This window comes from Neobacillus citreus (assembly GCF_018343545.2).
GTDB lineage: Bacteria > Bacillota > Bacilli > Bacillales > Cytobacillaceae > Neobacillus > Neobacillus citreus.
Map to the genome: position 1 here is coordinate 1 of NZ_JAGYPE020000001.1, position 57,671 is coordinate 57,671.

The following is a 57,671-nucleotide window of genomic DNA, read 5'->3' on the forward strand; positions in this document are numbered from 1 at the left end:
ATCCCAACTTTCAAATTTACTGAAAAAATAAAAACAGCGGCATGATGTCCGCTGCTAAATCCATTGTTACGTTCGGGCATTTATTGTCCCGCCGATAAAATCGATATCAAGCTGCTGGTGCTGGCGAAGGTAAACCTCTGTTCGGCCGGGAGTATACTCATGAATCGGCCGATTAGCCACAGAGGTAATTTCCGCACCGCCCTGTTTCCAAGAAATGTGGAGCTCAGTCGGAATATAATGAATTTTAACAGCGCCATAACTTGGAATGAACTTAATATTGAAATCAGCAGGTTCAGGGTTGGCGTTTTGTGAAGCAATCCACATAATAGCATCGGCCTTTTTTTCAATTGCAGCCAGTTGATCTCCCTCTTCGGCAATCTCGGCAACAGCCTCTAAGCCTTCTTGTTTTGAAAAATCAGCCATCTCGGTACTCAGCACACTTATTGGCTTAAAGCCAAGCTCATTCCGGGCTTGATCTTGGTTTATTTCCATGGAAGCTGCCTTCCTATCAATTGTCATCGAGGAAGGAACTTGATTGATTAATAAATCTGCTGGTTTTTGCTGAATTTCCTGCCGTGGCTGGATAATCCGCAACCCGATTTGTGCATACGTTTGGTGCATTCGGATTTGTGGAACCTGCATTTATCTTCACCTTCTAACCTGGTTACCCTTTCATATCAACAAGAAGACCCAGATATTCCGTCATCGCTGCATACATATCCAGCATTTTCTTCGGCGGGATCTCCTTTACCACTTCGTTTGTGGTATCATCTACAATGGCCACATAAAATTCCTTCAATTCATCATGAAAACGGAACTTCAAGTGTGTATTGGATTCTTTTAAGAACTGATTTATACTTTCAATAACTTTTTCGGTCTTTTCTTTTAAATCCTGCCCCTGATATAAAGGGTTTTGTTTATCAGGTGTAACCTCCTTTACTTTTGAGATACTTTCCACTTGTTCCACCTTTTTGGTGAATGAACTATTAGCTGCTGTCAGCTTGTCAAGCAAGCCAATCCCCCCTTTTTCATGTTCATTTTAATTATCGGAAGTGGCCGAAGATTGTTTAAGTTACAAAAATTGAAAAAGAAGCACCTAATGGATAGGGCTTCTTTTTCATTACTACTGTAATTTAAATTTCTTAATATCATTGTCAAGCAGCTCAGATAGTTCTTTCAGTCCATTAGCATGCTCAATAAAGGATGCCATTGTCGCTGAAATCTGTTCCGCAGAAGCAGAGACCTCCTCCGTTGCTGCTGCTGTTTGCTCAGATACTGCGGTAATGCTGGCCATTTCCTGACTGACCGTATCTTTATTTTCCTTGCTTTCCTCAATCGATGCCTGAACCTCGGCTGCCTTTTTAGCCAAATCATGAACCGCTGATAAAATATCATTAAAAATATCTTTTGTTTGAAATACAGCAATATCCTGTTCGGTTACCGCCTGATTAGTCCGTTCCATTGCCTCTACGGCTTTACTTACAACAGTCTTTATACTATCGACAATGCTCTTAATTTCATGCGCAGAAGCACGCGATTGTTCTGCTAATTTGCGAACTTCATTCGCTACCACCGCAAATCCCCGCCCATGTTCTCCGGCGCGTGCAGATTCGATTGAGGCATTAAGCGCTAGAAGATTCGTTTGATCAGTAATTTTTGTGATTGCTTCGATAATGGCATTGATTTCTCCCATCCGAACATCTACTTCTTTCACAATCGAAGTTACTTCATTTGTGGACGTTTTTGTTTCAGATGACTTTTCTGTCAGAAAGACCACTTGTTCCAAGCCTTTATTGCTTAACTCCATGGAACGCTCCGATACAAGATTCATATTTTCAGAAGTTGCAGATATTTCATCGAGCTGCTGGGATAAATCCTGCATTTGTTCCGAGCTTACGTTAACATTTCGTGCCTGCGATCCCGCCCCTTGAGCAATTTCATCAATGGCAACCGCCACTTCCGACAATGATGCACTTGTCTCTCTTGTCATTAAAGACAATTGCGACGAAGTTTCCAAGACAGTTTTAGAAGTCTGTTCAACATTTTTTAGAGTTGATGATAGCTGCTCCATTGTTTGATTGAAACTTTGTTCCAAATCGTTAAATTCATCCTTGGTATTAATTGTGACTCTAGCTGTGAAGTCCCCTTTTGAAGCTGTTTCCAAAGCTTTCTTAATGGTCAGGACATTATTGGCTATTCGTCTTCCAAAGAAATAGGCGAAAAGGGAAGTTAAAACACCGAAGATGGCCGTTAATATCCAGCCAATATCCCGAATTCTGTTGGCACTTTCAACGATTTCTGCTTCATCTAGTGAAGAAACAAATCTCCACCCTATTTGTTCATTACTTGTAAAAGCAGAGAATGTATTTTTACCATTTATTTGATAATCGCTAAATCCTTCCTTTTGTTTAGATAGAGCTTTGGCCAAAGGATCAGATGAAGGCAATGTTGATCCAATCCGTTTGGTATCGGGGTGAAAGATATATTTTCCATTTGGTCCAAGGATGGTCATATAGCCTGTTTTTCCAATTTTAATTTGATTAATGGTGTTTGCGAATTTGTCCATAAAAATATCAATCGCTGCGACCCCAACCAATTGACCATTTTTATCCTTTACAGTCTGGGCAAGGGTTAGTACCTGTTTCTTTGTAAAAGCGTCCTCATACGGTTCACTGAAATAGACCTTGCCATTTTGTTCAACTGCGCCTTTATACCAGTCCCGTTTTGTCGGGTCATAGCCTTCAGGCAATTCAGTCTTAGGAGCTAATATCATATCTTTTTTTGAGGTAGCAAAATAAACACTGGCATAATCACTGCCCGTTTTTTGTACCCCTTCTAATAAGTAAAATCCATAATTAACGTTTTCTGGGTTTTGGTAAAATTCCGTAAAGTTTATATTGTTAGTGACAAGCTCAAGCTGGCTCGACACTCCTTCCATTTTATAATCCAGGATGGCATTTGCCTCTTTTGTTACTTGAAGTGTAGAATTTGAAACTTGGTCATGAATGATACCTTTTGTCACCACATTTGAAATGACGGCGATAGAAATTGTCGGAACTAGAGCAGCGGCTGTCACACCGGCAATCAATTTTGTTTTACTGCTTTTTAAATTGAACCTTGAGGTCTTTCTTTGCTGTTTCATAATTGCCCCCTTTTTAGGAAATCATAAAGTTTCATGTTTTGATAAATTTTTAGTAACTAACAAGATTTATCGGTGAATAAATCAAAAAGTTTAATCAACATTTCGAAAAAATATTAGAGTACATTTCCCTTGATGTTGAAGTAAAAATTTACAGTTCATATTGTACTGCTCTTGTAAGTCTTTTTGTTATTTAAAAAATAAAAAACAATTCATGATTGAATTCCTCCCACAAAATAGAAAAAGGACTTCACTCCGAAAAGAGAAGCCCATTTTGGCAAATATCATGCACATGTATGTTCAAGTATATAATATATTCTCATATCTTTTTCATTACCTATATATATGACCCGGGCAAACCTATCCAACTTTTAAAGATGTATGTCTGGTCCATATTGGTCATCTAGATGAGGCAGTCTGATTAGATGATACATTAAAAAACCTAAGTTTTTTTATGAGATATAAAATCATTAAAAGTCCCAATTTTTCTGCTTCTTAAAGCATGGATTGGCCAAAATTGTTTGTGCTACTTAAGAAAGAAAAGAATTCTTAGTTTGTCCATCATTTCTTTCGAATTTGTGCAAAAACTTACATTCATAATTTAATACTCTTTCACATTAATAAGAGACTGTTATTTTGGTTTGTCACTATGAAAATAAGTATTGACATAAATAGCACTTTTGATCAATTAATTTTTAACTAACATAGACATATACGTCAAATTCATTAAGTTATTTTCTTTGAATAAGCCCATGGTCTTTTCAAAATACGTGGGATTATGTTCAAAAGTCTTTGAAAGGGATTGAACTAGTTTAATTACTAAGTCAGAAGTTAACCCATTATAATGATTTGCTATACCTACTAAATGTAGCTTAATTAAAGAGTAATGTAAAATCATTCGTGTATAACTTTCGAATGGAGCATCACAATCAATTGGCATACAATTTTTAAACACATAATTTACAAGAAAATTCTCAAGCATATACTCATGCTCTTGCATAAATGGTGCATAATATTCCGCATAAGAATATTCGTAAGCTTCTTTGACTTCCTCATTTGTAGTGTTTACTTCAATTTTCAATCCTAACATCATATCTCTTGAACATTCCAAATACCTTGAGGAAGTTATTCCTTCTTTTAAACGTAGAATCACTAGTTCTCTACATAGTTGAAGTTGGATATCTAATTGGTTAGAAACATTATTAAATGCACCTTTAAATGTATAATCTTCTACACTTTTTAAATATTGCCCTAATATATCAGGAATTTCATTTAATCTATTGTTTTTCACACAAAGTTCTAATTCATTATAAAGCAGACCCAAAATAAGCAAACGTTCTTCAAGAGTATAATCTCTGTTTTGTAGAATTAAAATAGTCAAATATCGATATTCATCGATGCATTCTTTCCAGTGTGTTATTTTTCCCTTACTAGTATTAATTATGCTGGAATACTCCCTGATGGATACCACTTCTTGTCCTAGTACAAAATTAATACCAATCTCGTTAAGTAACACTAACCTAGCAGCCTCAGGACAAGATACTGTTAAAGATTGCTCTATTATATTATTTACTTTATTTATTCTTCTTGGATATACTGCGCATGTATTACATAAATAATCTTCACCTAGTTTGGTTTGAATATCACACCAACCTTCTTTACTTAAAAAAGAACATTTCCCCTTTTCCATCCTCATTTTAGCTACATTATTCTTAGTAGGATTAGAACGGTTTCTTGTAATGTCCTTTTCTAATCTTAACTTCATATCAAAATTTTTTACTTTTTTATATTTTCTATATGTTTCTTCATCAACATTTACTCTCCACCCTGAACAGCAGGTATCTTCACATGCTGCCCCAATACAAGTGAATTTTTTAATATATTCAGGATTAAGTGTATCAACTAAGTTGGTTGTCATTTATCTACTCCTTAATATAATTTAATTTTTCCAAAGAGAGAACATATATTTAGTTTTCTTCTTGGGAAAATTAAATTATATATAAACGAAAAGGGAATGAAAAATCCATTCCCTTTCCATTTGATTTTTTTATTAACGAAGCAATTGAAGTACGCCTTGTGGCTGTTGATTTGCCTGTGCAAGCATAGCTTGGGCAGCTTGAGCAAGAATAGAGTTCTTAGTTTGCTCCATCATTTCTTTCGCCATGTCTACATCACGTACACGAGACTCAGCAGCTGTTAAGTTTTCAGAAGCTGTATTCAAGTTGTTGATTGTATGTTCCAAGCGGTTTTGGGTTGCACCTAGATAGCTTCGACCTGAAGAAACATCTGCAATTTGACTATCAAGTGTTGTTACAGCACCTTGAGCACCAGCTAAAGTAGAGATATCTAGAGCATCATTAGCTGCAACAAGAGCAGTTTTCAAATCCACACCAGTTTTTGACAAATCAATGTCCATCGTTTGAGCTGAATTTGCACCTACTTGGATTTTTAGTACACCAACAGCCCCAGCCGATTTATCCAACAACTTCATAGTGTTGAACTCAGTATTGTCTGTAATTCTTGTGATTTCTTGACTTAATTGGTCAAACTCATCTTGTAGAGCAGTTCTATCAGCACCAACGTTAGTATCAGAAGAAGCTTGTACTGCAAGTTCTCTTTGTCTTTGAAGAATGGAATGTACTTCATTTAATGCACCTTCAGCAGTTTGAATTAGAGAGATACCATCTTGTGAGTTCTTAGAAGCCATATCCAAACCACGAATTTGTCCACGCATTTTTTCAGAGATTGCTAGACCAGCAGCGTCATCTCCAGCACGATTGATACGAAGACCTGAAGATAATTTCTCCATAGATTTTGACTGTGCATTTGATGCACTGTTCAACTGACGGTGAGTGTTCAATGCTGCAATGTTGTGATTAATACGCATAATGTAAATCCTCCTAAAAGATTATTTTGAATTTTATTGGGTTTCCCCTAAGTTGATATATAATAAACCCTATGGGTCTACTAACAATATGAAAAAATTCCTTCTAAATTCTAAACTTGTAACTATGGACTTTAGGCTGGCAGGGTTGAATTCGGTTATCGCACAATTCTTCGCGGTAGATTTTTACATCTTTAGGTGCATCAATTGCGAAACGAAGTAAACCTGTTTCAGTTTGAAGAATGGTCACCGATATGGTATCTCCAATTATCACGCTGTCCCCAACTGTTTTTGTCCTTTTTTTAAACTTGCCTATCCATCGACCGCTTACCTTTACTTTTCTTATTTGAAGTTCTGGTGGGGCATCAATGGATAACCATGGTCTTGAACCGTATTGCAGAACAGTAACTTTTACATTTTTTCCAATGATGACAGACTGTCCAATCTCTCTGCCGATGATTAGCATCTTGTTACCATCCTCCAAAGATTCTTTTACCTTACAATTCTATTATCGGTTATTCGAAAGAATTGTTTAGTTTGAATTAGCATATTTTTTGCTAATTATTTAAAAAATTCTTTGTTATTATTTTTATCGGATGGTAAAATTATATGTTTAGCAATTTTTTATTTTTTTACCTTTCCCTTTAAGAATTTCTTATTTTTTTTCGGATAGGTTTTGAATTTGTTTGATTCTTTTTAACCTATCCATTAATTATCCCTTGCTATTATTTTTATCGACCCCCTGCAATAATTGTTTAGTACCTTTCAAGAAAATTCCCTAAAAAAAATAAATAGCCCTATCCATCTAGGGATAAGGCTATTGTAGATAATCTTTTTTTATTTAAAATGCTCACCATAATTAAATTCAAATCTAAAACCATAATCAAAAAAATGTTTGACAAGTTTTTGCTTTCTTACTATTTTTCCAAACAAAACTATTTCCCGATTATGTAGTTTTAAATGAACCTTATAGATTGCAAGAAAGTTGACAGCAAATTCAACTTTACTAACAAATCTTAATCCGCCAGCACTCATATCTACTATATAAATATCTTTAGTTTCAATGTTCTGATTCTCATTTTGATATGATATTGTAACAAGTTCAAGGGAGGATTTAACTGGTTTATCAAACTTATATCTCTTAAATCGTCTTCTATTTAAGGTCTTGTTCAAGTGGATCACCAATTGCTTTTTTCTATATAATACCATATCAAATTAGAAAATTAAAAAGCGCCGATTATCTTTTCCCTTTCAGATAATCGGCGCTTTAACATTTATATTACATTCCTAACTGCTGTGAAAGCCAAGAGCTTTGAGAATTCAGCTGCGATAAGGCCTTTTCCATTGCTGTAAATTGCTTCCACAGTCTTTGCTCATAAGCATTTACTTTGTTTTGTTCATTATCGATATTTTCGTTTAACGATTTTAATTGTTTTGCCATATAGCTTTTTGTGTCCACGACCGAATTGGGGGAACCAGCAAGAGTTCCTAGCTGTGAAATCGTTTCTTTCAATCGGTCATAGATTCTCCAGCCAAAACCACTCGTTTGGTGCATAGCGGTATCCTCTACAGTATTTTTTGTTCCCGTTCCTTTTACCGTAAATAGATTTTTCACATCATCTAAATTGGATTTCAATGTCCCTTTCAACTTTTCTTCGTTAAGAATCAATTTCCCGTTATCTCTATAGCTGGTAGAAAAATCAATCCCGATAGACTTCAATGAATTAAAGCTGGTAGAAATGCTGCTGTTTTCTACAATATTGGAAAGACTGTTCCGCATTTCATATAAGAAGTTTCTGATCGTTGAATCACCAGACAAAAGCCCGCTCTTTGCTTTATCCTCCCAAAGTTTAATGTCGCTGTCTTTCATGTCTTTTTTCTGTTCATCAAGCAATGGAGGATAGTCACGATAGCGTTTTTCTGTTAATCTTCCATTTAGATCATCAATAATCTCGTTGTACTTATCTACGAATGTTTTAATACTATTAAAAACAGCGTCCGTATCAGAGCTGCTATTTATCGAAATATTTCCTGCTGGAAAGTCTGATTTAATATCAAACGTTATCCCGTCATAGGTAATTTTATTTGTATCAGAACGATACTCGAGTCCATTTATGGTCATCTTCGCAATTTGTTTATCAGTACCCTTAGTTATCGAAGTATCAGATGTTCCGTCTCCCCATAAACTAGTACTGGTAGTACCTGCTTGAATATTTAGTGCAGCAAGCAAATCTGGTGTACCGCCAATGGTCAGATCAAGATTACCTGCAGTATCATTTGTAAAGGTTAGGGATTTTTCCGTTGAAGAATAAGAAACTGAAACCGATGGATCGTTAGTTATTTTATTTAAAACAGTCGATATTGTATCAGTTGGGCTAAATTCAATGGTACTGCTATTAACAGTGAACCTTATTTTCCCATCTGCATCAGGTGTCACATTACCAAGTGTCTGGGTGGTATCAAGACCAGTAGTTAAAAAGAATTTCACCGAAGTTGTTGTTGCATCTTTAGCCTGTTGAACATTTGTAATCTGATAAGACGATTGGGTCGGTATGCCAGTAACTGCTGCTGAGACTACACTGTCATTTGAAGAAGTGGTAACCTGCTTATTAAACGTAGACTGTAGCCGCAGTCCTTCCATTGCTTTTCGAAACTCGTCAACCTTTTTGTTTATATCTCGGTAAGCATCGGTTTTCCAGGTTGTCCAAGTTTTCGCTTGCTGCATTTTATTGAGACGGCTGCTTTGCACTTTAACCAAATTGGCTACTATTTCATCTGTATTCATCCCAGATGCAAGCCCGGTGACTCTTAATGTGTTGTGATTATTAATCAATTTTTTCACACCCCTTTAATAATTAAATTATAGATCTGTGAGCATCTACATAACCTTTTATATTTAATTATCGGGAATATTAATGAAAAGTTTAATTAACTGCCAAAAAAAGAGGAGAAAATCTCTCCTCTTCCATGATTATACTTTAAACTTTCCTAACACCTGCTGTAATTCTTCCGTCATTCTTGACAGCGAAGCCGCTGAAGAAGCGATTTCTTCCATAGACGCAAGCTGCTCTTCCGCAGCCGCTGAAACACTTTGCGTGCCGGATGCGGACTCTTCGGCTGTGGCAGCAAATATTTTTATTGAATGTAGAACCTGTTCCGTTCCTGCGGAAATTTGCTCAACAGACGCAGAAACTTCTTGGATTTGTGACGTCACTTCATTTATAGAGCGGAGAATTTGTTCAAAGGATTCCCCTGCTGAGTGAACAACGGTAATCCCTTCCGAAACCTCATCGGTTGAATGTTTCATCGATTGAACCGCTTTGCCTGTTTCCTCTTGAATCACAGAAATTAGTTGGGATATTTGCTGGGCCGATTGTCCGGATTGTTCTGCAAGCTTACGCACTTCATCAGCCACAACAGCAAAGCCTCGCCCATGTTCTCCCGCTCTAGCAGCTTCAATAGCCGCATTAAGGGCGAGCAAATTGGTTTGCGCAGCAATTCCTGTGATAACCTCGACAATTTGACCAATTTCTTGGGAGCGGTCACCTAGTACTGTTATTACATCAGCTAAACCATTAACCGATGTGTTTATAGAATTCATTTGTTGTACAGCCATTTGAATTGCTTTGTTTCCTTCCCTCGCCCCTTCAGATGTTTGTAAGGCAGAGGACGATACTTGCTGGGTATTGGCTGCAATTTGCTGTATGCCAATTGAGATTTGCTCCATGGCCGATGAACTTTCCTCAACACCATGAACTTGACTCTCAGCTCCTGTTGCGACTTCTTGTATAGTAGAAGCAATCTGTTCAGTTGCTTTTGTATTTTGTTCTGCACTGGCGGTAAGCTCTTCCGACGCTGCAGAAACCTCCAATGCATTTGACCTTACCTGTTGTAGGACGGTGCGTAAATTATTCGCCATTTGATTGAATGATTGTGCCAATTCACCCAATTCATCGCGATTCTTCACTTTAATGTCATCAGAAGAAAGGTCGCCGTCCGCAATTTTCCGAGCAGCGCCGGCAAGGGTTATGACAGGTACTGTGATGATACGGCTAATAAACCAAGCAATTGCAACTCCAAAAAGTACACCAATAATCTCTAAAATTAACATCCAGCTTTTGGCGCTTTTAACACTTTCAGTAGCAGCCGCACTCCCATCATCTAATAGCTTTTGTTGGTATTTCATGAATCCGCTAGTTTTTTGCTCAAATTGGTTAACGTAGCTAACACCTTTAGTCGATACTAAACGTAATGCTTCCTCTTTATTATTTTGTTGTTTGAGCTCTACAATTTGATTGAAAAACTGATAATAATCTTTTTCAATTTGATTCAAGTCATTTAGATAGGCTTTCGCTTCAGGTTGTTTAATCATTTCCCCTAGCTTGGTACTGATTCGATTGTAATTGCCATGAGCTTCCGCAAATTTATTTGGAGAAACTTGATCATCCAACAATAAGTAACCGCGCAGGTGAACCTGCTCTTGCTTAATTTCAATGGCCAGTTCCTTTATCATGATTAACTTCATTGCTTTATCGTCAATTAAATGAGTATACGTATTATCTACAGTAGTAATTCGTGTATATCCTAGACCCGCGATAGCCATTAAAATAATTAATATAGCTAAATTACCGCATAACAATTTCTTGCTTAAAGTCATCTTCATCAATTGTCATCTCCTATTTTACAGAAGCATTTTTACACCCATTGAAATTAGAACCACCAAAACTACCTCACAATCCCGTTGGCAATACCCATCATTTGGTCTGCATAGGAAACAGCTCTTGCGTTCATTTGATAGCTTCTTTGTGAAGTCATTAAGTCTGTCATTTCTTTCGTCAAATCGACATTCGACCCTTCCAGGAATCCGGATGTAAGTTGAACTTCGTTTGTCTCCATCAGCCTGACAAAGTCGTTAGGGGTAGAGCCGGCCGGCAATACTGTTGTATCAATCGTAAATTGATTTTCGCCCGCATTTCGCAGAACATGAGGATTTTGGATATCCACAATACCTATTTGCTGGGGTGACAAAAATGAATCGCCTAGCCCATTTTTATTTTTCAACTGAATTTGTCCTGTTGCATCAATCTTGACCTCATACTGTCCATTCAGTTCGATTGCCCTGCCATTCTGATCCAACAGCATGCCCCCGTTCGCATGAACCAAGTGAAAGTTTCCTGGCTGGCCTTGAATAGGGCTCAGGTGAAAATTTCCATCTCTCGTATAGCGAATCTCAGCTGGGGCACCAGGTACTGCCGATGGATAAGAGATTTGGAAAAAACCCTTCCCTTCGAGCATTAAATCAAAGGGATATTTCGTTTCGATAGCCTGTCCTTGTTCCATATTAATCTGCATCAGTCCAGGCAGTGTCCCATAACTGACACGGATTCCGTTCGGGGTAAGCCGTCCGACTTCCTGGTTAACCCTGCTTTGGTTATTGATTTGTGAGGCCAACACCTCCGAGAAACTATGGTCTTTTCGTTTAAAGCCAGTTGTATTTACATTTGCCACATTATTGGCAGAGGTATCAATTTTTTGCTGGTAGGCCTGCAATGCCCCGGAAGAGATGTATAATGATGTATTCAATTTCCTAAACTCCTCTTCATCATAAATTATCCATTCATTTTTCCAACAGAATATAATTGCTGTAATGATTGGTCATACACGCCGATGACTTTTTGGTTGGCTTCATAGCTTTTTACTGTGGCCATCATCTCTGTCATCGTTTGGCCCGGGTCGACATTCGATTGTTCAATGTAACCTTGGTGCAGGACGACACCCGGATTCGTGCCTCCTGCGTCTTGAATAAACGGTAATGGGGCAGCAGACTGGTAAACATTACCTCCTTGGCGGCGGAGTTCGTTAGGATTTTGCACAACAGCAATTCCAATCTGCCCAATATTGACGGAATTAGCGGTAATCTTGCCATCATCAGATATTTGTAAATCTTCTTTAGCAATGCTGCCAAAGATTTGGATTGGGCGATGATCAGCGCCTAACACTCGGTATCCATCGGATGTGACAAGGTTGCCATTAGCATCTAAATCCCACTTTCCGTTCCTTGTATATCCCATTGTTCCATTAGGAAGTTGAACACCGAAGAATGCTGCCGGCTTTATCTGCCGCCCGTTCACAGTTTGAAACGGAATGCTCTGGTCGTCAATAGCCATATCCAAAGGCTGATTCGTTTCAGTCAGTGTTCCTTCATTAAAACTAGGAATGCGTTCCTGGGCATAGACGCCATTTACAAGGACTCCTATAGGTACATTCTGTACAGGCAATTTTGGTGCACCTGCAGCCTTTGTTATGTTGGCCGTTTCATTAAAATCCCTAATTCTGTTAATCAAAAGCTTTGGAAAAGCCCTTAGTACTGTATCATCCTTCTTATAACCCGGTGTTTGCGCATTGGCAAGATTATCCGCTAATGCTTCCTGTTTCCGCTCCATGGAAAACATTCCCGATGCGGCAGAATATAGACCTCGTATCATTGCAATTCACCTTCTTCATTAAGTGTTTCGAGCAGCAAACTCTAGGATGTAGGAAACTTCCTCATATTCCATTTTTAATTTTCTGGCAATCTGTTCTCCGGTAAGTCCCCGTTCCTTTAATTTTAAAATTTCCTTTGTATAATTATCCTTACTAACTTGTAGTTCTACAGTTTTATGAGATGGTTCAGGGGGATTTTCCGCCCTTTTATTCGTTGTGAGGCCTTTTTCCTTTAACTTTAACTTTAACTGCACCTGACCAATTGTCATTTTCAACTCGGATAATTCATGGGTAATCCTTCGTTCAATGTCAAGTATTTTTTGCTCTAATTGCTGGTTGGCACCTTCTTCCCCTCGAGATTTCCCCTTTGTATAAACAGTAACTAGAACGATAAAATTGACAATTAATAGCGCAAGAGTTATGTAGCTAAGCACTGTTTTTCTCCTTTCTAGATAACTCCCTTTTAGATTTATAAAACTATTGGATTAGCTCATCTGTTAAGTAAACCCGTGTTACATACTTTTCCCCCAGCTCTTTGTTAAGTTCCTCTTTAACATTTTCTTCAATTAAGGTGATACCGGCTGAACCCACTGATTCTTCCTTCGTCATACGGTTGATCGTTTTTATGATGGAACTTTCCACAAGGAATTGAAGTTTTTTAACCTCTTCCGCATTTTTGGGGGAAGTTGTAATTATCTTAAACTTTGTTTTGATAAAGCCGCCGTTAGCGAAGTTCGTCGTGATATTCTCGGTATCTACCGACTTTTCTAAAACCTGATCGATGGTCGGCAGTTCCTCTTCGCCCTTTGTCTGTCCAGGACCAAGAAAATGTTGATAGGCAAAATATCCTCCAATACTTATAAGCAACAATACTCCAATGGCAATCAAAAATAGTTTTAAGCTCTTCATTTCGTTAACCCCTTATCAAAATATTTCTCTTTTACGTATAGAGGTTAATCAATAACCCTTTAATTTCGCCAATCCTATCTAATACCGATAGACTAGTAGCTTGTTGATTTAGAATATGATCTGTAAGTTCTACCAATTTACGGTCTACGATTTGGATTGTCTTCAAAGTTTTATTTCCGCCATAGGGATCCCAGCTGTCAGTTTGATGCAGCCCTATGCCGTTTTTGGTTACATCGTCCATAAAACGTTTGATCAAATCTTTATATTTGCGCAGCTCAGCAAATGTAGGCTTTTCACTTAATTGCTGCCCCTGCTGAGTTATATCATCTAATAATTGCTGCAGATAATCCTTGTTAAGCTCTTTTGTGTAGGAAGACATTATTTTTTGAAAAGATGCAGATGTAGAGGATGTCCGTTCGTTCACTGTAACACGTGGATCATTAACAATAACCCTTAAAGTGTCTTGGATTTTCATTCCCGGTTCACCTCCAATTTTCCGATTGTATTCAAAAAAACAATCAAAAACTATCAAAATAATAAAGTCATTATACCTTTAATTCCAAAAAAATTCATCAATTTTTTTGGAAATACTTTTCCTGTAGCGTTTTTTTTAGATTTAGATAAACGCTTCCGTTGACGGGCAACGAAAGCGTTACAAAGGATTCCTCTATAATGCTTCTTTAAGTTCTCTCAATTCGTCCAGATTGGTAGTGTCTTCCAAAAGTTTTTCAACATTAAGCAGAATGACTAAACGCTCTTCAAGCTTTGAGATTCCCTCCAGATAGGAGACTTCCTTTTTTTCTAATAGATTTGGATATTGAATTGTGTTGGCCATAATATCTAGGACATCTGTTGCTGCATCCACCACAAGTCCAATTTCACTACTGTTTACCTGAAAAATAATAATCCTTGTTTCATCACCTGGCTGAAGCGTTTCTCCTGTCAAGGCCGCACGCAGGTCGACGATTGGGGTTACCACATTTCGAATCGTTGTGACTCCCAGAACATGGGGCGGACGATTCGGATATGGCATGATTGACTGCATTCTTTCGATAGAAACGACTTGACTAATGTGAACGCCGTATTCTTCTTCTCCCACTTTAAAAACTAACGCTTTAAAATCCGCTATTACCATTTGCTTGCTCATTTCGCTTTCTCTCCTTCATGCCAGTTGTTATTTAGCCGAATCTGCAGTATTTTCCTTATTAAGTTGTAGCTTTTATTAATTCCGTCAACTTTAGAAAAATAATCAAGCGCTCCTCGATTTTAGCAATGCCGCCAAAAAAATCATTATCAAGTTCACTTTCAAAAGCCGGTTCAATCATTTCGGCTGTAATATCAATAACGTCACTCGTTTGGTCAACGCTAAAGCCCAATTCAATTTCTTCATACTTAGTAATTATCACTCTTGTTTGTTCAGTGAAGCTTACTTCGCCAATGTTTAATTTGCTTCTTAAATCAATAATAGGTGTCACATTACCACGAAGATTGATGACACCCTGTACATAAGAAGGAGCATTTGGAACTCGCGTTATGTGCTGAATTCTCTCGATAGACTGGACATAATCTATGTCCAGCCCGTATTCCTCATTCCCTAATTTAAAGGCCACAATTTTCATTGTTTCCATTGTAGACGTACCGTCCTTTCTATTTAAAAAACTGATTGGAGTCAATAATTAAGGCTACCTCACCATTTCCAAGAATGGTCGCACCTGAGATGGCATAAAGGTTGGTTAAGAATCCGCCTAATGATTTTAATACAACTTCTTGCTGTCCTATCACAGCATCAACTACTAAACCAACTGTCTTTTCCCCTTTACGCACGATAACAATAAATAACTGATTAGCTTCCGTTTGTGCATTAGCCGGAACCTGGAACACTTCCTTCAGAAATACCAACGGAACGACCTGTCCACGGAATTGAATCACCTTTTGCCCGTATAGCGTGGTAACCTTATCATACGGTGAGGTAGTTATTTCAACAATTGAATTAAAAGGAATCGCATAGGTTTCTTCTTCCACTTTTACCAGCATTGAGTAAATAATCGACAATGTTAATGGGAGCTGAATCCGGAAAACCGATCCCTGTCCCGGCGTGGATTCAATGGTAATCACACCGCCCAAAGATTCAATTTTTGTTTTGACGACGTCAAGACCCACGCCCCTGCCGGAAATATCCGAGATTTTATCAGCTGTGCTAAATCCGGATGAGAGAATCAGCGCAAAAACTTGCTGATTGGTAAGCATTTCTGCTTCCTCTGGAGATACAATCTCTCGCTGAATTGCCTTTGATAAGACCTTATTGCGGTTAATGCCTTTACCATCGTCAATAACCTCAATGAACACGTGATTCCCTCCGTGATATGCCTTTAAAAGGATCTTGCCTTCTTCCGGTTTGTTGCAAGCAATTCTTTCCTCAGTTGATTCCAACCCATGGTCGAGGGCATTTCTTAATAGATGCACAAGGGGATCGCCGATTTCATCGATTACAGTACGGTCAAGCTCTGTCTCCTCTCCTTCTAACACCAATAGGACCTTCTTATCCAATTCTTTAGCCAAATCTCGAACCATCCGTGGGAATCGGTTAAATACCTGTTCTACAGGCACCATCCGCATATTTAAAATAAGTCCTTGCAGGTTGGTTGAAATTCGCGTCATATGTTCTACTGTTTCTGTCAATTCGGTCAGCTGTGATTTTCTGGAGATTTGTTCAAGCCGGCCGCGGTCAATAATTAACTCACTGAATAAATTCATTAAGTGGTCTAGCTTCTCAATATCGACCCGAATCGACTTTGACCGATGTTTTTTTCTTTGCGGGTCAGTTTCTGCTTTCCTTTGTACTTGGGCTATCTGCTGATTCTCCTCTGCAGCTTCTTCAAGAATGTTTCCTGCTTTATTCTGTTCAAGTTGTAATCCGCTTGCCACTACAACCTCTGACACTTCTGAAACAGAACTAAGCTGCAATTGAATTTCTTGATTGGTCTGATCAGACAATAATAATAATGTAAAGGTATTTCCAAACCGATCCTCCTCTATCTCTTCCACAGAGGGCTGGGTTTGGATAATCTCCCCTAGTTCATCAGCTGCTTGGAACACCATATAGGCACGCACCGATTTCATAATACAATTTTCTTCAATGGTTACTGTAATATGGTAAAGATTGTTTCCTGACTTTCTTGCCTCATTGATCACAGAATACCGGTACTCGTCGATATCTACCACTAAGGATGAGGCCACTTCTTTGGAAGCATCCGATAAGGTGTCCGATGCCGGTATTTGAGAAGGATTTTGTATTTTCGCAAGTTGGCGGACAACCTCTGTAACATTTTCTTTTCCATCTCCACCTTGTTCAATGTTGTCAACCATTTTATCAATTAAATCCACACACTTGAAAATAATGTCCATAATTTCAGAATTAATTTTCAATTTGGAGTTTCGGAGAAGATCCAAAACGTTTTCCATTTCATGTGTCAGGGATGCTAAATCTTCAAATCCCATGCTTCCCGCCATTCCTTTTAGTGTGTGCGCTGATCGAAATATTTCGTTGATAATGCCAGTATCTTCTGGTTCTGTTTCCAGTTTTAACAAGGTATCGTTAATTGCTTGCAGGTGTTCTTTCGATTCCTCGATAAAAATTTCTAAGTAATTATTCAAATCCATATTTATTCCCTCACTTTCATAGCTTGCATGCATGATGGTCATAATGGCCTAGCCATTTCTCAAAACAAAGTCTATTTTCTATTAAAAACATGTGAGACACCACTATGGAAAATGTGTTTTTATATTAATATCGACTTTTGATAGAATTAGTTTATGAAAATTCAACATTTATTTTTTTATGTATATTTACTATATCAAAATGAACAAAAATAGTTTGATAATTTTTCGTTTCTATCAAACAATAGTTGTTTATTCGCCAATTATCCAATACAATAAAATTACAAAATCGCAATTTTGTAAAACTAAAAATAAGGAGGAATCAATTTTGAAGGAACCCTCTACACTCATAGGGATCGTCTTAGCGTTGGTAGCTGTCGGGGTAGGAATGGTGTTGAAAGGTGCCAGTATAACTGCCTTGCTCAATCCCGCAGCCTATTTAATTATCTTCGTCGGGACCGCAGCGGCACTATTCGTCAGCTTCCCGATGTCAGAGTTAAAAAAGTTTCCAAAATTAATCAAAATTATTTTCGGTGGCGGTCAAAAAGTACCATCAAAAACAGAAATTATCGATTCGTTTACGAAATGGGCAACCCTTGTCAGGAAAGAAGGCCTACTAGGGCTGGAAAATGAGTTAACCAATATCGAGGATCCCTTCCTTAAGCAAGGTATGGAACTAATTATTGATACGACCGATTCAGAATTCAGCGAGGATGTCCTATTAGAAAAGGTGAGTGCCATACAGGAACGTCATCGTAAAGGCGCATTGATTTTTTCACAGGCCGGGACCTATGCTCCTACCTTGGGGGTTCTTGGGGCCGTTGTAGGTTTAATTGCCGCTTTAGGAAACCTGGCTGATGTTGAAAAGCTCGGCCATTCCATTGCCGCCGCTTTTATAGCAACTTTGCTTGGAATATTTTCCGGTTACGTGCTGTGGCATCCAATGAGCAATAAGCTAAAGCTGTTGTCCAAACGGGAAATTGAGATTCGTCATATTATGGTCGAAGGCTTGCTGTCATTGCAGGAAGGCCTTAATAGCCGACAATTAGAACACAAACTTAATGTTTACTTAACTCCTGATGAACTCGTGCAAAAGTATGCCCACACAGGTACAAATGAGGAGGTTTCCAGTGGCCAGGAAAAAGCGTCGTACTCTTCATGATGAAGAAGAGCATGTTGATGAATCATGGCTGATTCCTTATGCAGACTTATTAACCTTGCTACTAGCATTGTTTATCTGTCTGTTCTCGATGCGGACTGAGGATCAGGCTAAATCGGATGCGATGATGGAAGCACTATATAAAGCTTTTAATACGATTTCCGTATTTGAGACATCGAGTGGGGGTCAGTCACCAAGTAATACAAGTTTCACGGATAACAAAGATAATGCAGAAAAGCTGCCAAATCCTATCGATTCATCAAAGGAAGTGCCTAAAGAAGATACAGATGAGAAAAAGCTCCAGGATTTGATGGTAAAACTTCAGAATTATATTGATGTTAAGCAGCTAAACGCGGAAATCCAGTTAACCGATATGGATGAAGGCATTCAAATTATGCTAAAGGATAAGATCATTTTTGATTCAGGAAGCGACCATATAAAGCCAAATTTCTTTCCTATCCTTGACGGGATTGCCGAAATGTTGTTGACTGTGGAAAATCCCATAAAGATAGAAGGTCATACCGACAATCAGCCAATTCACAGCGCCCAATTTCCGTCAAACTGGGAATTATCCGGTGCTAGAGCCTTATCGGTTGTTCATTATTTGCAAACTAAAAATATTAATCCTGTCAGGTTAAACTTTGTCGGATTTGGTGAGTTTAAACCGCTTCATCCGAACGATACGGTTGAAAATCGCGAAGCAAATCGCCGGGTTAACATCATTATTCTTCGCTAATAAAACTCCAAAGACAGCCTTTGGAGTTTTATTTTATTCCAACTTCCCCTTGACTTAAGGTTTCCACCGAATGACATCATTCCTGCTCTAATAAACACCTCAAAATAAATATAATAGGTTATATCAAGTCTTTTAATCGAAAAAAGCGAGAAAGATTCTAATCAAATCCTTCTCGCTTTTAAGTTTAAAATCGATTTGAACTTACTCTCAAGTAGCTTTTACGTTCTTTAGTCACCTGTGGTTCTTGTTTATTATCGACCTGTTCTAACAGATGATTAAGGGTCCCTGTACAAGTAGGACATTTCCCTTCGCCTTGGATCATTGTTCCACACGTTTCACATGGGTATGAAAGGTTCTGAAAATCTCTTAAAAGAATACGCTGAGCCAGTATATACTCACGAATTTGCTTAACTGATACACCCGTTGCGTCACTTAACTCCTGGATAGTGCAACTAGAATAATCACGCAGGTGAGAAGTAACCTTTAAATAATCATCCTCTTGTTTTTGATAACAGAGGTCACAAATATCGCGAATACGCAGGAACAGTTTCCCGCATTTTCGACAATTCCCAAGCTGCGGACCAGCCATCTCGGTCACTCCCCTAGTGTGAAAAATCTCTCATAATAAATTCAAGCGGCTGCTAGCTTGCGAGCACTTTGTTAATCGCTTCCATTACCCTGTCGGCCTGAAATGGTTTCACTACAAAATCCCTTGCGCCTGCTTGAATCGCTTCTAAAACCATTGGCTGCTGCCCCATCGCTGAACACATGATAACTTTGGCTTGTGGGTACATCGCTTTAATCTCTTTTACTGCGGTAATCCCGTCTTTTTCAGGCATCGTAATATCCATAGTTACGACATCTGGCTGTAACTCCTGAAACTTTGCTACAGCATCTGCTCCATTTACAGCCTCTCCCACTACCTCAATTCCATTCTTCGTTAAAATATCTTTTAACATCATTCTCATGAATGCTGCATCATCTACGATTAAAACTCTTGCCATCCAATATTCCTCCTAAATCTTCTAGAGATTACATCGTCATTTTTGTTATGCGATCAATTGGGTTAATGATATCCGTAATTCGTACACCGAAATTCTCTTCGATGACGACCACTTCCCCTTTTGCGATTAGCTTGTGGTTGGCCAAGATATCGACTGGTTCCCCCGCTAACTTATCTAATTGAATAACTGCACCAGGGCCCAACTCGAGAATTTTCCTTATTTGCATTTCTGTACGCCCTAATTCCACAGTAATCTCCAAAGGGATATCATATAGCATATCAAGATTACCTAACGAAGGAGCGCCAGAACCGGTATCTTGGAACGCGCCAAATTGAACCTTTTGGATATTTGTATGAGGTTCCTTATTTACATTACTTGCTGATTGTGGTGGAACAACAATTGCTGACGGTGCCGGATTGTGAACAGAAGGCTGAGTGAAATGGTCGGTCTTTATCTCCTCCGCAATTGCTGTTGCTGCCGCTTCTTCACTTGCACCCAATATCTTTTGAACCATTTCCTTTGCGAAGGATAACGGAATAAATTGGATCATATTGGAATCAATTAACGTGCCAACCTTCAGTCGAAAGGAAACTTCAATAATAATATTATCCTCCAAACTATCCAATTTTTTTGGAGGAAAACCTAGAACATCTATACTTGGAGGTGAAATATCTACTTTTTGATTAAAAATGGTTGACATCGATGTAGCTGCTGATCCCATCATTTGATTCATGGCTTCTTGTACAGCACTAAGGTGGAGCTCCGAAAGATCCGGATCAAGTGCTGTTCCATCGCCACCCATCATTAAGTTGGCAATGATTTTAGCATCATTTTCCTTAATCATTAACAGGTTTTTACCCCTAATGCCCTCTGTATAATCAACGTGTACTGCAACATGCTTCTCTTTAATAATCTCTTCCATCCGCTCCTGAGCAATTACGGATAAAACTGGTGTGGTAATTTCCACCCGTTGGTTTAGTAACATAGATAGGGCCGTAGTAGAGCTCCCTAGTGAAATATTGCCAATTTCACCTAATGCATCCTGCTCCAAGGTGCTAATAAAGTCATCAATAGATAATTTACTTGTGTCTTCTGTTTGATTAAACAGCGCATTGATCTCTTCTTGAGAAAGTAATCCGTCACCCATCTACAGTTCATCTCCTTCCGTTGAAATTACTTGGTCAATTTGGACAGCATAATGTCCTTTCTGGGTACCAGGATTTCCAATGAACCTGGTCTTCTTTCCTACCTTTACTTTTAGCTCCCCGGCTTCAATCCCGATGACATCACCGGCTTGAAGGTTCAATAAATCGGAAATAGGAATTTTTGCTCTGCCAAGTTCGGCAATCAAAGGAAGGCTAACGTTATCAATGGTTTGCTTTAATTTATCCTGCTGCGCAACATTCTTCTTTGCCATGGATGACAGCCATTGCTGGGTAGATAATTTCGGCAGCACTGGTTCTACAATTAAATGCGGCAAACAAAGGGTCATTCTTCCGGATATTTCCCCGATAGTAGTCCGGAGAGCAATAACAATAACAGTGTCATTCTGCGAAGCTATCTGTAAAAATTGGGGATTTGTCTCCAATGCATCCCACTTTACACGAATATTCTCGACATCCTTCCAGCTTTCTTGGTATAAATCAAAAGCCCGAATGATAATTTTCTGGAGCAGCGCCAATTCAATTTCCGTCAAGGTTTCTTTCTTCACTGATGAATCTCCGTGCCCGCCAAGCAAACGCTCAATAATAGCGTAAGCCACTTGTGGATTTATTTCCATTACCATTTTTCCATCCATCGGCTTTACATCAAAAACATTCAAAATTGTTTTTGATGGAATTGACGCAATGAATTCATGGTAATTAACTTGATCGACCAAATCAATTTCAATTTGCACAAATGTTCTTAACTGTGCTGATAAATAGGAAGTCAATAGTCTTGTGAAGCTTTCATGGATCCGCATAATGCTTCGCAGTTGTTCTTTGGAGTACCGCATCGCGCGTCTGAAATCATAAACTTTTACTTTGTCCTTCTTTTCTGCCACATCTGATGCTTGCAGTTCGCCATTATTTAAGGCAGATAAAAGGGCATCAATTTCCTGTTGCGATAATACCTCTGCCAAAGGGCATCCCCCTAACTCTTCCATGAGTTATTGAATCATTTTGTTTATAATATAAATCTGATTGATTTTCCCATCCTGCATTTGTTTATTTAGTTGAATTTTCATGTCCTCTTCAAACTTAGTCATTCCATCAGGACTTGCCGCCTGCTCTTCTGTCATTGAAGAAAGAAGCAGTAAAGCTGTATTTCTAACTTGGAAGTTCCGCTTTTCAAGCTCTTCCTTTGCTTTCACCGAATTGGTTTGGAGTTTAAAGCGCAGTTGTATATAACCACCAGACTGTAAGTTTGTCGATATGGGCTCGGTCTCAACCATCGTCGCTAAAATCTCATCGGCCGATAGCTCTTTCGTTTTCTGTTTCGCCTCGGAGTGATAGATAAAAAAACTTCCTCCACCTACGGCAATGATAATAGTGACTACAACAGTAATGAGGACAAGTTTTATTTTGGCTTTCATGTAATCCCCTGCCTTTATTTTAAGAGATTAAATCAATCTCTTGTCCAAATCCTATCGTTTTAGGTTTACTACTTCTTCCAGGATAGAATCGGATGTTGTTATGGTTCTGGCGTTAGCTTGGAAACCCCGCTGTGCAATAATCATTTCTGTAAATTCTTCAGTTAAGTCAACGTTTGACATTTCTAAAACACCAGAATTGATTTGCCCACCTGCATTATCTTCGATTCGGCCAAGAACGGCAGCACCAGAGTTACCAGTTGCCTCAAACATAGTATTACCAATCTTTTTTAACCCGCCAGGATTGGAGACTACAGTAGTTGCCAAGGAAATCACATCCCCGGGATCATAGTCATATACGGCAGGATCATTTACTTCAGGATTGTACAAATAAAAGTCTGTTCCGTTTTTACTTGCCAGTTTTCCACTATTGCCGTCCTCATCCACAACATTGATATAGCCGTAAGAGTCGATAGAGTAGGAGGTAAATGCTTTATTTGTCACAGCATCTGAAGAGATGTTGATTTGTATTGGTGCTGGTGAAGTATCGGTCTTCCCTAACACATAGAATCCATTCGAATTAACTAAGTCCCCCGATGCATCACGGGTAAAATTACCTGCTTTAGTCAAGTAATTAGCTCCGCCAATTTCAGGACTAACAACGAAAAACGCATCCCCATCAATTGCCAAATCCGAACCGACATTAGTTGTCATTGGACTCCCTGGTGTATGAATCGTATCAATTGAAGCAATCTTAGTTCCTAATCCTATTTGCTTAGGATTAACACCACCCCGCAGTCCTGTTGGAGAGGTGGCACCGGCGATATTTTGACTGATAATATCCTGAAAGATTACTCGGCTTTTCTTAAATCCGACTGTATTAACATTTGCCACGTTATTTCCGATGACGTCCAATTTGGTTTGGAACCCTTTCATTCCGGATACTCCTGAGTAAAGCGACTTTAACATTGCTGTTCCTCCTTAACTTTTTCAGTTGTAGAATCTACCTCGGGCTTTGACTGTTTGATTTCATTTACAAGTTCCATAGGGATTTTCTCCTTGCCAACTAAATAAAAATAACTTCCATTTTGGATAGAAACCCCATCTACTATACCAGAAATTGGAGTGGATGAATTTTCAGGTGTCCATGTTATCTCTTTGCCAATCGATGCTGCATACTGACTCATTTGGCGATTCGAAAACTTTTCGAAAGCATTGTTTAGGTTGGTCATTTGTTCCAAAGAACTGAAAGTCGCCATCTGGGCAATGAAATCTTTATCTTGCAGCGGACTCGATGGATCTTGATGTGATAGTTGCGTGGTTAAAATTCGCAGAAAATCATCTTTCCCAAGTTTGCTTTTTTGTTCGAACGGCTTTGTATTGTTAAAAACTGAGTTATTTCTTGCATATGTGGTGACATCGACCCAATTGCTCATCAAACTCTCTCCTTTCTATGCGGTAAAATCAATGCTTGAAGCTGAAATCGAAGAATTCCCCCCATATGTATAAGACACCTGTGGAGTTTTTTCTACTTCCTGTTGTTCAACCTCATTTAGTTTTCTGTTGGCTTTCTGTTGATGATTGAAGGTCCGTTGCTCTTGCTGCGAACCATAACCACCTTGAGAAAAGGAAAGATTTGCCTGATTGGAATCAAAAGAAATTTGCTGCGGCTGTTGTTGAATGACATCTAGCTTTTGCACAACAATGCCGTGTTGCTGCAATGCCTGTCTTAGCTGTTGTAATTGACCTTCTAATGCATCTTTGGCTAATGAATTCCCGGTCAATATTTGTGCTGAGACTTGTCCCTCTTGTGAGGTCAACTTAATCTCAATATGTCCCAAATGCTCTGGAAAAAGTGAAAATTTAGCTTCGGCAATACCTGACTGGCCATTGGTTATCCTCACATTTTTCCCAATCCACTCACCTATTTCTTGTGAAAAATCGGCAATATTTAGAGACGACGTGGACCGAGCGTTTTCATCGGACATGGCCCTCACGCCTGTCCCTAGCACTGGTACATTGATGTTCACTGGTTCCAAATTTGCCTTATTAGAACTTTCAGTTTCAAGTTTAGCGGATTCTATACCTGACATATTAAGGACTGAAGGCTTATTTTGTTCTTGCCCCCCATTTCCATCACGCGAATGGGTGGAATGGATATAGTGAATCTCGTTTTTATCAAGACTCATCTTAGATTTTTGTTCTTTTAAAAAACCCCGAGAACCTAAACTAAAAAGCTCGTCACCGTTTTGTGTCTGATCTAGTAAACTATGGATATCATTTTCATTAAGAAACTTGCGAATTCTCCCTAAAAGATCCTCTGGTAACTCTAATGGAGGTTGATTTTGTTTTATTTCGTTAATTAACTGAGTTAATTCCTGAATAACTTGGTCGTCATTAGATACAGAAGCTTGCTGAGTCTGCTCTAAATGCTCCATCCATTGCATCAAAGTTAACCCAACCTCTGTGGCGGTCTGTTGAAAAATTAATTTCTGGTCATTCGAGGGGTTCGAATTATCCAGATAAATCTGATCATCAAGTGTTATTTCATCTGCTTTTTCCGGTGATGAATCTGTTTGATTGTCTGTCAAGCCTGCTGATTGCCCAAATAGAGAAAACATTTCTAATATTTGATTGAAGTCAGTTTCCAAGGTGTCTTTTTCCTTGGAGGTTTTTGGCGTAGAACTTCCCGATTTTATTGTTTGATTTATTTTGATAGGGATTTGATTAATCTCCAAATAGCCTCCCCCTTTCATTTGGTTCTCCTTCATTAATTCCCATTATAACTGACTAGGAAGCTTTAGTCATTGTGTTTTTTTTGTTTTCCAATAGAATTTTATACCATATATCAAATTTTTTTGAGTTATTTTTATGCAAAAAAATGGCATTTCCCCCTTTTATCTAGTTCTTTTTATAGAAAAATGTCTCTTCTATTTCGAAGCCGTACCGTTCCGGTTTGAAAATTTGTTCTGTGCTTCCTACAAACAATACTCCTCCCGGTCTCAGGGCATCACTAAATTTTTGATAGAGCAGGTCTTTTGCCTCTTCGGTAAAGTAAATCATCACATTCCGGCAGATAATTAAATCATAGTTTGTATCAAAACTATCTTTTAATAAATTATGCCTGGCATACTTAATTTTCTTTTTAAGACTTTCTATAATTTCAAAGTTTAGTCCCTGCTTACGAAAATATCTATTACGATAAGAAATCGGTATTTGATGAAGCGATTTATGATTATAAATCCCGTCAACGGCTTTTTTAATGACGCCAAAATCTAGATCAGTTGCAAGAATCTGGTCTTTCAGGAGATTCATATTATCGAGCAGCATAGCGAGGGAGTACGGCTCCTCACCAGTAGAGCAGGCGGCACTCCAAGCTTTTACTTTCTCATTATCGTTATATAAACGAGGAATGATTTTTTTTTGAAGAACCTCCCATTGAGAGGGGTTGCGAAAAAATTCCGTCACGTTGATGGTCATATGATCAAGAAATTCTTGGACCAACTCTTTGTCTTTCTCCATTCCATTAAAAAATTCATCAAAGCTATTGTAACCATGCTTTTGATACATGGATATCAAGCGGCGTTTCATTTGGTCCTGCTTATATTGATTCAAGTCAATACCAGTAATTTTTTTTACATTATGCATAAAATTGATAAAACCAAAGTCCTCCATATTCCCTACACCCTTCAATTATTTAAATAGAAAACAAGGCGATGTCTATCCACATCCCCTTACTCTGATGGCCTTTTCCTTAAGCCTAAAACCTCCACTATAAGTCTCTAACTCTATATTTCTATTTTTTATCTTTTTAGTATCCAACATAAGAAATAATCTCTTGATAAATTTGCGAAAGTAAGAATTGGCCATCCGCATAACCTGCTTCCAATACAGATTTTGGCATTCCATAAACAACACAGGAATCCTCTGCCTCCACAAAGACATGTCCTAGATATTTTTTCACCAATGAACATCCTTTGGTACCATCTGCACCCATGCCAGTTAAAATAACCGATAACAGACGATTGGTGAAAATCGGAGCTGCTGAATTAAGCGAAATATCTATAGATGGCTTGTACAACGTTTTACCTTCAACTTTGTCAAAAATCTTAAATACAACAGAACCATCCGGTTTTTTTTCAAATAGGGTTTGATAGCCAGAGGGAGCAATATAAATGTTTCCAGCTTTAATTACCTGTCCATCCTTAGCCTCTTGGACAGGAAGCTGACATAGGGAATTAAACCGTTCGGCTAGAGGCTTTGTAAATCCTGCCGGCATATGCTGAGCAACGACAACTGGTATCGGAAAATTCGCGGAAAAACGCGGCAGAATGGCCTGCAGGGCAGAAGGTCCACCTGTAGAGCATCCGATAAAAATCAATTCTGTTTGCCGTTGTCTTACCACTCGAACCGCCTTTAATTGTGTCTGTTTTACTGCAACTGGAGGTCGACGTTTCGCTTCCACAATACTTTTTAAGCGCATGTGAAATTCTTGAATATGTTCCTGTTCAACCCGTGAGCGAATCAAGCTTTCCTTAAGAAAGAAATCTACAGCACCAAGCTCCAAGGCTTGAATCGTTTCGGCCGCTCCTTCGCCTGTCCGGGAACTCAACATAACGATTGGCACAGGAGAAGTGTTCATAATTTGTTCCAGCGCAGCAATTCCATTCATCTCCGGCATTTCGACATCCATTGTGACAAGGTCAGGACGAAGACGGTTAACCTTTTCAATAGCCTCTAAACCGTTTCTAGCGATTCCCACAACAAAGAATTGAGAGTCCCCCTCAATTAATTGAGAGATAGCCCTCCTCATGAAAGCAGAATCATCAACTACTAATACTCCGTATTTTTTCATCCTAAATTAGGTTCCTTTCGATAATAAAAAGTCTTTTCCGAATCTACTTTTTGAAATCCCAATGCCATATCCGTAATAGATTCTGCATGACCGAGGAACAAATAGCCACCGACGCTTAAATTTCTATGTAAATTTCGAATAACTCTTTTTGTTGTTTCCTGATCAAAATAAATTAATACATTTCGGCAAAAGATTACGTCCACCTCGCCGATTTTTGCAGTAAGATCTTCACTTATTAGGTTTACATACTGAAAACGGACCATACTTTGTATTGAGGGCTTGATTTGATATCCTCCCTCTTCTTTAGAAAAGTATTTTTTTAATAGATTCTCCGGTATTCGGCGAAATGCAAAAGACCCGTTGTGATACCACCCATTTTTTGCTTTTTCCAACACCTTTTTATTAATATCAGTTGCAATAATTTCCACGGAACCAGGCAAAAACTTTCCTGTTTCTTGGATTAACATGGCTAGAGTATATGGCTCTTCACCAGTTGAACATGCAGCACTCCAAATCCTAAGTGGGCGAAAGCTATTTTTGCCTTTCAATTTAGGAAGAATTATGGAACAACATTCGTTTAATTGGTTTTCTTCCCGATAGAAATAGGTCTCGTTAATTGTTAAAAGTACTACCAATACATCCCATTCAGCCGGAGTCATTTTCAAATAGCCACAGTATTCCCAATATGAAAGGCCTAATTCGGCCACTCTCTTTGCAGTTTTATTTTGCAGGGCTTGGAGTTTATCGCTGTAGCGTATTCCACAATACTCATAGATTAATTGACTCAGTTTTACCAGTCCGTTATCCTGCATGATTATCACCTTTTATAGTATCTCTGCTATACAAAAAGCAGGAACTCTCTTCTTTTTTATATACCATCAATATTTATTTACTGTTTTGAATGCCAGGGACTATTTTTCCAGCCTTTGTAAACGTTTAATATATTTAGGACTTTTGGAATGTAGTAACCTGTGTTGTTCTTAAAGAAAGTTGGACATTAGAAAAATAATATTCCTCTTTTTTATCGGCCATTTGTACTATTTGTTTAATGGGAAATTCTTCTGATTTTCGCTTTATTTCGTCAATAAAAAAAGGCCAATTCCTATTTTCTAAAAAAAGGAATTAGCCTTTTAAGCAAAGATTTTTATAAAAATTTCACCATCTGCACTTGTTCCGTCATCTTATTAAATCCATGGCTCATTAGGTATGCGATGATTGGACTTGAGATGGAGGCATTAACAGTCATAAAGTTTACGGTTTTTTCAGCTCCCCCACAAATGCTGGCAAAAATAATTTTTAATAAATCTTTGTTTACTTCAGAAAACAGCTCCAATTGATAGATAACGACTTTTTCTACCTTTCCATGTTCATTCCATATTCTTTTAAACAAGCAATAGCCTAAAGGGTCATTTCCTGTTCCATAAAAAATTTGTGCTTCGCCGTTTCTGACACTTTGCCATTGGCATTGCCAAGGTACATTTTCTTTATAGAAAGAAAGTGTTGCCAATTGTTCAGGACGGATGGATTTTACCCAGATGGATGCGGCTAAAACTGACTCGAATTCCTCAGACCCTTTTAAATGAACAAGGGAGTCAACAATCTCATATCCATATCGTTGATATAAACGAATGGCTCGTTCGTTTTCCTTTATCGCTTCGAGAGTGGCAACCTCCACCCCCTCTTCCGCGTAAATCCTTAAAGTCTCCTCCATTAAAAGCTTGGAAACTCCTTTTCCACGATATTCCGCGGCTACGCCGGTTCCTCCATTCCAAGCGGTCTTTTTTCCATCAATCAGGCGCACTCCATTTAAGACAATTGCTACAGGCTGATCACCATCGAAAGCAACAATCGATAGATTCATTGAAAGCCCCTCATTAACCAACCTGGCAAAAAACAGCTCCGCTGACATTTCCAATTTTACAAAATAGCCTTCAAAACCGCGATTCCAGGCCGTGATAATGTCCGTTATTTGACATTCAGATAATTTTTTAAAAACAATACACATGAGTCGGCCCCCTTAAATAGCGTTGAAGAAAATTAAAATAAAATAGACTAAATAGTTTATTTTAATAAAACCAAAGCCCTCCAGTTTTTACAATCCATTAGAAAAATAAATCCCATTATGGACGAGAAAAAATCCATAATGGGATGATTTCAACTAACATTATTTAACCGGCAAAGGCACAACCCTCTGTCCAATTGCCGCTATTAGTTCCGGCGGCATTGGGAAGTTTAATGCGGCAGGATCCTTCATAACTGCCGGGATTACCATTTGTAGTGCCTCTCCACTAATATTGTATTCACTAAAATCAGCCGGCAAGCCAACTTTATGCTGCAGCAACCGAATTTTTTCAATTACTTCAGCTTACTTTAAAGTACTCCTATCTCGCTTTCCGTCACTCTATAAATCTCTTCGATTTTCTTTCCCTTCGCCCTTGCTAAAACTTCCATGCGAACAGCTAGCTGCTTCATGGTGAAATTCATGACATCATCAGGGTTCCCGCCAAACGAACTGACTTCTTTTCCGTTAATCCCTTCTCGATTAAGTTTGATTGCCAGCGGGGCCAATTCTCCCATCCTTGCGGCAATAAAATCGTAGAGATGAGGATGCTCGCAAATTAACCGCTGCAGCAGGAAGGTCCCGTAGCCGATGTGACGGGATTCATCCCGTTTCAAATTGCCGATTCCCTCCATAAGCCCCGGCATGATTCCGGCTGTTTCTAGAGATTGATAGAAGGAGAAATATCCGGTTTCTGCTAGTACCCCTTCCACAAACATATTGTAAACAACCGATGCCTCAGCAATGGCTTCCGGCGATTGATCAGTGACAAGACGTTCCATTGCAGTTGGCAGGATTTCATGGAAAATATGCTGATATGTTTCTGAATGAAAATGTGACAAGTCACCTGTCTCCCCAATCGCATTTAACACCCTGCGGAAAAATTCTGTGTGCTTTGCTTCCTCGTATAAAAATGTTGTTAAAAACATTTCCTCCTCAAGGCGCCCTTCTTTGGCAATAGCCATGATAAGCGGCAGCAAATCCAATGTTACTGCCTCTTCTCCTGCCTGGAACATGGAAATGAGCCTCAGGATGTCTTCCCTCTGCACTTCATTCATTGCTTGCCAATCTTTTTGATCTTGGCTGAAATCAATATCTGCTGGATTCCAGATTCCTACCCTCTTCGCCTTTTGGTAAAGACGGTAAGGAAAGGAATCCTCCATCAGACCACGGCTGCTTGTTGTTAAAATCGTTCTTTTCTCCATAAAAACATTCCCCTCTCATCATTTCCTTTATGTGAAAATCTGTTAACGAACCACAATATCTGCAGCTGTTTTGCGAAGATGTGTTTTCAGAATCTTTCCAACACCGTTTCTTGGCAGTGAATCTAGGAACACAATCCGCCGTGGTGTTTTGTTTTTTGCTAAATGGTCTTGGCAAAAACGAATCAATTCTTCCTCTGTTAGTTCTGAACCAGCTTTTTTGACGACACAGGCGACCATCTCTTCACCCATCCGTTCATCCGGTATGCCGACAACAGCCGCTTCAGCAACCTGCTCATGACCATTTAAAATTTCTTCAACATCGCGAGGATAAAGATTAAAGCCTCCTCGGATAATCAAATCTTTCTTTCTATCAACTATATAAAGGTAGCCTTCATCATCCTGCCGGGCCATATCTCCCGTGTATAGCCACCCATCTTTTAACACTTTCCGAGATTCTTCCTCATTTTGATAGTAACCAGGGGTCACATTATCCCCGCGGACAATCAGCTCACCTACTTCGCCACAAGGAACCTCCACACCATTTTCGTTGACTATTTTCACTTCAACACCAGGAATCGGAATGCCGACAGAACCTGGCTTAATTTCAATACCCTTGCGATGGGCTGTTACAACCGGTGCTGCCTCTGACAGGCCGTATCCTTCAAAAACCTTTGCGCCAAACTTTTGCTCAAATGCGTACAGCAGGGCTACTGGAAGCGGCGCAGACCCTGATCCTATCGATTCTAGACTGGAGGTATCGTATTGGTCTGCCTCCGGGTAGGATACAAGCGCATAAATCATTGCCGGAACTCCAGAAAACGTTCTCACTTTATGCTTTTCAATGGCATTAAGTACTTCCTTTACATCAAAGTTAGGAAAAACGACAATAGAACTTCCGGTTAAGTACAACACATTTGAAACCGTCAACCCATATACATGGGCAAGCGGAAGGACACCCAGGGTGGTTCCACGCTCGGTTTCATTATGTTTTGCCGAGTTTTCGGCATTCGAATATAAATTTTTATGTGTTAATAAAACCCCTTTTGGATTTCCGGTTGTTCCGGATGTATAAAGGATAACAGCTGTGTCCTCGGGCTGGACATCATCATAATAAAGATTGGCATCTTGTACCATCACATCATAAATATTTTTTGCTTTTTCATTTGTTGGCTGATCTGCAACAATCAATTCGGGTTTTACAGGCAGCCCTTCTAAGGATTTTTCTACATTTGGAAGAACATAGGAGGAAGTAATGACTGCTTTTGCCCCGGAATTAAGGGCAATATAATGAAGCTCTTTAGGATGAAGCGTAAACATGACTGGAACGATGATGGCCCCCGTACGGGTAATTCCTTGGTAGGCAATGAGGACTTCCGGACAATTTGGCATACAGACCATAACGCGGTCGCCTTTTTCGACACCTAGCTTTTTCAATCCGTTTGCCAATTGGTCCGCATATTCCTTCGTTTCCACATTCGTAAAGGTCTTTTCTTTGAAGTATAAAAACGGATATTCACCAAATTGGTCAATATTCGTTTCAAGAAGATCTTTTAACTTCACAAAATCCTCTCCTTTAACTCTTGCATCTATTAAACTATTTAGAATTACTAGCCTTTTGAAACCGCTATCATTTTAGAAATCTTTTTTTAATATAAGGAAAAGGCTCCCCCTTTCATACTAATTAGTTGGTATTTCACTAACAATTACTATAAACAAAATATTCTAAAAATACAATAATTACCGTTTGACAATTTTCTCATTTTTCTACGCTCTAGAAAAATGTATTGCCACTGTCAGATTGTTGAGAAAGGGTATTTTTCTCGGCAATTTTTTATTTTGACCAAACCTAAATTACCAAACTATTATCCCTGCTAACTGGCCTGTTGATTTCCGCTCCGGGCACTCGCTTTCCGCGGGGAGGTCCTGGAGCCTCCTCGGCGCTTTTGGCGCCTGCGGGGTCTCCAGTGACCTCTATATCCCGCAGGAGTCGAGTGCCCTCCGCTCCAATCAACAGGGAGGCAAATCAACCTAAGTATTGCAACACACATTTTTCAGCCTTGATAAGTGTTACAATCTTTTTCATATTTTGGCAGGCTGCAGTAAGAAGCGTGTTCTCTTACATTATTCAATCCCCTCAACCGGAACAAACGAAAAATATCAATATATTTGTCAATCAAGCAAAGAAGGTGGTCATCTGGAACCAATTCTTCAATAGAAACAAATTCATATTCACTTTGGCTATTCTCTTTGGCTTAAACATTAAATTCACCACTTATTTTATTTGAGTTAAAGGACTTAATTGAGTACACCTGTTGATTGGCGCGGAAGGCACGAAGACTCCTGCGGGAGTACGGGGCAGGGGAGACCCCGCAGGAGCGAAGCGATGAGGAGGCTCCCCGGCACGCCCGCGGAAAGCGAAGTGCCTGGAGCGCCAATCAACAGACTTGTTGAAAAGCCTAATATTAATAATGTTATAAAAAATTAACGCGGTGAATGTTAAAGAAAACGAGTAAAATAAAAGGCTGTCGGTAGTTTTTCTCGACAGCCTGACAGTGACAATGTATTGCCACTATTTTTATTGCGTTATTTAAAATTTGGCTTTCTCTTTTCCAGGACAGCTTGGACCCCTTCTTGGTAATCTTCGAGCTCGGTAACGATCCCCATTGCTGAAGAAATCATATCCAGAGATGAACGTAAATCGATATTTAATCCCTGATACACAGCTCTTTTTGTAAAACGCATTACTGTTTGCGGGCCACTCGCTAATTTTTGAACATAGTCTTCCACAAACTCCTCTAGTTTGTCATCTTCCACGACATACGTTACAAGCCCCATATCTTTTGCCTCTTTGGCAGTTAGGACTTTTCTCGTCCAGAGCAAATCCAAAGCTTGATCTGTCCCAACAAACCTTGGTAAGAACCACGCCGCACCGTCTCCCGGAACAATTCCAACATTTAAGTAGCTTTCCGAAATTTTGGTGTTTTCGGCAGCAATGCGAATATCACAGGCCAAGGTCATATCAAAGCCTGCTCCAAAGGCAACACCATGCAGAACCGCAATCACAGGTTTATCAATTTCTTTCACCAGAAGAGGAATTCTTTGTACTCTTTTCCATAAAGAATTTTTTCTGGCTAAAGCGGTCGAGGAAAAATCTTCAGTCCCATCGCTTTGAAGGAATCCTTCTCCTCTCCCCATCGATTTGATATCCCCGCCCGAGCAAAAGCCGCGTCCATTTCCGGATATTACAAGTACCCGAATGTCATCGGAATCACGGACGGTCTCTAATGCTTTAATCCAAAGGTCAATCATTTCCGCACTAAAGGCATTTAAACTATCCGGCCGGTTTAAAATAATTTTGGCGACCCCATTTTCCACATTAAAAATTAGATCCGTCATTGGATTCCCACCTTTTTTGCATGATTCACAACGCCAGTTATCACAGACCACAATTCGTTTTTCTCTAATTTTAATAGTTCTTCCGTAATGACCTGTTCCCAATCGGATTCTGTCCCAAATTCCTCACGCCAAGACCAAAGTCTTCTTGTACTGTGATGCAGGGTATGTTCATATGTAAACCCAATAGCAGCCAATACTTGATGTGCGATCGTATTGACTTTTCCCGCTGCTTCATTTATTCGGATTTTTGCATAGGCTAACTCTTTTGAAAAAGGATTCGTGCCGAAAGCATCAACAGCATATTTGGCGGCAATTCCAGCACCGGCAGTTTCGCCCGCAAGCGCTGCCAAATGATGCTGTATTGCTTGGAAACGGTGAATAGGCCGTCCAAATTGGGAGCGCTCATTTGTATGGTTAATGGTTACATCAAGAACTCTTTCGATAGCCCCCGCCATAAGCACGCTTCTTGTTAATGCCCCTGCATAATACAGCTTCTTTGTCAGTGCGCTGTAGTCGACAGATACGGTTTTACATTCCTCGATGTAGACCTGATCAAAGATCACTTCATCCCGTGCTTCCCCAGCCATGTTTTTGCCAGGTTTAATTTCCGCTTTTTCAAGCGGTAAAACAAGAAGGACGGTTCCGTCGATTGATTCTCCTGGTACAAGCAGCTTTTCCGCATTCCTCGCCCATGGAACATATTTGGCTTTTCCGTTTATAATCCAGCCTTGACCGCTTTTTTGCAGCTGGAAAGGTTCCGAACTATTTTGTCCTGGGATCGTGACAATCCCCTCAATAATAGATTCTCCCAAATCGCTTAATAACCAATTGGCTATAAACGTTTCGGCAAGTGGAATGGGTGCAGAATATTTGCCCGCCATTTGCAAAATACTCAAGGCATCATCCAGGTCACCGCCGCTTCCCCCTAATTCCTCCGGCACTCCTACTCCAAGCATGCCGTAGGCCTCCAGGTTCTCCCATAATTCAGCTGCCCATTGACCTTTCTCAGCGTCATTAACCACTTCTTTGGTTGAATATTTTTCAAAAATCTTTGCTGCTGACTCCAAGATCATCTCTTTCATTTCACTCATTGGTTAATAACCCCCTTTGCCACAATTCCCCTTAGAATTTCCGTTGTCCCGCCGCGAAGTGTAAATCCTGGTGATTGCAGAATCGATTGTGCCAGGAACCTTTCTAATCTGTTTTCGGAATCGGTTGACGGAATGGCAGAAACTAGTAATCTCGTAATCTCAGGAATCTCCTGCTCAAATTGGGTTCCCATGTCTTTTACTAGAGAAGCAATAATATTAGAAGGCACACCTTCTTCCAACAATCGGGCAATGCCAAGCGACATATTTCGAAGTGTCCACAGTCTAGAGATGAGTCTGCTAACTTTATTTAATCCCTTTGTGTCACCTTTTTCTATTAACACATTCGTTAGTTCATTTAGAAGAGGAAAGGTGCTCAAAATGCGCTCCGGACCACTTCTCTCATAGGCTAATTCCGCCATGCCCTGGGCCCAGCCATTTCCAAGTGTCCCAACAACCATACCATCAGGAACAAACACATCTTCAAAAAAGACTTCATTAAAATGATGTTCCCCTGTCATCAGATGAATTGGGCGAATGGTTACTCCCGGAGCATTTAAATCGACTATCAATTGGCTCATCCCGGCATGGCGGTTGTTAGGGTCCATTGGAGTTGTCCGGCATAAGACGATAGAGTAATGGGCATGATGAGCACCGCTTGTCCAAATCTTGCTGCCATTTAAGATCCAGCCTTTATCAACCTTAACGGCCCGTGCCTGAAGTGCAGCCAAATCGGAGCCTGCATTAGGCTCGCTAAGGCCAATCGCAAAATAACATTCTCCCTTTGCTATTCTTGGCAGGAAAAATTGTTTCTGTTCTCCTGTCCCATACTTCAGTAAAAGCGGACCAGTCTGACGGTCGGCAATCCAATGTCCTGAAACTGGGGCGCCTGCTGCCAGCATTTCTTCAGTAACTACATATCTCTCGACTGACGAACGTTCCCCGCCGCCATATTTTTTCGGCCAAGTCATGCCAATCCAGCCGCGTGCTCCCATTTTCCGTGAAAAATCCTCCGAGAATCCGCTAAGCCAGCAATCGCATTTTGTTTCGATTAAACCGTTTTCAATTTCTTCTTTTAAAAACTGCCTAATTTCTCTTCTTAGCTCTTCCGTTTCTTTCGGAAGCTTTACCACAGGAATTTCCAGCGTTTTCATTTGTTTCACCCTCTTTTCTGCAATTAACGCTTATGTAACTCTATTACTACCAAATAAATTATATAATAATTTTGACTTTATGGTCAATTTTAAATTATCTGAAAAGTTATCCTTTATTCATTATTCTAAGAAAATAAAAAAGACAAAAGCCCTATTATCGTAGCCTTTGTCCTTTAAACATTTAAATAAAATTATCCAAAATTATTTTTTCTTAATCATAATGGTTTTTGTGTTGGTATATTCTTTTAATCCTTCGATTGAATTTTCAACACCGATTCCTGATTGTTTATGGCCTCCAAAAGGAACGTTCGGTAAAAGGATATGTGCTTCGTTAATCCAGACCGTCCCCGTTTCCAACCTTTCGGCAATGGAACGTGCCAGGTTAAGGTCTTTGCCCCATACAGAACCGGCTAATCCATAATCAGTATTATTTGCCTTCGTGATGACCTCATCATAATTGCTATATTTAATGACAGGCAGCACCGGGCCAAAGGCTTCTTCTGTTACCACCCTCGCATCTTCGGGAGGATTATCGACAATCGTAATAGGAATAAAGTAGCCTGGTTTGTCCTCAACGATTCCTCCGCAGACAATATTCGTACCTGTGCTTTTTGCATCTTCTATCAAAGCTTTAACCTTTTCATATTGCATCTTATTTTGGACTGGGCCAATTAAGGTGGCAGGGTTCATCCCATCGCCGATTGGAATGGTTTTGGCATACTGGATTAATTCGGCTAAAAACTCATCATAGATTTTTTGATGAACATACAGCCTTTTTGAGGCAACACAAATTTGTGCTGTATTGGAAAAAGCCGCCCAAAATAATTTTGGAACAACTTCTTTTACATCTGCATCTTCTAGGACAATGGCAGCATCATTGCCTCCTAACTCGAGCGTAACGCGTTTTAAATTAACACTTGCACTTTGCAGTACCTTTTTCCCAGTAGCAGTTGACCCGGTAAAACTTATTTTATTTATGTCAGGGTGCTCTGTCATCCATTGCCCAAGTTCATTTTCACCTGTTATCACGTTAAATACGCCTGCCGGAAAAATATCTCTTGCGATTTCACCTATCCGTAAAGTAGTTAATGGAGTATAGGGCGAAGGCTTCACAACAATGGTGTTACCCGCTAGCAATGCCGGGGCAATTTTCCACATCGCCAAGAGGACAGGGAAATTCCATGGAACAATTAATCCTGCCACCCCAAGCGGCGTGTAATATTTCTCGATTGTATGACTATCATTTTCCTCAATAATTTCACGGGGCAGACGATTTTTAGCGATTACTTTGCACCAATGACAGGCTGAATCAATTTCCATATAGGATCCAAATCCACCATTAATCGGTCTTCCCATTTCCGCAGTAAAAAGGTTTGCCAGTTCATCCCGATGCTGCTGGATCGCATCAGAAAACGTCTCCAATTTGGCTGTCCGCTCCGCAATTGATAACGCAGACCATGTACTAAAGGCTGCTCTTGCAGCCTTAACAGCTTCGTTTAAGTCGTTCCTGCTGGCTTTTGGCGCCTGAGCAATTACGGTTTCATTTGCTGGATTAATTACAGGTACCGTTTGTTCTGTTAATACCGGTTTGCCATTAATGGTCATACAAAATTCCCTTGTTATAGTATTCATTTCTCATCCCTCCGCATTTATAGATAGGCCCTTTCTAATCTATTCACTGTCCTCTATTTCTACTACTTTTTTTGGATGAGTCCCCTTCAACTTTCGTTATTTTCTGTATCCCCCGTCCACGGTTAAGAGTGATCCAGTCGTGAAACTAGCAGCATCTGAGGCAAAATATAAAGCTGTGCCGATAATCTCTTCTGGTTCTCCAGGCCGACCGAGAGCTGAGTTTTCCCCAAACCGTTTCATCGCCTCCTCCATATTCCACGCTTTAGCTATATCGGTTAAAAAGGGGCCTGCGATGATGCAATTGACGCGCACCTTAGGAGCAAAAGTATCCGCTAAAGCAAGAGTAAGTGCATTTAACCCAGCTTTAGCAGCAGCATAGGGCACTTCATTCTTTGTCGGCCGGATTGCTGCGATGCTGCTTATATTAATGATGGCTCCGCCGCTTCCTTTTGCCATACGATCTCCTACCAATGCTGAGAGACGAAAAGGCCCTTTTAAATTTAATGCTAAAACGCTGTCCCACATAGATTCGCTAACATCAACTATGGAATCGTAAAGCGGGGACATACCGGCGTTGTTCACTAAAATATCTACCTTGCCAAAATGATTATAAGCGGCTTCTACCAAGTCATTTACCTGATTCCACCTCCCAATATGACAAGCATATGGGAGTGCACGGCGGCCAAGCGCTTCCACCTCTGCAGCAACCTTTTCACAAGCATCAAGTTTGCGGCTTGCAATCACAATATCCGCTCCTGCTTGGGCAAAAGCGATTGCCATTTCTCGTCCAAGACCTCGGCTACCTCCTGTTATTAGAGCAACCTTACCAGTAAGAGAGAAAAGCTCTTCCACTGTTTTCATTCCTTTCTGCCTCCTAAGGCAGCACTTTCTTTTTCCTGTTCAATCAATTTAGTCCTTAGAATCTTTCCAACTGCTGTTTTCGGAAGTTCGTCGCGAAACTCTATCAGTCTGGGAACTTTGTATCTTGCTAGATTTTGGTTGCACCAATCTTCCACTTCTTTTTCGGTCAAGGCAGCATTTTCCTTTAGGACGATAGCTGCTTTGACCGTTTCACCACGATACGGGTCAGGAACGCCATACACGCAAACTTCCCTTACAGCCGGAAGCTGATATAGTACCTCCTCAATTTCAAGCGGATAGATATTGTAGCCGCCGGCAATAATCATATCCTTCTTTCGTCCCACTATATAAAAATATCCATCCTCATCCATAACGGCCAAATCACCCGTAAAAAGCCAGCCATCCCTCAAAGCATGCGCGGTTTCTTCTTCATTTTTCCAATATCCCTTCATGACTTGTGGACCTTTTACGATAAGTTCACCAGTTTCACCCACAGGCAATTCAATTGTTCCGGTAGCGATATCAACAATCCGGCAATCCGTGCTTGGGATTGGTATGCCGATACTGCCGGGCTTTCGTACCCCTTCGCTCGGATTTTTCGTCACCATCGTAGTCGCTTCTGATAATCCATAGGCTTCAATAATCGGAGCACCCGTTTTTTCCTCAAAACGATTCATGATTTCCACAGATAATGGTGCCGATCCGCTGCTGCATATTTTAATAGAATTAAGATCTTCGGAAGTCAAATGTGGGTGGTTTAACAAGGCAATATACATAGTAGGCGAACCGCTAAAGGTGGTCGGCTTAAAATTTCTGATTGTCTCTACAAGCAAATTTAATTCAAATCTGCTGATCGTATTAAATGTTCCGCCCCTAAAGATAGTGGTAACCATTGTCGTCAAACCCATAGCGTGAAACATTGGGGCGATACCGATTATTCGTTCCCATGAACCTTCACTTGCTTCTCCGACACTTGATTCCTTGTTCTGATAAAGATTACTAATGAGATTGTAGTGTGAGATCATTACACCCTTCGCCCTGCCGGTTGTTCCCCCTGTATACTGCAAGATAGCTATATCATTTTCGACATCGATATTAACTTCTGGAGACGGGTTTGTTCCTTTTTCAATCCAGGCATTAAGGCTGTCTTTAACGTCCTTTTCACCCTCTGCGATAAGGACTGTTAATTTGTCTTTATAGCCGATTTGCTCGAGTTTTGGAACTTGGATGCGATTCGTGATAAACCAAACTGCCTCGGAATCTTTTAAAATATATTCCAGTTCTCTGGGTGTATACATAGGATTGACTTGAACAACGGTGCCGCCCAAGCGTTGCACCGCAAAAAAGGAGATTATGTACTCTAGACAATTGGGAAGCATAATCGCTAACTTATCTCCTTTTTTAAAACCACTATCATATAAGGCAGAAGCTAAACGGTCTACATCTGAGTTAAGTTGATAGTAGGTTTTCGCCTTTTGATTATCAATTACGGCAGTTTTTTCTGGATGGAGGCTGGATGTATTTTTGAGCAAATCGTCGATGGAAACAGCGGGAGGGGTAATTTCGTATGGAACTTGTTCTGGATAAGAGAAAAACCAAGGTTTGTTCAAAACATTCACTCCTATTCTAAACAATAATTTTTAATGTTTTCCCTAACCTCTTCGGATATCCCGAATTCCTCTGCAATATACGTGTCAAAATCACCATAATTCCTTAATATCGCGTTATAGGCAGCATGAAGATAGTCTTCTCTTAGTGGAAAAGCATTTATTAATTGTTTATATTCTTCTGGAGTAAAATATTGTGATGCTTTTTTAAAAATGGTTTGATGACGTTCGGCTAAGGTTAGATTTGAAAGTAAGTAATCTTCTAATACAGTTTCATAGGGTACACCCATTGTCATCAATATTAACATGGCACCTACACCCGTTCGGTCACGTCCGCCGGTACAGTGGTGGACGAGCGGCAAGTTTTCTTCCGGGCTTTTTAATAGCATCATCAATCTTTTGTAAGAAGGATTCTGTATTGGCATCTCAGTGTAAATCTTTATAAATCTTTCAACTGTGAATTGACGGTAATAGTCCGCATTAAATCCGTCGTCTTTCACAAACATATTTGTGGCAATATTTTCTTCGCTAATCGCAGAAACCCGCTCAAGTATTGCAGACCCTAGAGGCGGATCAGGCTTCCGTTCCGCCTCTTTTTGTCTGCGATAATCAAACACTCGTTTTAATTGAAGGGTTTCTAATAAACTTACATCTTCGTCAGTTAATCCGGTTAATTCTGCTGCTCGAAAGAAGAGCCCTTTTTTTACTTTTCTGCCATCCTTTGTTGCCAGTCCGCCCATATCGCGGAAATTAACTGCTCCACTCAGTGGCAGTAGGCACTCCGGCATTATATTTTTCTTCATTCGTACCACCTATCAAATTTTATTTAAGAATTTTAATTTCATAAGTTATTTTTTGGGTAAGGAAATTTTTCCTGTTTCAGGATCAAACTCAATGGAATCGGAAATTTGTTGAATTTTTCCATTCTCTGCTTTGGTCATGTACATTTTCGTAATTCCATAATGGTTCTTATCGGAGAACGATACCCCAGCATACATAGAGCCATCCCAATTATCGAATGAATTGAAGGATTTTAGGAAATTATCCCAGGTAAGGTTATCGCCAGTTCTTTTTAATGCTTCAACGAATACTTGCCCAGCCGACCAGCCGCTTTCTACAAAATTAGTTGCCTGCTCATTTGGATACGATTTCTTAAATCTTTCTTTGAAAAGTTTAATTTTTTCATTATTTTCATCATCCAAACTAATCAGAATCCCACCGCTGTAGGTTCCTTCCCAAACGTCGCCACCGGCTAATTGGAATGCATGGGTATCCCCTCCAGCAATGGAGGAAACAATGTAATTAGCCTTATCTAGACCGATTTTATACATTGCCTTTTTCAAATTGACGACAGGACTCATCACCCCAAAATTAAAAATGGTATCTGGTTTGGCTTGTTGAAGTTTTTGAGCCTGGGCACTGAATTCCGTGTCGGCGGGAAGATAGGTCACTTCGGCGACAAGTTCGACACCAGGATATGTTTTAATCATTTCTTTTATCTTGTTATAAGGTGCTTTTCCAAAGTCATCATTTTGATAGGCGATAGCAATTTTCTTTGCACCCAGCTCGTTGACTGCATAATTTAACATAATTTGAGCTTCCACTTCATAGTTCATCATGGTTGCCCCCATCCAATTCTTTACTGGGGGATCGACAAATCCCTTTAATCCAGTCCCTGGTAAAATGACTGGAACTCCTTTATTTATATAGTAGTCTTTTGCTGCAAGATTAGCGGCAGATCCCTGATTTCCAATGACGGCAAATACTTTATCTTCCTCGACAAGTTTCTTGGCATTCTGTGAAGCTTTTGTTGGCTGATATTGATCATCATAAGCAATTAACTTTATTTTCCGGCCATTTACCCCGCCTTTTTCATTGATATACTGAAAATAGGTATCCATACCCTTTCGGAACGTATCATAGACAGCTACAGGTCCCGTTTGCGGAGCTGAATGTCCAACCAGGATTTCGTTCTTTGTAACCCCTTGAGCTAGTTCATTGCTATCTTTTCCAACAGTTGCATTGTTTGAACTTGTTTTCTCCCCGCTGCAAGCTGCTAATAGAAACACCATCATAAAAGCGGTGAATACAGTAAAGCCTTTTTTGACCATTAAAATTCCTCCTTAATTGGGAAATCGCACATAACAAAACTAATAATATGCATGTCAAGAAGCCTTACGTTTTTAACCTTCACTTGCATAGCAATGAGCTGTTCAAACTAATTTTTATTATGATCTGGCACACTTGAAGTGACGGGCAATCTCATGGATCACTGGTACACCTTTTCTTGTAGCCGTATTAAACATCACAAATGTTTTCGTTGATTCGGTAATTAGAATATCGTCTTGATTATAAATCTCTTGTTTTACGGTAAAACTTTTGTTACCCACATTCATTAAAGTTGTCGTAACACTCAGAGTATCTCCCAATCTAGCTTCCTTATGGTAGGAGACATCGAATTTGAGGACAACCGTACCAAGATCTTGTTTCCTTAACTCCTTAAAATTTACTCCAGCCTGTTTGTACCATTCTCCGACCCCTTTTTCTAAAAAAAGAATATATTTCAGGTAATTGACATGGCCAAGCTGGTCGATGTCCTCTGGTGAGACGACAATTTTTGTAGTAGTCTGCATTCGTTTCCCTCTCTTCATCACATTCCGCATCTATGGATGCTCCCAATTATTTTACCCGCCAAGATAAAGTCGGCGGACTTCATCATTATTTCTTAAATCCTTGGAATGTCCTTCCAAAGCAATATGTCCGTTTTCCAATACATACGCATAATCAGAAATCCCAAGTGCCATGTTGGCATTTTGTTCCACCAGCAAAATGGAAGTGCCATCTTTGTTGATTTTTTTGATGATTTCAAAAATTTCCTTCACAAGAATAGGGGCAATTCCCAGGGATGGTTCATCTAATAAAAGAATCTTCGGCTTCCCCATTAACGACCTTCCTATGGCAAGCATTTGCTGTTCTCCGCCGCTCAGTGTTCCCGCTTTTTGTTTGACCCTTTCTTTTAACCTTGGAAAATATAAAAATACCTTTTCTAAATCCTCTTTAACATTTTTATCTTTGCGGCTATAGGCGCCAATTTTTAAATTTTCCTCCACTGTTAATAATGGAAAAACCCTTCTGTTTTCCGGGCAATGAATAATTCCTTTCTTGACAACCTTGCTCGGGCTGTCTTTCAACATGGATTGACCATCCATTTCATAGGAGCCTTTTTTTGGCTGAATGAGTCTTGAAATCATCTTTAGTGTTGTTGATTTACCAGCGCCATTTCCGCCTAGCAAAGATACAATCTTTCCATCCTCCACCGTCATGTTCAGTCCTCTTAATGCATGGACATGGCCATAATAGACATGCACATCAGACAATTTGAGCATTCTCTTCGACCTCCCCTAAATAAGCTTCAATAACCACTGGATTTTTTTGAATTTCTTGGGGGGTGCCTTCTGCAATCTTTTGACCAAAATTCATCACCGTTACAAAATCTGACACTTCCATTACAAGCGACATATCATGTTCAATCACAAGGACTGTATAATTCATTTCTTTCTTTAAGCGGAGGATGAGCTCGCTGATTTTTTTCGTCTCCACTGGATTCATCCCAGCTACCGGCTCATCGAGTAAGATTAGCTTTGGTGAAGAAATGATGGCTCTTCCGATATCCACCATTTTTTGATAACCAAATGGAAGATTTCTTACCTTCTCATTCGCTAAATCGGATATTGAAAGTAATTCCATCACTTCATAAGCTTTTTTAATTGATTCTTTTTCTGTCTTTTTAACAGAAGGCAAATTTAACGAAATCGAAAAAATATTCTTTTTCAAGGTTGGGTGCAGCCCTACTAGCAAATTGTCAAGGACAGTCATTTTTGCAAACAATTCTACATTTTGAAAACTTCTCGCAATCCCCTCATGGATGACTTGATGGGGTTTAAGTTTTAAAATATTTTTTCCATTAAAATTGATTGTGCCGGCAGCTGGAGTATAGAAACGGCTGATGCAATTGAAAACAGTCGTTTTACCAGCGCCGTTTGGACCGATGATTGAATAAATATTTCCTTGAGGCACTTCAAAAGAAAGATCTTTAACCGCGGTTACGCCGGCAAATTTTACGGTCACATCGTTAAACGTTAGCATCCCTAGCAGCACCTCCTTGTTCAAGGTCAGAAAGATAAACTTCCGGTTCATCCAATACTTTTTTGCTTGGTTTTTTTATCTTGAATAATTCCAGCAATGATATTATCCCATTTGGACGGAAAAGAATGATTCCGACAATGGCAATTCCAATTATAATATTGGTCAACCCGATTAATGATTTCGTTAATTCAGGCAGTACTGTAAAGATAATGGCACCGATAATGGCACCTGGAATAGAAGCCAGGCCGCCAATGACAATCATCCCAAGTAACAAAAATGACGTAAACACGGAAAAATCGTTCGGGCTGACGAACCCGATCCAATAACCATAAAGTCCGCCGGCAATTCCTGTAAAAAAAGCGCTAATCACAAACATCAGTGTTTTGTATAAAGGAACGTTAATTCCGGTAGCCTGGGCAGCAACCTCACTTTCTCGAATGGCGACAAAAGCCCTGCCCAATCTGCTTTTCACAATATTATGGAGAATCCATGTGATTAAAACAGTCATTAAAATAATGACGTAAATAAATTGACTATCGCTGGACAACCATTCCGGCCGGGCAAGAGGAAGACCAGAATACCCGCCAGTAAGGGAATCCCAGTTAAGTGCAATCTGTGGAATGGACAGACCAAACCCTAACGATACGACGGCAAGAAAGTTACCGCTAAGCCGCACCGCAGGCAGTCCAATAAGTAAACCGATGATGCCTGTAATCACTCCTGATAACGGGAGAACAAGCAAGAAAGGAAGACCTAATTTGGTCGTCAGGATGGCAACTGTATAACCTCCCACCGACAAAAAGCCTGCGTGGCCGATGGAAACCTGGCCGCCAAAGCCAATTAATAAATCCAATGCCATTGCGGTAATGGCATATACACAAACCATAACGAAAATAGAAATAAGATAAACCGATTGTCCAACGATAAAAGGATAAGCAAGGAATAAAAGAACGAGTAAAAATAACCAAGGTTTACGATTTGTAAATAGCTGTTTCAATTCACATCACACCTTTTTTACAATTTTTGCTCCCCCAAATATTCCTTGAGGACGGATGTACAACACCACAACAATCAATAGAAATGTAAAGACAATTTTCAGTTCTGGGGCCACATAATAACTGACTAAATTTTCAAAAACTCCAACGATTAATCCACCAATAACCGCACCCGGCAAGCTATTAAACCCACCCAGAACAGCACCGGCGAAAGCGATAATCAAAACCTCTCCCATCATATTTGGACTTAAAAAAGTTACTGGGGCTGTCATCATCCCAGCTATACCGCCGAGTGCAGTACCAATCGCCCAAGCTCCCATAAAAACGCCGGAAACCTTAATTCCCATTAGCTCTGAAGCCATAATATCCTGTGAGGCAGCACGCATCCCTAAGCCAGCTTTTGTAAATCGGAATAATAGGAAGAACAGCAGCATCAGAACCAACGTTAACCCAACCGTAAAGATTTCGTTAGTCGATATAAAAACACTGCCAAGTTTAAAAGGATCACCATGGAATGCCTCCGGGAACGAAGTGGGCTGATACCCCCATTTAAGTCCGGCCAGCCCATTAAATATCATAAACAGTCCTAATGTAAGCACCACTTGATTTAAATGCGGCGCGGATTGAACCCTTTTCATAATCAACACATAAACCACTATTCCGAAAACTAAGGCAAATAAAAGCGCTAAACCAAGTGATGCTAAATAAGGGAATCCATATTTCGATAAAAAGACATAACTGATAAAGGTTGTGATCATGGCCATTTCGCCATGCGCAAAATTGGCAACTTCAGTTGTTTTAAAAATTAATACAAGCCCTAATGCTGCTAATGCATAGATACAACCAAAAATTAAGCCGCTGGCAATGATTTGCATACGTTTATCACCTTCCGCTTATTTATTTGCTGCTTCGAGACTTTGTTTTAAAATATAACGCTGGATTTTTCCGCTCGGTGTCTTAGGGAGGGTTTCAACAAATTCAACTTCTCGTGGGTATTGATGTTTTGATAGCTTTGCTTTTACGAAAACACTTAATTCGTCAGCTAACTCTGAGGAAGATTTATGAGATGATTTAAGAACTACATATGCTTTTACAATTTCTCCTTTAACAGGATCCGGTTTCCCGATAACAGCAGCTTCAGCTACGGCAGGATGTTCTAATAGGGTGCTCTCCACTTCAAAAGGACCAATTCGGTAGCCTGCGCTAGAAATGATGTCATCTGCTCTGCCTTGGAACCAATAATAGCCGTCATCATCTTTACTCGCTAGATCCCCGGTCCGAAACCAATTTCCTGTTATTTTTTCTGCCGTTTTCTTTGGATCATTCCAATAACCTAGAAAGAAGTACGGAAATGCGTGTATATCTACGGCGATTTGACCCGCTTCACCGACTTCTACCGGATATCCCTGCTCATCTAATAAAGCAATATTATAACCGGGAGTCGGCAGACCCATTGATCCAGGCTTTACCATCATATCTGTGACGTTATAGTTATTTACAATCATCCCAGTTTCGGTTGATCCATAGTGATCATAGATTTCCCGGCCAAAATTATCTTTAAAGAAGCGGACAACTTCTGCATTTAATGGTTCACCAGCACTTGAGAACTGTTTTACATTTAATGAATATTTCTTTACTAAATCAGGACCGGCAGCCATCATCATTCTGTACGCCGTTGGGGCATATGCAAAGTTTGTAACATTATATTGTTCTAGTAATTGATAATATTTTTCCACCTGGAAAGGGCCTTTATATACGACGATGGATATACCGAGACTTAATGGGCATAATGTACAGTTCATCAAGCCATATGCCCAGCCCATATCCGCCCCTCCGAGGAACCTATCATCGTTTTCTATACCCATTGCATATCGCATGTACGGGTAGGTGCTGATTAGTATTTTGTGAGCCCAAACGGCCCCTTTTGGCATGCCGGTTGAACCAGAGGTGTATTGGATGACACTTGGATCCATTATGGATGTTGGCTCTGTTTCATGTTCAGAAGAGAATTGTTGGATAAACTCCCAGAAGGTTAATCCATTACCCGATACACCATCAGTTAATAGAAGCTCACAAGATACCTGTTGACCTTCAATTTTTTTGGCCTGTTCCTGGTTCGTTACTAAAATTTTGCAATCAGCATCTTTTAATCGATACGTAATGGCCTCTGGGCCGAAAGCCGTAAACATTGGAACATAAATAGCACCTATTTTCCATGTTGCAAGGACTGTCAAAATTAATTCCATGTCCTTCCCCAGGAGACCTGCCACACGATCGCCCCTTTTTACTCCTAGCGACCGAAGTGCATTCGCCATCCGATTGGATTGTTCTTTTAAGCGGAAATAGGTCCAGACATCCTTATTTCCTTTTTCATCCTCCCAATAGATAGCGATACGATTCGGGTCATCCGCCCACCTATCACAACATTCATGTGCTATATTAAGCTTTTCATGAACATTCCAATCATAGGTTTTAACTACTTTTTCCCACGAGAAATCATCCCTTAATTCTGCATAATTCAATTTTTGTCACCTCGTTTAAATTTTTTATTTAATCAGAAACCGCTTACAATAATATAACTTTCAACTGTACAGTATGTAATTCATGAATGCTATTTTTTCCAATTTAGTATTGATTATATAATACCGAGCAATATTTGTACATATTTTTCTAAATATTATTAATTTTACAAAAATTATTACAACATAATGATTTTACAAAGATTTTGTTAACTCCATCTATATTTAATAATAATAGATATGATATTTTCACGATTTGATTACTTTTTTTGAATACTAGTTTGAATTATTTTAATTTTTAAATAATTAACTTGCAATTTAAATCAAATCTCTTTACACTTATTCTTGAGAGTTTTTAAGGATGTAAGCGCTTTTTTAATAGTGTTTTGTTCTTTACTCTTAAAGTGAATCTTTGATTGGGGGTAAATTTTTGTGAAAAAAAAGTTGACATCAGCACTTGCTTTGATTCTAACTGTTATTTTGTTAGTTTCATGCAGCGCACAAACCAGTAAAAACCAATCAACTAAGGGTGACCCAAAAGACGGTAAGAAACAGGCTCAAGGAGTAACGGATAAAGAAATAATTGTTGGACTCACCGGTCCCCAAACAGGGCCAGTCGCAGAATATGATAAAGTCAGAAGAGGCGTTCAAGCATACTTTAATTATGTCAATGATAATGGCGGTGTAAATGGAAGAAAGCTTAAGTTAATCGCGTATGATGACCAATATCAGCCCGCAAAAACACTCCAAAGTATTCAAAGATTAATAGAACAGGATAAAGTATTCTCTATTATATATCCAATCGGAACGGCTAATATTGCCGCATCCCTACAGCTTCTAGAAAAAACTGGCATACCGGTAACGGGCCTGGGGACTGGGGCAGACAAATTTGTGAATCCTCCAATTAAGAATGTTTTTGGCGGAACATTTAATTATGTAGTCGAAGCAAAGGTCTTTTTAGATTACTCTGTCAATAAGCTGAATGCCAAAAAAATAGCCATAGCCTATCAGAATGATGATTTTGGAAAACAGGGACTTGAAGCGATCAAGAAAAATATTGGAAAATATCCTGGAGTTTCCATTGTAAAAGAAGTCCCTTTCTTGGCAACAGATAAAGAATTTAGCTCACAGGCCCAGCAGCTGAAAGAGGCAAAAGCAGATGTAATAATTATGAATACAACTCCTGCGCCAGCAGCAGCACTGCGTAAAGAAATGCATAAAATTGGGGCATCGGACACTCCATTTATTGTTTCACAAACTGGCGGTGCAGATAAAAACCAATTTAATTTAGCGGGGAAAGATGCTTGGGAAGGTATAATATCTTCTCTACAATATCCTAACTATGAGGAACAAATGGATAACCCTGGTGTCAAAAAGTATGTTGAGTATGTAACCAAAGACTTTGGGAAAGAATCGCTTGGAGCTCTCTCTGAAGGCGCATGGTCCACTGCTCAAGTATACGTCGAAGGGTTAAAGCGAGCAGGAGATGATTTGAGTTGGGAGAACTTTATTAAAAAAATGGAAACCTTTGATAAATGGGATGGCTCTTTCTACCCTTCTGTCACCTATACAGCGGAACACCGCTACGGAAATACATCCTTATTCCTAGTTCAAGCAAAAGCCGGTGACCTGGTGCCAGTCACAGGGAATATCCACTATGATCCTGAAAAAGATAAAATTGAGTATGAAAAGTAATTTCTAAAACTACTAGAATATAAGCGGACTCCAGGTTTTGGAGACCGCTTTCTATTTTTTATCACTTAATTCATTAAAAAAACCTCTAGTTTCGACAGCTAGAGGTTCTTTTGCTTATTACTTCGGCTGCATCCGAATCGCGCCGTCGAGACGGATCGTTTCGCCATTTAAATATGGATTTTCAATGATGCATTTTGCTAAATGAGCATATTCGGATGAGTACCCTAAACGCTGCGGGTACGGAACCATAGCACCTAATGCCTGGCGGACTTTTTCTGGAGCGCCGGCAAACAATGGCGTATCCATAAGCCCTGGAGCAATCGTCAAGACCCTGATACCATGTCTGGAAAGGTCTCTGGCAATAGGCAAAGTCATACCGACAATGCCGCCTTTTGATGCGCTATAGGCAGCTTGGCCCATTTGACCATCAAATGCAGCTACTGACGCAGTATTAATGATTACGCCTCTTTCTCCCTCATCGTTTGGAGCATTTTGTGTCATTTTTTCCGCAGCTAAACGAAGCACGTTAAATGTTCCAATTAAATTGACTTGTATGACTCTAGTAAAGACGCTAAGATCATGCGGCTTTTCTTTGCCGACGGTTTTTTCGGCCGCACCAATCCCTGCACAGTTTACAGCAACATGAATGGCCCCAAACTTTTCAATAGTTTGGTTAATGGCATTGACCACATCGTCCTCACTGGTAACATTTGTTTTAACGTAAAGCACACGGTCTGAACCTAATCTTTCTACTAAAGCGGCGCCTCTCTCTTCTTGCAAATCAAAGATGGCTGCATATCCCCCGTTTTCAACAATCGTTTCGACGGTGGCTTCGCCTAGCCCGGAAGCGCCTCCTGTTACAACAGCTACTTTGCCGTTAATTTTCATATATCATGCTCCTCCTCTATTAAATCGAAATTTTTAAAAATATGTTTAATACCCTGAAGATAGACCATTTCAATCTGTGTGGCATGAGCCTCCTTCAGGGAGTTTTATTAAAAGCGATTAGCTAATTCTTTCAACAATTATGGCATTCGCCATTCCGCCGCCCTCGCAAATTGCCTGCAAGCCAAAACGGCCGCCGCTTCTTTCCAATTCATGCAGCATGGTAATCATCAGGCGGGCACCAGATCCGCCTAGTGGATGGCCCAAAGCAATTGCTCCACCATTTGGATTTAACTTTGCAGGGTCTGCTTTTAGTTCATCCATCCACAGCATTGGTACAGGAGCAAATGCCTCATTTACTTCATAGGTATCCATATCTTCAATTGAAAGGCCAGCTTTTTCAAGCACTTTTTTCGAAGCAATGGATGGACCCGTCAGCATGAGGGTCGGGTCAGAGCCGACAACGGAACGGGCAACGATACGGAAACGTGGTTTAAGACCAAGCTCCTCTGCTTTTTCCCTCGACATTAATAGAACGGCTGCAGCACCATCACTCATTTGACTGGAATTACCGGCATGAATTCTTCCGTCCTGCGTAAAGGCAGGCTTTAAAGAAGCCAATTTTTCTAATGAAGTATCCTTTCTTGGGCCTTCATCCTGTGTGACAACAATTGTTGAACCATCTTCCCGTTTTACTTCAATTGGCATAATCTCACGATCGAAACGACCTTCTTCTTGAGCTATAATGGCTCTTCTATGACTTTCAAGCGAGAATTCATCGAGCTGACTGCGGCTGTATCCCCATTTTTCAGCAATCCGCTCAGCTGATAAACCTTGATGAATCATTTCATATTTTGAAGTTAACTCTTCACTCCAAGTTGACTCCTTGCGAGAGGCTCCCATTGGGATCCTTGTCATGCTTTCTACTCCGCCGGCAATGACGACATCCATGTCCCCGCTCAAAATGGCCTGAGCAGCAAAGTGAATGGCTTGCTGGCTGGAACCGCATTGACGGTCGATGGTAGTTCCCGGCACATGAATTGGGAAATCAGCCATTAATGCGGCGCTGCGGGCGATATTTAGTCCTTGCTCTTCTACTTGGGCAACACAACCTAAAATGACATCTTCCACAAGTCCTGGAGATATCCCGGCACGGTTCATCAATTCTTTCAAAACCTTTGCAGCCAATTCATCCGGACGGACTGAACTGAATACTCCCTTTCTTTTTCCTACTGGGGTACGTACTGCTTCAACAATAACAACTTCTCTCATTCTCTATTCCTCCTAAATTTTAATAGCATACTAAACGTTAGAATGAACGGACATTCTTTTATTAATAAAATCGATAGACTTCTTTGCCTCTTCTGTTATTTGGGCAAACAAATCCTTGATCGATAATATTTCTTTAATAAGTCCCACAGATTGGCCGCAGGACCAAATACCTCCATCCAAATCACCTTCAAAATACACATGTTTGGCTCTTTGGCCGGTAATAAGCGGCATTAATTGTTCAATTGTTGCCCCTTCTCTTTCAAGGCGGTCTACTTCCTTGCTGACAGCATTCAAGGCAACGCGGGATGCACTGCCAATATTTCGTTGAATGATAATGGTATTCGTTTCATCAGATTCTACCATCCATCGTTTTACATTCTCGTGAATTGGCGCTTCCTCAGTAGCCATAAAACGGGTACCCATTACTACCCCTTCTGCCCCAAAAGCCAATGCACTCACTAATCCTCTTCCATCCGCATAACCCCCGCCGGCAATAACGGGAATCTTAACTGAATCTACTATTCTTGGAAGCATGACTAAAGTGCCGACATCACTCATACCAGGATGGCCGCCTGTTTCATTGCCGACAATAATAACAGCATCAACTCCAAGTTTTTCTGCTGAGATGGCATATTTTACACCAGCCACTTTATGGAGGACAATGAATCCGTTTTCTTTCAACTTTGGCATTAAATCTTTGGGACTTCTGCCGCTAGTTTCGACAATTTTAACCCCTTCTTCAATTAAAATATCAATAAAATCTTCATTTGGAGTTGCAGTCTGGCTCGGGAATAAGTTGAGGTTTACAGCAAATGGCTTATTCGTAAGCGCTTTTATTTTGCGAATCTCTTGACGAAGTGCTTCTGGTGTACCTTGTGTTTTTGAGGTAATTACTCCTAATCCACCAGCTTCTGAAACTGCGGCTGCAAGTTCTGCTCTGCCAACTTGAAACATGCCGCCGCAAATGATAGGGTATTCAATTCCTAACAGTTCGGTAATTCTTGTTTTCACTGGTTTTCCCCTCACAAAGTTAATTATTATTCTTTAAATGGTTTAAATAGTACTCCTAATTCTTGTAAAATCTCTTCGTTATGTTCTCCGTGACCCGGCGCTTGGCGAACTGTTTTAGCCTGCGTTCTTGATAGTTTAATAGGATTTGCTACTTGTTTCATTGTGCCATGTTGAGGGTGGATTACCTCTTCTATCATTCCCCTGTGCCTGATTTGCGGATCATGGACCATTTCCTCCATCGTTAAGATTGGGGCGACACAAGCATCGACACCATCGAAGAGATTGACCCATTCATTTAATGTTTTCGTTCCGATTACGGCTTGAATCTCTTTTTTCATCGAGGTTTGCTGATCGGCTGGGGCATTTAACTGGCTTATTAAATCTTCCTTACCAATTACCTGACAGAAGTTTTTCCAAAACTTAAATTCTAGTGCTCCAACAGATATAAAGCGGTTATCTTTTGTTTCATATGTCTCGTAACAGGCGAGGCGGCCGTTTAAGACGAGCTCTCCGCGTTTTGGAAGTTCTCCAGTGGCTAAAAATGCTGGCAAAAACGTTTGCATCCAGGAAACCGCTCCATCCAACATGGAAATATCAATAAATTGACCTTTTCCTGACTTTTTCGCGTCAATGATAGAAACGAGAATACCGATAACTGCCATTAAGGAACCGCCGCCAATATCCCCTATTTGAACGGAGGAGCTTACCGGTTTACTACCTTGTTCTCCTTGCAGCTCCAATAATCCGGAATAGCTTAAAAAGTTAATATCATGACCTGGAATATCCTTGTATGGCCCGGTTTGGCCGTAGCTTGTTATCGCACAATAAATCAACTTGGGATTATGTTTTTTCAGTTCTTCATACCCCAATCCGAGACGATCCATTACACCTGGTCGAAAGGATTCCACCAGAACATCGGCTGTTTTCACCAATTCAATAAAGATCTGTTTATTTTCTTCTTGTTTTAAATCAAGGCTCACGCTCCGCTTATTCCGATTCAAGGAATGAAACATCGCGCTTGCTTCACCAATTTTGGGATCTCCCCATCGCGTATAATCACCTAACTTCGGGTCTTCAATTTTAATCACATCTGCCCCAAAGTCGGCCAGCATTAACGAACAATACGGCCCCGGCAAAAGCCGCGTCAAATCTAGGACACGTATACCCTCCAAAGGCATAGTCAATCGCACCCACTCCCTCCCAAAAAGATACAGCATAAAGTAGATTACCTATTTCTAATAATACCAATTTTCTAATAATTTTACAATTAATTTATTTTTTAAACATTAATTCAATGTTGTGGTGCAACCGTTTTGTAATTCTCTCTTAATTGATATTTCAAGACTTTCCCTGAGGTGTTTCGTGGAAGTTGGTTGATTTGATAGATGATTCTTGGAATTTTATAACCTGCGAGTTCTTCCCGGCAGAATTGCTGTAATTCTTCTTGATTAATTTGTTTTCCTTCTTTCGGAACAATAACTGCTGCTACCGTTTCACCCCAAACTTCATGCGGAACGCCAATAACCGCTGCTTCTAAAATATCAGGATGTTTGTAAAGGACGTGTTCAACCTCAGTAGAGTAGACATTTTCTCCGCCGGAAATAATCATATCTTTTTTCCTGTCTACTAGGGTAATGTAGCCATCCTCGTCTATTTTTGCGAGGTCACCCGTATATAGCCAGCCATTCCTAAGGACCTTTGCTGTTTCTTCAGGTTTTTTATAATAACCCTTCATGACGTTTTCACACTTAATTATAAACTCACCAACTTCACCAGGCTTTGCATCTTCACCGTTTTCATCCACCACTTTTGCATCAGTACCATAAGAAGCCCTTCCAGAAGTGCCAAACTTTGTTTTGTGTTCTTCTGGCAATAGATATACTCCTCCTGGACCACCCTCCGTTTGACCGCACATATTATAAAATTGATCTGTCTGAAACATCTCCATTGCCTGTTTCAATAGGGCTGTTGGCATTGGGGCTGCCCCATATCCGCACCGTTTCACACTGGATAAATCAAATTGGTCCCTATTCGGTACCTGCAGCAAAAAGTTATACATAGTCGGCACTCCAAAGAATAGGCTGATTTTGTATTGATCAATATCCTTTAAGGTCTGTACAGGATTAAATTCCTGGCGGACAATTTGTGTACAGCCAAGGATTGAACCTGGGACAAGGAATAAATTCAATTGTGCACAATGGAATAACGGGGCAAGATGAAGTAGTTGATCCTCCGGCCCCATTTTAAATGTAATGATAATTCCTAGTGCTACATGGATAACGCGGTGATGATCCAGGACCACTCCTTTTGGCAGCCCGGTTGTTCCAGAGGTATACAGAATCTCTGCATCATCTGATTCCAAAACTTCCCGTTCAGGATTATCTACAACCGAGCTTTGGAACGCGGATAAAAGGATTTGGTTCTCTCTTTTATTCGAACCCGCGATAACCTGAAGCTGGATCTTGTCGTTTCCTTCAGAAGCTTTATCGACGACTTCTGCCAAATCTTCATCGGCAAAGACTATTATCGAATCGGAATCGTCCAAAATATAGCTGGCTTCTTTGGCAGTTAAGCGAAAATTTACAGGAACAGCGACCCCGCCGGCTTTTAAAATTCCATAATAAATAAAACAGAATAAATCGGAGTTTTTCATCATTAAAGCAATCTTATCGCCTCTTTTCACCCCATAGCTAATGAGTGAATTGGCAATACGATTCACCTGTTCATTATATTCCTTATACGTATATACTCTTTCATTAAAAATGATAGCTGTTTTGTCTGGCTGGTATCTGGCATTTCGCTCAAGTGCTTCAAAAAGATTCACTTCATATTCCTCCCACATTCAAATACATACACATATAAAAATAGAAGAAAAAAGGGGTGGTGACTTTAGTTCACACTTACCCCTGCAATATCAGCTTATAACCCCAATTTTTTAGCAATAATTGTTTTCATAATCTCATTGGTGCCAGCATAAATCGAACCTACTGCCACATCCCTGTATCTTCTAGCAATCTCGTATTCTTCCATATAGCCGTAGCCGCCGTGCAGCTGCATGCAATCGTTGGCAACACTCTTGGCAAGGTCCGTCAGCCACCATTTTGCCATTGAGACTTCATTGACCACATTCTTTTTCTCCATATGATCGGTGATCAACTGGTCGACAAAGGTTTCGCCAATTTTGATCTTTGTGGCCATTTCGGCAATCTTAAACTGGGTATTTTGGAATTTGCTGATAGGTTTTCCAAATGCCGTCCGCTGCTTGACATACTCAATGGTCATCTCCAGCATATGTTTGCTGGCAGTAATGCTGCCGATTGCCAGCATCAACCGTTCCTGTTGCAGCTTCTGCATAAGGTAATAAAACCCCTGTCCCTCTTCACCAATTAAATTTTCCCTTGGTACAATAGCATCCTCAAAAATAAGTTCGGAAGTATCATTGGAATGCTGCCCCAATTTACGAAGCTTTTTGCCCTTTCGAAATCCAGGGGTTCCTTCTTCGACTACGATTAAGCTAATTCCTTTATGCTTCGGTACAGCATTTGGGTCTGTTACACATACAACGATTACGAAGTTAGCTGAATACCCATTGGTAATAAAAGTTTTTTCTCCATTGATAATATAATTGTCCCCACTTTTAATCGCGGTTGTTTTTACCCCAGCCAAGTCAGAGCCAGTCCCCGGTTCGGTCATAGCGATAGCCGAAATCATATCCCCGCTGACCGCTTTTGGCAGCCATCTTTGCTTTTGTTCTTCAGAAGCAAATTCGGCAATATAAGGAATAACGATATCATTATGAAGGCCGATTCCGCCTGCTCCCGCGCCAACCTTATCTAGTTCTTCAGTAATGACAACGGAATAGCCAAAGTCAGCGCCCGACCCTCCATACTTTTCATCCACCCATGGACAAAGGAAACCTTGTTCTCCAGCTTTTTTCCAAAATGACTTAGGTACCTGCTTGGCTTCCTCCCATTCTTCGAAATAAGGGTATGCTTCCTTCTCCAAAAATTTTCTGAAGGACCTTCTAAAAATTTCATGCTCTTCTGATAGATATGATTTTGCCATTACAAAACCTCCCTATTTTTTATAATCAATTTATTGTCCCGACCAATTTGGCTTCCGTTTTTCGGCAAAGGCCCGTGGACCTTCTTTCGCATCATTACTTACAAAAACTTGACTTGTATATTCATTATTGATAGACCAGCCTTCCGGAGGAAATGTCATGGAAGTGTCTAATCCACGGTAGACAATTTCTTTACTCGCTTTCACAGCCAGCGGAGCATTGCAAATAATTTCCTCTGCCAGCTTAATCGCGGCATTGAGGACTTGATCATGCGGGACGACTTCGTTCACCAGCCCCCACTGTTTTGCTTCTTCCGCAGAAATAGGATTTCCTGTAAGAATGACGCGCATTGCCACCTTCAGAGGAATTTGTCTTGGCAGGCGCAATAATCCTCCTCCTCCGGCAATAAGACCCCTTTTTACTTCCGGAAGCCCGAATGATGCCTTTTCAGAGGCGACAATTAAATCGCAGGCTAAAGCAATCTCCGTACCGCCGCCCAGGGCAAATCCGTTCACCGCAGCAATAACAGGCTTTGAGATATGATGTCTCACAATCCCGGCAAATCCCCATTCCTTCATTTCGTCTGTTGTCGAAAATCCCCCAGCTCCTATTTCCTTTAGGTCAGCACCTGCCGAAAAGGCGCGGTCGCCGGCCCCGGTTAAAATAGCCACCCAAAGATCAGGGT

The 57,671-nt window shown here is 40.0% G+C and carries 56 protein-coding genes (1 of these 56 running past the window's edge); 3 read left to right on the forward strand and 53 right to left on the reverse strand.

The window, feature by feature from the left end:
* Window positions 1–66 precede the first annotated feature (66 nt).
* The 17 genes from KHB02_RS00005 to KHB02_RS00090 form a co-directional block, all read right to left on the reverse strand.
* Window positions 67–642: a DUF6470 family protein gene (locus KHB02_RS00005; RefSeq protein WP_213140319.1), complete on the reverse strand. Its 576-nt coding sequence runs from the start codon at window positions 640–642 to the stop codon at window positions 67–69.
* A 22-nt stretch (window positions 643–664) separates the two neighbouring features.
* A complete protein-coding gene (flaG, locus tag KHB02_RS00010; RefSeq protein ID WP_213140320.1) occupies window positions 665–1,012 on the reverse strand; it encodes a flagellar protein FlaG in 348 nt (115 codons plus the stop codon).
* 111 nt (window positions 1,013–1,123) lie between these two features.
* Window positions 1,124–3,142 carry a methyl-accepting chemotaxis protein gene (locus KHB02_RS00015; protein WP_213140321.1) on the reverse strand — a complete coding sequence of 673 codons (2,019 nt, stop codon included), beginning with the start codon at window positions 3,140–3,142 and terminating at the stop codon, window positions 1,124–1,126.
* A 685-nt stretch (window positions 3,143–3,827) separates the two neighbouring features.
* A complete protein-coding gene (fliB, locus tag KHB02_RS00020) occupies window positions 3,828–5,057 on the reverse strand; it encodes a flagellin lysine-N-methylase (RefSeq protein ID WP_213140322.1) in 1,230 nt (409 codons plus the stop codon).
* A gap of 132 nt (window positions 5,058–5,189) precedes the next feature.
* A complete protein-coding gene (locus KHB02_RS00025; RefSeq protein WP_213140323.1) occupies window positions 5,190–6,026 on the reverse strand; it encodes a flagellin N-terminal helical domain-containing protein in 837 nt (278 codons plus the stop codon).
* 103 nt (window positions 6,027–6,129) lie between these two features.
* Entirely contained in the window at window positions 6,130–6,489 is a 360-nt protein-coding gene (locus tag KHB02_RS00030; RefSeq protein ID WP_213140324.1) for a carbon storage regulator, read from the reverse strand.
* Window positions 6,490–6,860: 371 nt separating this feature from the next.
* Complete coding sequence (locus tag KHB02_RS00035) at window positions 6,861–7,196, reverse strand: PilZ domain-containing protein (RefSeq protein ID WP_213140325.1); 336 nt, start codon at window positions 7,194–7,196, stop codon at window positions 6,861–6,863.
* 106 nt (window positions 7,197–7,302) lie between these two features.
* On the reverse strand, window positions 7,303–8,856 hold the full coding sequence (gene fliD / locus KHB02_RS00040; RefSeq protein ID WP_241113618.1) for a flagellar filament capping protein FliD: 1,554 nt from the start codon (window positions 8,854–8,856) through the stop codon (window positions 7,303–7,305).
* Between the two features lie 138 nt (window positions 8,857–8,994).
* A complete protein-coding gene (locus tag KHB02_RS00045) occupies window positions 8,995–10,686 on the reverse strand; it encodes a methyl-accepting chemotaxis protein (RefSeq protein ID WP_213140327.1) in 1,692 nt (563 codons plus the stop codon).
* Window positions 10,687–10,748: 62 nt separating this feature from the next.
* Window positions 10,749–11,606: a flagellar hook-basal body protein gene (locus KHB02_RS29675; RefSeq protein WP_277398121.1), complete on the reverse strand. Its 858-nt coding sequence runs from the start codon at window positions 11,604–11,606 to the stop codon at window positions 10,749–10,751.
* Window positions 11,607–11,632: 26 nt separating this feature from the next.
* On the reverse strand, window positions 11,633–12,508 hold the full coding sequence (locus KHB02_RS00060) for a flagellar hook-basal body protein (RefSeq protein ID WP_241113619.1): 876 nt from the start codon (window positions 12,506–12,508) through the stop codon (window positions 11,633–11,635).
* Window positions 12,509–12,526: 18 nt separating this feature from the next.
* Window positions 12,527–12,940 (reverse strand): hypothetical protein, encoded by a 414-nt coding sequence (locus KHB02_RS00065; RefSeq protein ID WP_213140329.1) that lies wholly within the window; start codon window positions 12,938–12,940, stop codon window positions 12,527–12,529.
* A gap of 43 nt (window positions 12,941–12,983) precedes the next feature.
* Complete coding sequence (locus KHB02_RS00070; protein ID WP_213140330.1) at window positions 12,984–13,415, reverse strand: flagellar basal body-associated FliL family protein; 432 nt, start codon at window positions 13,413–13,415, stop codon at window positions 12,984–12,986.
* A gap of 31 nt (window positions 13,416–13,446) precedes the next feature.
* Window positions 13,447–13,890 carry a YaaR family protein gene (locus KHB02_RS00075; RefSeq protein ID WP_213140331.1) on the reverse strand — a complete coding sequence of 148 codons (444 nt, stop codon included), beginning with the start codon at window positions 13,888–13,890 and terminating at the stop codon, window positions 13,447–13,449.
* 192 nt (window positions 13,891–14,082) lie between these two features.
* Complete coding sequence (locus tag KHB02_RS00080; protein ID WP_213140332.1) at window positions 14,083–14,562, reverse strand: chemotaxis protein CheW; 480 nt, start codon at window positions 14,560–14,562, stop codon at window positions 14,083–14,085.
* 58 nt (window positions 14,563–14,620) lie between these two features.
* Window positions 14,621–15,043, reverse strand: coding sequence for a chemotaxis protein CheW (locus tag KHB02_RS00085; protein ID WP_213140333.1), 423 nt, complete (start codon window positions 15,041–15,043; stop codon window positions 14,621–14,623).
* 19 nt (window positions 15,044–15,062) lie between these two features.
* On the reverse strand, window positions 15,063–17,075 hold the full coding sequence (locus KHB02_RS00090; protein ID WP_213141262.1) for a chemotaxis protein CheA: 2,013 nt from the start codon (window positions 17,073–17,075) through the stop codon (window positions 15,063–15,065).
* Between the two features lie 325 nt (window positions 17,076–17,400).
* Here KHB02_RS00090 and motA point away from each other — a divergent pair, with 325 nt between their 5' ends.
* Window positions 17,401–18,234: a flagellar motor stator protein MotA gene (motA, locus tag KHB02_RS00095; protein WP_277398122.1), complete on the forward strand. Its 834-nt coding sequence runs from the start codon at window positions 17,401–17,403 to the stop codon at window positions 18,232–18,234.
* Complete coding sequence (locus KHB02_RS00100; RefSeq protein ID WP_213140335.1) at window positions 18,203–18,967, forward strand: flagellar motor protein MotB; 765 nt, start codon at window positions 18,203–18,205, stop codon at window positions 18,965–18,967. Before motA ends, KHB02_RS00100 begins: the two co-directional genes overlap by 32 nt.
* A 184-nt stretch (window positions 18,968–19,151) precedes the next feature.
* On the opposite strand, the gene KHB02_RS00105 is transcribed toward KHB02_RS00100, so the two are convergent.
* The 29 genes from KHB02_RS00105 to KHB02_RS00245 all read right to left on the reverse strand — a co-directional run bounded on the left by KHB02_RS00105 (window position 19,152) and on the right by KHB02_RS00245 (window position 48,063).
* Entirely contained in the window at window positions 19,152–19,556 is a 405-nt protein-coding gene (locus KHB02_RS00105; protein ID WP_213140336.1) for a flagellar protein, read from the reverse strand.
* 52 nt (window positions 19,557–19,608) lie between these two features.
* Window positions 19,609–19,971, reverse strand: coding sequence for a response regulator (locus KHB02_RS00110; protein ID WP_213140337.1), 363 nt, complete (start codon window positions 19,969–19,971; stop codon window positions 19,609–19,611).
* A 28-nt stretch (window positions 19,972–19,999) separates the two neighbouring features.
* Complete coding sequence (gene fliY / locus KHB02_RS00115) at window positions 20,000–21,118, reverse strand: flagellar motor switch phosphatase FliY (protein WP_213140338.1); 1,119 nt, start codon at window positions 21,116–21,118, stop codon at window positions 20,000–20,002.
* Entirely contained in the window at window positions 21,119–22,093 is a 975-nt protein-coding gene (gene fliM, locus KHB02_RS00120) for a flagellar motor switch protein FliM (RefSeq protein WP_213140339.1), read from the reverse strand. It lies immediately after the preceding gene.
* 27 nt (window positions 22,094–22,120) lie between these two features.
* Window positions 22,121–22,546, reverse strand: a complete 426-nt coding sequence (locus tag KHB02_RS00125; RefSeq protein ID WP_213140340.1) for a flagellar basal body-associated FliL family protein — start codon at window positions 22,544–22,546, stop codon at window positions 22,121–22,123.
* A gap of 51 nt (window positions 22,547–22,597) precedes the next feature.
* Window positions 22,598–23,512, reverse strand: coding sequence for a flagellar hook-basal body complex protein (locus KHB02_RS00130; RefSeq protein WP_213140341.1), 915 nt, complete (start codon window positions 23,510–23,512; stop codon window positions 22,598–22,600).
* Entirely contained in the window at window positions 23,506–23,979 is a 474-nt protein-coding gene (gene flgD, locus KHB02_RS00135) for a flagellar hook assembly protein FlgD (RefSeq protein ID WP_213140342.1), read from the reverse strand. Before flgD ends, KHB02_RS00130 begins: the two co-directional genes overlap by 7 nt.
* A 15-nt stretch (window positions 23,980–23,994) precedes the next feature.
* Window positions 23,995–25,281 (reverse strand): flagellar hook-length control protein FliK, encoded by a 1,287-nt coding sequence (locus tag KHB02_RS00140; RefSeq protein WP_241113622.1) that lies wholly within the window; start codon window positions 25,279–25,281, stop codon window positions 23,995–23,997.
* A 163-nt stretch (window positions 25,282–25,444) separates the two neighbouring features.
* Window positions 25,445–26,218, reverse strand: a complete 774-nt coding sequence (locus KHB02_RS00145) for a CheR family methyltransferase (RefSeq protein ID WP_213140344.1) — start codon at window positions 26,216–26,218, stop codon at window positions 25,445–25,447.
* Window positions 26,219–26,354: 136 nt separating this feature from the next.
* Entirely contained in the window at window positions 26,355–27,398 is a 1,044-nt protein-coding gene (locus KHB02_RS00150) for a protein-glutamate methylesterase/protein-glutamine glutaminase (RefSeq protein WP_213140345.1), read from the reverse strand.
* A complete protein-coding gene (locus KHB02_RS00155) occupies window positions 27,395–28,210 on the reverse strand; it encodes a CheR family methyltransferase (RefSeq protein ID WP_213140346.1) in 816 nt (271 codons plus the stop codon). Before KHB02_RS00155 ends, KHB02_RS00150 begins: the two co-directional genes overlap by 4 nt.
* Before the next feature lie 332 nt (window positions 28,211–28,542).
* On the reverse strand, window positions 28,543–29,403 hold the full coding sequence (locus KHB02_RS00160) for a GNAT family N-acetyltransferase (RefSeq protein WP_241113623.1): 861 nt from the start codon (window positions 29,401–29,403) through the stop codon (window positions 28,543–28,545).
* A 159-nt stretch (window positions 29,404–29,562) separates the two neighbouring features.
* Window positions 29,563–29,739, reverse strand: coding sequence for a hypothetical protein (locus tag KHB02_RS00165; protein WP_241113624.1), 177 nt, complete (start codon window positions 29,737–29,739; stop codon window positions 29,563–29,565).
* Between the two features lie 29 nt (window positions 29,740–29,768).
* Window positions 29,769–30,662, reverse strand: coding sequence for a R2-like ligand-binding oxidase (locus KHB02_RS00170; RefSeq protein ID WP_213140347.1), 894 nt, complete (start codon window positions 30,660–30,662; stop codon window positions 29,769–29,771).
* A 42-nt stretch (window positions 30,663–30,704) separates the two neighbouring features.
* Window positions 30,705–32,222 carry a class I adenylate-forming enzyme family protein gene (locus KHB02_RS00175; protein WP_213140348.1) on the reverse strand — a complete coding sequence of 506 codons (1,518 nt, stop codon included), beginning with the start codon at window positions 32,220–32,222 and terminating at the stop codon, window positions 30,705–30,707.
* A gap of 1,023 nt (window positions 32,223–33,245) precedes the next feature.
* Window positions 33,246–34,058 carry an enoyl-CoA hydratase/isomerase family protein gene (locus KHB02_RS00180; RefSeq protein WP_213140349.1) on the reverse strand — a complete coding sequence of 271 codons (813 nt, stop codon included), beginning with the start codon at window positions 34,056–34,058 and terminating at the stop codon, window positions 33,246–33,248.
* Window positions 34,055–35,149: an acyl-CoA dehydrogenase family protein gene (locus tag KHB02_RS00185; protein WP_213140350.1), complete on the reverse strand. Its 1,095-nt coding sequence runs from the start codon at window positions 35,147–35,149 to the stop codon at window positions 34,055–34,057. Before KHB02_RS00185 ends, KHB02_RS00180 begins: the two co-directional genes overlap by 4 nt.
* A complete protein-coding gene (locus KHB02_RS00190) occupies window positions 35,146–36,300 on the reverse strand; it encodes an acyl-CoA dehydrogenase family protein (RefSeq protein WP_213140351.1) in 1,155 nt (384 codons plus the stop codon). The genes KHB02_RS00185 and KHB02_RS00190 overlap by 4 nt, the downstream gene beginning before the upstream one ends.
* 201 nt (window positions 36,301–36,501) lie before the next feature.
* Window positions 36,502–37,932, reverse strand: coding sequence for an aldehyde dehydrogenase family protein (locus KHB02_RS00195; RefSeq protein ID WP_213140352.1), 1,431 nt, complete (start codon window positions 37,930–37,932; stop codon window positions 36,502–36,504).
* A gap of 96 nt (window positions 37,933–38,028) precedes the next feature.
* The gene (locus KHB02_RS00200) at window positions 38,029–38,793 is read right to left on the reverse strand and encodes an SDR family NAD(P)-dependent oxidoreductase (protein WP_213140353.1); all 765 of its coding nucleotides are present in this window, start codon (window positions 38,791–38,793) and stop codon (window positions 38,029–38,031) included.
* Window positions 38,790–40,412: a long-chain-fatty-acid--CoA ligase gene (locus tag KHB02_RS00205; protein ID WP_213140354.1), complete on the reverse strand. Its 1,623-nt coding sequence runs from the start codon at window positions 40,410–40,412 to the stop codon at window positions 38,790–38,792. The genes KHB02_RS00200 and KHB02_RS00205 overlap by 4 nt, the downstream gene beginning before the upstream one ends.
* 2 nt (window positions 40,413–40,414) lie before the next feature.
* On the reverse strand, window positions 40,415–41,203 hold the full coding sequence (locus KHB02_RS00210) for a tyrosine-protein phosphatase (protein WP_213140355.1): 789 nt from the start codon (window positions 41,201–41,203) through the stop codon (window positions 40,415–40,417).
* Between the two features lie 45 nt (window positions 41,204–41,248).
* The gene (locus tag KHB02_RS00215; RefSeq protein ID WP_213140356.1) at window positions 41,249–42,511 is read right to left on the reverse strand and encodes an ABC transporter substrate-binding protein; all 1,263 of its coding nucleotides are present in this window, start codon (window positions 42,509–42,511) and stop codon (window positions 41,249–41,251) included.
* A 117-nt stretch (window positions 42,512–42,628) separates the two neighbouring features.
* Complete coding sequence (locus tag KHB02_RS00220; RefSeq protein WP_213140357.1) at window positions 42,629–43,033, reverse strand: acyl-CoA thioesterase; 405 nt, start codon at window positions 43,031–43,033, stop codon at window positions 42,629–42,631.
* Window positions 43,034–43,084: 51 nt separating this feature from the next.
* Window positions 43,085–43,786: an ABC transporter ATP-binding protein gene (locus KHB02_RS00225; protein WP_213140358.1), complete on the reverse strand. Its 702-nt coding sequence runs from the start codon at window positions 43,784–43,786 to the stop codon at window positions 43,085–43,087.
* A complete protein-coding gene (locus tag KHB02_RS00230) occupies window positions 43,770–44,546 on the reverse strand; it encodes an ABC transporter ATP-binding protein (protein ID WP_213140359.1) in 777 nt (258 codons plus the stop codon). Before KHB02_RS00230 ends, KHB02_RS00225 begins: the two co-directional genes overlap by 17 nt.
* Window positions 44,533–45,543, reverse strand: coding sequence for a branched-chain amino acid ABC transporter permease (locus KHB02_RS00235; RefSeq protein ID WP_213140360.1), 1,011 nt, complete (start codon window positions 45,541–45,543; stop codon window positions 44,533–44,535). The genes KHB02_RS00230 and KHB02_RS00235 overlap by 14 nt, the downstream gene beginning before the upstream one ends.
* 6 nt (window positions 45,544–45,549) lie before the next feature.
* Window positions 45,550–46,416, reverse strand: coding sequence for a branched-chain amino acid ABC transporter permease (locus tag KHB02_RS00240; protein ID WP_213140361.1), 867 nt, complete (start codon window positions 46,414–46,416; stop codon window positions 45,550–45,552).
* An 18-nt stretch (window positions 46,417–46,434) separates the two neighbouring features.
* Window positions 46,435–48,063, reverse strand: a complete 1,629-nt coding sequence (locus KHB02_RS00245; protein ID WP_213140362.1) for an acetate--CoA ligase — start codon at window positions 48,061–48,063, stop codon at window positions 46,435–46,437.
* 429 nt (window positions 48,064–48,492) lie between these two features.
* On the opposite strand from KHB02_RS00245, the gene KHB02_RS00250 reads away from it, so the two are divergent.
* Window positions 48,493–49,755, forward strand: coding sequence for an ABC transporter substrate-binding protein (locus KHB02_RS00250; RefSeq protein ID WP_213140363.1), 1,263 nt, complete (start codon window positions 48,493–48,495; stop codon window positions 49,753–49,755).
* Window positions 49,756–49,872: 117 nt separating this feature from the next.
* On the opposite strand, the gene KHB02_RS00255 is transcribed toward KHB02_RS00250, so the two are convergent.
* From KHB02_RS00255 to KHB02_RS00285, 7 genes are all read right to left on the reverse strand, one after another.
* Window positions 49,873–50,643, reverse strand: a complete 771-nt coding sequence (locus KHB02_RS00255; protein ID WP_213140364.1) for a 3-hydroxyacyl-CoA dehydrogenase — start codon at window positions 50,641–50,643, stop codon at window positions 49,873–49,875.
* A gap of 117 nt (window positions 50,644–50,760) precedes the next feature.
* Window positions 50,761–51,912 carry a thiolase family protein gene (locus KHB02_RS00260; protein WP_213140365.1) on the reverse strand — a complete coding sequence of 384 codons (1,152 nt, stop codon included), beginning with the start codon at window positions 51,910–51,912 and terminating at the stop codon, window positions 50,761–50,763.
* A gap of 30 nt (window positions 51,913–51,942) precedes the next feature.
* Window positions 51,943–52,923, reverse strand: a complete 981-nt coding sequence (locus KHB02_RS00265; protein WP_213140366.1) for an NAD(P)H-dependent flavin oxidoreductase — start codon at window positions 52,921–52,923, stop codon at window positions 51,943–51,945.
* A gap of 26 nt (window positions 52,924–52,949) precedes the next feature.
* Entirely contained in the window at window positions 52,950–54,101 is a 1,152-nt protein-coding gene (locus KHB02_RS00270; protein WP_213141264.1) for a CaiB/BaiF CoA transferase family protein, read from the reverse strand.
* A 113-nt stretch (window positions 54,102–54,214) separates the two neighbouring features.
* A complete protein-coding gene (locus KHB02_RS00275) occupies window positions 54,215–55,747 on the reverse strand; it encodes a class I adenylate-forming enzyme family protein (RefSeq protein WP_213140367.1) in 1,533 nt (510 codons plus the stop codon).
* A 95-nt stretch (window positions 55,748–55,842) separates the two neighbouring features.
* A complete protein-coding gene (locus KHB02_RS00280) occupies window positions 55,843–56,988 on the reverse strand; it encodes an acyl-CoA dehydrogenase family protein (protein ID WP_213140368.1) in 1,146 nt (381 codons plus the stop codon).
* Between the two features lie 30 nt (window positions 56,989–57,018).
* Window positions 57,019–57,671, reverse strand: the 3' portion of a protein-coding gene (locus KHB02_RS00285; RefSeq protein WP_213140369.1) for a crotonase/enoyl-CoA hydratase family protein. The gene runs 136 nt beyond the window's last position; only the last 653 of its 789 coding nucleotides appear in the window; its start codon lies off the right edge, out of view; the stop codon is at window positions 57,019–57,021.

Coding starts and splice junctions, on each gene's coding strand:
- KHB02_RS00270 (WP_213141264.1), bottom strand. CDS start 54,101: ATGCCTTTGGAGGGTATACGTGTCCTAGATTTGACGCGGCTTTTGCCG.
- KHB02_RS00220 (WP_213140357.1), bottom strand. CDS start 43,033: ATGCAGACTACTACAAAAATTGTCGTCTCACCAGAGGACATCGACCAG.
- KHB02_RS00240 (WP_213140361.1), bottom strand. CDS start 46,416: ATGCAAATCATTGCCAGCGGCTTAATTTTTGGTTGTATCTATGCATTA.
- KHB02_RS00215 (WP_213140356.1), bottom strand. CDS start 42,511: ATGGTCAAAAAAGGCTTTACTGTATTCACCGCTTTTATGATGGTGTTT.
- KHB02_RS00150 (WP_213140345.1), bottom strand. CDS start 27,398: ATGAAAAAATACGGAGTATTAGTAGTTGATGATTCTGCTTTCATGAGG.
- KHB02_RS00025 (WP_213140323.1), bottom strand. CDS start 6,026: ATGCGTATTAATCACAACATTGCAGCATTGAACACTCACCGTCAGTTG.
- KHB02_RS00255 (WP_213140364.1), bottom strand. CDS start 50,643: ATGAAAATTAACGGCAAAGTAGCTGTTGTAACAGGAGGCGCTTCCGGG.
- KHB02_RS00225 (WP_213140358.1), bottom strand. CDS start 43,786: ATGCTCAAATTGTCTGATGTGCATGTCTATTATGGCCATGTCCATGCA.
- KHB02_RS00125 (WP_213140340.1), bottom strand. CDS start 22,546: ATGAAAGCCAAAATAAAACTTGTCCTCATTACTGTTGTAGTCACTATT.
- KHB02_RS00045 (WP_213140327.1), bottom strand. CDS start 10,686: ATGAAGATGACTTTAAGCAAGAAATTGTTATGCGGTAATTTAGCTATA.
- KHB02_RS00185 (WP_213140350.1), bottom strand. CDS start 35,149: ATGAGTGAAATGAAAGAGATGATCTTGGAGTCAGCAGCAAAGATTTTT.
- fliB (WP_213140322.1), bottom strand. CDS start 5,057: ATGACAACCAACTTAGTTGATACACTTAATCCTGAATATATTAAAAAA.
- KHB02_RS00130 (WP_213140341.1), bottom strand. CDS start 23,512: ATGTTAAAGTCGCTTTACTCAGGAGTATCCGGAATGAAAGGGTTCCAA.
- KHB02_RS00005 (WP_213140319.1), bottom strand. CDS start 642: ATGCAGGTTCCACAAATCCGAATGCACCAAACGTATGCACAAATCGGG.
- KHB02_RS00180 (WP_213140349.1), bottom strand. CDS start 34,058: ATGACGGATCTAATTTTTAATGTGGAAAATGGGGTCGCCAAAATTATT.
- KHB02_RS00195 (WP_213140352.1), bottom strand. CDS start 37,932: ATGAATACTATAACAAGGGAATTTTGTATGACCATTAATGGCAAACCG.
- KHB02_RS00090 (WP_213141262.1), bottom strand. CDS start 17,075: ATGGATTTGAATAATTACTTAGAAATTTTTATCGAGGAATCGAAAGAA.
- KHB02_RS00200 (WP_213140353.1), bottom strand. CDS start 38,793: ATGAAAACAGTGGAAGAGCTTTTCTCTCTTACTGGTAAGGTTGCTCTA.
- KHB02_RS00070 (WP_213140330.1), bottom strand. CDS start 13,415: ATGAAGAGCTTAAAACTATTTTTGATTGCCATTGGAGTATTGTTGCTT.
- KHB02_RS00110 (WP_213140337.1), bottom strand. CDS start 19,971: ATGGCAAGAGTTTTAATCGTAGATGATGCAGCATTCATGAGAATGATG.
- KHB02_RS00170 (WP_213140347.1), bottom strand. CDS start 30,662: ATGGAGAAAAGAACGATTTTAACAACAAGCAGCCGTGGTCTGATGGAG.
- flgD (WP_213140342.1), bottom strand. CDS start 23,979: ATGAGCAATTGGGTCGATGTCACCACATATGCAAGAAATAACTCAGTT.
- KHB02_RS00230 (WP_213140359.1), bottom strand. CDS start 44,546: ATGCTAACGTTTAACGATGTGACCGTAAAATTTGCCGGCGTAACCGCG.
- KHB02_RS00160 (WP_241113623.1), bottom strand. CDS start 29,403: ATGTGTATTGTTTTTAAAAAATTATCTGAATGTCAAATAACGGACATT.
- KHB02_RS00260 (WP_213140365.1), bottom strand. CDS start 51,912: ATGAGAGAAGTTGTTATTGTTGAAGCAGTACGTACCCCAGTAGGAAAA.
- KHB02_RS00085 (WP_213140333.1), bottom strand. CDS start 15,043: ATGGAAACAATGAAAATTGTGGCCTTTAAATTAGGGAATGAGGAATAC.
- fliY (WP_213140338.1), bottom strand. CDS start 21,118: ATGGGTGACGGATTACTTTCTCAAGAAGAGATCAATGCGCTGTTTAAT.
- KHB02_RS00280 (WP_213140368.1), bottom strand. CDS start 56,988: ATGGCAAAATCATATCTATCAGAAGAGCATGAAATTTTTAGAAGGTCC.
- KHB02_RS00075 (WP_213140331.1), bottom strand. CDS start 13,890: ATGAAAATCCAAGACACTTTAAGGGTTATTGTTAATGATCCACGTGTT.
- KHB02_RS00105 (WP_213140336.1), bottom strand. CDS start 19,556: ATGGCTGGTCCGCAGCTTGGGAATTGTCGAAAATGCGGGAAACTGTTC.
- KHB02_RS00190 (WP_213140351.1), bottom strand. CDS start 36,300: ATGAAAACGCTGGAAATTCCTGTGGTAAAGCTTCCGAAAGAAACGGAA.
- KHB02_RS00080 (WP_213140332.1), bottom strand. CDS start 14,562: ATGAGCAAGCAAATGGTAATAGCGGATTTTAAAGCGTTAGTTTTTAAA.
- KHB02_RS00155 (WP_213140346.1), bottom strand. CDS start 28,210: ATGCAGGATAACGGACTGGTAAAACTGAGTCAATTAATCTATGAGTAT.
- KHB02_RS00145 (WP_213140344.1), bottom strand. CDS start 26,218: ATGGAGGACTTTGGTTTTATCAATTTTATGCATAATGTAAAAAAAATT.
- KHB02_RS00210 (WP_213140355.1), bottom strand. CDS start 41,203: ATGAAGAAAAATATAATGCCGGAGTGCCTACTGCCACTGAGTGGAGCA.
- KHB02_RS00015 (WP_213140321.1), bottom strand. CDS start 3,142: ATGAAACAGCAAAGAAAGACCTCAAGGTTCAATTTAAAAAGCAGTAAA.
- KHB02_RS00030 (WP_213140324.1), bottom strand. CDS start 6,489: ATGCTAATCATCGGCAGAGAGATTGGACAGTCTGTCATCATTGGAAAA.
- KHB02_RS00060 (WP_241113619.1), bottom strand. CDS start 12,508: ATGATACGAGGTCTATATTCTGCCGCATCGGGAATGTTTTCCATGGAG.